We start from the raw sequence: 57,233 nt of genomic DNA on the forward strand, positions 1-57,233 counted from the left end.
TAGGGCTGATGGATGCGATCGGCGGCGGCGAAGCCGAAAAAGCTGCGCTGACCCGCTGCGACCCGCCAGGCCTCCCGCGCCCCGGCCTCGTTGCCCAGCTGCTGTCGGGCACGGCCCAGCCAGTACTGCCAGTGGGCGTCACGCCGATCACTTTCCGCCATGCGCTCGATCCATGCGGCGACCTCGCGCCACTGGCGATGCTCGAGCGCCTTGCGGGTACGCAGCTCCAGCAGGTCCTGATCCCCCAGCTGAGCCGCGGCGGCATCGGCCCACTGCGCATTGGCGCTGACATCGCGTACCAGCGAGTAGAAGACCAGGTCATGCTCAATATCGTGGCGCTGCTCATCGGTCAGCGGCGCGCGGGACTTGATCTCCTGCCAGGCGGACAGTGCCCGGGCGGTATCCTGACGAATCAGGCGCGCCATGGCAGTGCTGTAGAGAGGGGAGACGCCCGGTGTGTCGTTGCCGACTAGGTCGGGCAGCCCGGTGATGCGTCCGGGATCGCCCTGAAGGCGCTCGAAGGCGGCGCGCTGGGGTTGCCAGTTCCCCGGCAGCTCGCCCGGCAGATAGCGCTGCATGCCGTCATCCCCGCTGCGCCAGGCAAGCATCAACCGCGCCCAGATGTCGGCGCCGGTGATGGCGTTATTGGCCCGCAGCCGATCGAACAGCGGGTCACAGGCCGAGGGCTGGGAATGGCCGACCAGCCACAGATTGCGCCCTCCCAGTGCGGCGCGTTCGGGTTCCCGATCCAGCAGGGCGCGATAGTACCAGCACTGACGCGTCGTACGCTGCGGCATGCCATCACTGACGGCCAGAAAGTTGTCAAACTGCTGGCGGGCGCCCCATGCATCCTGGGCAACACCGCGCATCCACTCCGAAAGCACCGAGTTGTCATGGCGCTGTAGATAATCGTTGATGATGGATGGTGACACGTTCGGCAGGCGTGACTTGAGCTCGTGGTATTCGACATAGCCTGCCAGTACGTGCCCCCGAACGGCGTCACGATCGATCTGGTCCCACTGCTGGGCACGGGCGGCCTCGAAAGACCGGTCAAAGCTCTCGTCACCGGCCAGCGCTGGCGCGGCAAGCCCGGCTGCCAGCATGACGGCCAGCCAGCGTCTGGATAATGTCTGCGTCACCCTCACCCGAAAACTCCTGTCAGCATCGATATGAACACGCCCGGGGCAGGCATACTGCTTCCCGGGCGCCTAGACTAATCCAGGTGGCTGAATTTAACGATCCCGGCAGGAAGATCTTCAGCGCCTGCGATGTTAAATGGGCACGGACAATCAACGGCCTTTTTGAAACAATCCTTTATTTGGAGTATCCATCCATGGCAAAAGGTCGACTCAATCCTCTTGGTCTGATTCGCGGCCGTGGTCGTATCTATTGGCGTATTTTCAAGGCGTTTCGCACCTTTTTTCCCATGCTGAACGACTGGCGCAAGGGGCGGTACCGGCCGCTGCCCAAAAAGGCAGTGGGACTGATGGCGCTGGCCATCGTCTACGTGGTCAGTCCCTTCGATCTGGTCCCGGACTTTATTCCCTTCTGGGGACTGGTCGATGACGTCATCATCAGCGGCTGGCTGCTGGCCAAGATTGATGAAGAGCTGGATGACTATCGTCGCTGGCGCGAGAGTACCGACACACCCGCAACGTGATGGCTGATTCCGTCGCCACGAACGGCCCTGCATACAGGAATGCAGGGCCGTTTCTCTTGAAAAATCGGTAACTTCCCCCATAACGGGTACACACAGCACGGCGCGGCCGGGTCGAGAACGGCCGCGCGGCGTGTTTCATCCTGTTGATTATTGTCAGAAGAGAAATGTTGCCATGACGAGTGCGCAAGAGCAGACGCTCGGTTTTCAGACCGAAGTCAAACAGCTTCTTCACCTGATGATCAATTCCCTGTACTCCAACCGGGAAATTTTCCTGCGTGAGCTGATTTCCAACAGTGCCGATGCCTGCGACAAGCTGCGCTATCGGGCGCTGGAAAGCGATGCGCTTTATGAGGGGGATACCGAGCTTCGCGTCGAGATCGAATTCGACAAGGAAGCCAGAACCGTCACTGTTCGTGACAACGGTATCGGCATGAACCGTGAAGACGTGATTGCCAATCTGGGCACGATTGCCAAATCCGGCACGGCCGAGTTCCTCAAGCAGATGTCCGGTGAACAGCAAAAGGACGCCCGCCTGATCGGGCAGTTCGGCGTCGGTTTCTACTCGGGCTTTATCGTCGCAGACGAGGTGGTCGTGCGTACGCGTCAGGCCGGCACGCCCCAGGAGCAGGGCGTGGAGTGGCGCTCGAAGGGCGAGGGTGAGTTCACCATCGTCGATATCGAGCGCGCCGAGCACGGTACCGAGATTGTCCTGCATCTCAAGGAAGATGCCCTCGAGTTTGCCGACGAGCATCGCCTCAAGGCGCTGGTACGCAAGTACTCCGACCACATTGAAGTGCCGGTGCGCATGCCGACCGTTCAGGAAGGCGAGGATGAAACCGATGTTACCGTCACCTGGGAGACGGTCAACGAGGCCCAGGCGCTGTGGGTGCGGCCGCGTACCGAGATCAGCGACGATGAGTACAAGGCGTTCTACAAGCACGTGGCGCATGATTTCAGCGACCCGCTGACCTGGAGCCATAACAAGGTCGAAGGCAAGCTCGAGTACACCAGTCTTTTGTATGTGCCCTCGCGCGCGCCGTTTGATCTCTATCAGCGTGAAGGGGCGCGTGGCCTCAAGCTCTATGTCCAGCGTGTCTTCATCATTGATGACGCCGAGCAGTTTTTGCCGCTGTACCTGCGTTTCGTAAAGGGCGTGGTCGACTCCAACGACCTGTCGCTCAATGTCTCGCGTGAAATCCTGCAGCAGGACCCGCAGGTCGAGAAGATGAAAGGGGCGCTGACCAAGCGCGCGCTCGACATGCTGAGCAAGCTTTCCAAGGACAGCGAGACCTACCAGAACTTCTGGAGCCAGTTCGGCAGCGTGCTCAAGGAAGGTCCGGCCGAAGATCACAGCAACCGTGAAAAGATCGGCGGCCTGCTGCGCTTTGCCAGTACCCATACGGACAGCGCTACCCAGAACCAGTCGCTGGCCGACTACATCTCGCGCATGCATGACAATCAGCAGGCGATCTATTACATCATTGCCGACAGCTTCAATGCCGCGCGGCACAGCCCGCATCTCGAGATCTTCCGCAAGAAAGGCGTTGAAGTGCTGCTGCTCTCCGATCGCATCGATGAGTGGCTGATGTCGCATCTCACCGAATTCGACGGCAAATCGCTGGTTGATATCACCCGCGGTGACCTGGATCTGGGCGAGATCGACAGCGAAGAAGAGAAGCAGGCGCAGCAGGAGAGCGCGAAGGCCAAGGAAGGGCTGGTCGAGCGTTTCCGCGAGGCGCTGGGCGATCAGGTTCAGGAAGTACGCGTAACGCATCGCCTGACCGAATCACCGGCCTGTGTGGTCCTGCCGGAAAACGAGATGGGCTATCAGATGCGCCGTCTGATGGAGGCTGCCGGTCAGCCGGTGCCCGAGGTCAAGCCGATTCTCGAGTTCAACCCCGATCATGCGCTGGTTTCGAGACTCGAGAGCAGCGAAGGTGAGACCTTCACGGATCTGGCTCACGTGCTCTTTGATCAGGCCGTGATCGCCGAGGGCGGCCAGCTGGATGATCCCGCCGCCTATGTACGTCGCCTGAATGCCATGCTGACCCACTAAAGCCCTCCCCGAGCAATGACGGGCTGTCACCGTCATTGCCGGTTGGAAAACCGCAACATGCATCCGGCATTTTGCACGATAATGCACAATGTCGGATGTTCGCCTCATCTCGTCGATGATGGGGACATGACAGGCGAAACATGTTAGCCTGCCACCTTGTTCTGAAACCGAGCCCTGTCACATGACACGAACGCATCGCCCGTTAACGACGTTGACGCTCGTGCTTGCACTCTCCATGTTCAGCGTTTTCACTCCCTCGCACGCTGATACCAGCAAGCCCAGTTTCCAGATGCCGGACCTGCGGGAACACCCGGCCGGCACCGATCGCAAGATCGCCTTTTTCAACCTCATGATCCCGCTGATCGAGAAGGCCAACGACGAGATTCAAAATGATCGTGAATGGCTTTTGCACATGCAGCATCAGACGGACTGGACCGTCGACTCAAGACAGCGCCTGGCTGCCATCTGCAAGGCCTATGACCTGAGCTGCAAAAACGAGACGGACGTTGACTGGTCCACGCTGCTGGGGCGTGTCGATACCGTGCCGATTCAGCTGGTACTGATCCAGGCCGTGGAAGAGTCCGGCTGGGGCACATCGCGTTTTGCCCGGGAGGGCAACAACCTCTTTGGCATGCGCTGCTTCAGTGATAACTGTGGTCTCGAGCAGATCGGTACCGGCAGCGGCTATCAGGGGTTTGCGACCGTTTATGACGGTATCGAAGCCTATATGCGCAATCTCAATACCCACCGCGCCTATGAGGGACTGCGGGAGCGTCGCGCCGCACTGCGCGACAAGGATAAAAACGTCAATGCGCTGGCGCTGATCCCCTCGCTGCAGAACTACTCCATCCGTGGTGATGCCTATCTGGCGGCGTTGCAGTCGCTTTTGAGCACCAATGCGCCGCTGATCGATGAAATCCGTGTGCAGGACAGTGATGATCCGGCATGATCGATTGCCCGGTTGCCCATGAAAAAGTCGCCCGAGAGGCGACTTTTTTGTGGCTGGTGATCGTGAACGGCTCTCACTCCTGCAGCTCGGGCCAGGTGACGGTTACGATCAGCCCGTGCGGCTGGCGGTTGTCGATGGCAAGCCTTGCCTTCTGACGCTGGGTCAGCTGTTTGACGATCGACAGCCCCAGGCCGCTGCCTGTCATGCGCTGGTTGGCACGATGAAAGCGTTCGGTAATCTTTTCCAGCGACTCGGCGGGGACGCCGGGGCCGTCATCGATCACCTGAATCATTGGCTGGCCCCGGGTCATGTCCAGATGCAGCACGACGGTGCCACCATCGGGGGTATAGCGCAGGGCGTTGTCCAGCAGGTTGCGCAGCAGCACGCCCAGCTCTGTCGGGTCGGCGCGTACCCTGAGCGAGGAGAGACCGCTCATCTCCAGCGCCTGCTGCCGGTGGTCGGCCAGCGGCCAAAGTTCGCCGGCCAGCTGGGAGGCAATGGGATAGAGATCCACCACATCCAGCTGGCGCTGTGGTGTTCGCTCCACGCGCGCCAGAGTCAAAAGCTGATCCACCACGCGCTGCAGGCGTTCGATGCCGTGACGCGCCTTGTCCAGCGAGTTCTGCGAGTCCTGCTCGCTGGCGCGCGCATTGTCCAGATGAATCTTCAGCCCCGCCAGCGGGGTGCGCAGCTCGTGGGCGGCATCGGCCGTGAAGCGCCTTTCGCGGTCCAGCGCCATGCGAAGCCGTTCGATAAAGGCGTTGAGGGAGTCGCGCAGCCCCGTCAGCTCGCGGGGCGGCTGCTGTTCGATGGGGGTGAGGTCCTGATGATAGCGCCGCGCCACCTCGGCCGAGAGGTTATCGATGGGGCGTAGCCCGCGGCGGATGACCCACCACAGCGCGATGCCCAGCAGCGGCAGTATCAACAAAAAGGGAATGCTGTTGCCCAGCAGGATCTTGTAGACCAGCTCCTGCTGAAAATCCTCGCGCAGCCCGGTAGAGACCCAGACATTGTGCTGCTCATCGTAGATGCTGAACACGCGCCACTCTTCCCCGTCATAAGTGACCCAGCGATAGCCGGTTTTGCCGGGGGGCGGGAAGGGGCCACTGTCATTCCATTCGGCGCTGAGCATGCGCGGCGAGCGGTCGCTGTTCCAGAAGCCCAGTGACAGCAGACGCTCTTCCTCCCGGAAACGCCGCGGCGTGTTCTCGGAGTGCGTATCCATGATGATGCTCGAGGTGTCGCGCCCCTCCATGCTGTAAAAGCGTGCGGCATGGCCGGGTTGCGTCAGGCGGTCCGCCAGTGCCCGATAGTCCTGCGAATCCATGTTGATATCGATCATGCCCGTCACGATGCGCCCGAACTGGGAGAGCTGAGCATCAAACATCTCCTCGAGCTCGTGTTTCGTGATCAGCCACGCCGCCAGGCCCGAGAGGATCGCGCCCAGCAGTACCAGCCCCATCACGGCCCGTGTCAGGTAGCGGCGGATCGAGGTCATTCGATGGTGTCGTCCAGACGATAGCCAATGCCGCGCAGGGTCACGATCAGGTTGCTGTCGAGCTTTTTGCGCAGATGGTGAATGTGTACTTCCAGCGCATTGGACTCGATCTCGTCACTGCAGCCATAAAGCAGCTTCTCCAGATGGGGGCGGGTAAAGACCTGTCCGGGGTGCTGGGCCAGCTCATGCAACAGGGTGTATTCACGGCGGCTGAGCTTGACCAGCTGCTCCTGCCATTTGACCTCGTGGCGAGCATGATCGATGTGCAGCGGGCCGATCCGGATGCTCTGCTGCGTGCGTCCGCCCAGGCGGCGGCTGATGGCGCGCAGTCTGGCCTGCAGCTCATCCACGTCAAAGGGTTTCAGCACATAGTCGTCGGCGCCGGCATCAAGGCCCTGAATGCGATCTTCCAGGCTGTCGCGGGCGGTCAGGATCAGCACCGGGATATCGTGGGCGGCCCGGATCCGGCGCAGGACTTCCATGCCATCGATGCCGGGCAGCCCCAGATCCAGAATGACGGCCTCGACCAGCCCCTGTTCGATATGTTCAAGGACGCTTTCGCCCTCGGTCAGCCAGGTCACTTCATGGCCTTCACGACGCAGGGCGGTTTCCACGCCATCGCCCAGCAATAAATCGTCTTCGACAAATAATACCTGCATGCTGTTGGGCTCCTGATCAGTGGGTGGCATGGATGATGTGACGCCGGCGCTTGGCAGCGATGCGTGATGGTGCGATGTTCTCATGATCCCTGTCCTGTGTGTGGGCGCAAGTCATTGATTCGACATTATGACCCTGAAAACGGTTATTGGTGCCCTGATGGGCATTTTGCCGGAATCCGACCGGCCGGGCCGTAGGCGGCCGGTGTTGGTATACCTGCCGAAGCAGGTAGTGCGTGCGTTACCCGAGTCGCCTGTAAGCGTTACACTAAAGCCTGCCCATCGTCGATCAACAAGGATACTCCATGGCAGTCGAGCATCAGCCTCAGGTCAGTACAGATGATATTCGTGTGCCTCCGGTGGCCGTGCTGGGAGGCGGCAGCTTTGGGACGGCGCTGGCCAGTATTGCCGCCAGCGGTGGCGCCGGAGTACGCCAGTGGATGCGCGATGCCGCCCTGGTCGACCATGTGAATGCCCAGCACGTCAATCATCGCTATCTGCCCGATTTCCATATGCATCCGGACGTCGTGGCCTCCACGGATCTGGCCTGGGTGCTCGAGCAGGCGCAGCTGGTACTGATCGCCATCCCCTCCGGCGGGTTTCGCCAGGTCGTGCGTCAGGCGGCGCCCCATTTTGCTGATGATGCCATCCTGGTCAGTACCACCAAGGGTATCGAAACCGACAGCTTCCTGCTGATGAGCCAGATTCTCGAGCAGGAGACACGCAGTCCTCATATCGGCGTGCTCTCCGGGCCCAACCTGGCGGCTGAAGTCGCCCAGGGACATCTGAGTGCCAGTGTCATTGCCAGCGATGATGAACTGACCCGGTCGCGGGTGCAGGCGGCACTGTCGTGTGATCATTTTCGTGTCTATGCCAACAATGATCGCTATGGTGTGGAGATGGGCGGTGCGCTCAAGAACATCTATGCCATTGCCGTGGGCATGTCGGCGGCGCTGGGCATGGGGGAGAACACCCGCAGCATGCTGATTACCCGGGCGCTGGCCGAGATGAGCCGCTTTGCAGTAGCCCAGGGCGCCAGTCCCATGACCTTTCTGGGCCTGGCCGGCGTGGGAGATCTGATCGTGACCTGCTCGTCGAACCTGTCGCGCAATTACCGGGTCGGTCATGCCATGGGGGAGGGTCGCACGCTGGAGGAGGCCACCGAGGCGCTGGGGCAGGTGGCCGAAGGGGTCAATACGGTGTCGCTGATTGTTCAGAAGGCCGAGCAGGACAATATCTACATGCCGCTGGCCACCGGGCTTTATCGGGTCATGTTCGAAGGCGTCGCGCCGCGCGAGATGGCCACGACGCTCATGCGCAGTGAACAGAGTAGTGACGTTGAATTCACGCTGCCGCGAGAGGATACGCGGCGTGCTCAGCAGCAAACCGCAGCCAGGGATATCCCATCATGAAAATCTATATCATGCGCCACGGGGAAGCCGCTTCCGGATCGCCCGATGCCCATCGGCCGCTGGACATTACCGGACAGCAGGAGGTCGCCCGTATCGCGGACTGGTTCATTTCGGTTCTGGGAGAGCAGGGGCATCAGCTGAAGATCGTGGCCAGCCCCTATGATCGCGCCCAGCAGAGTGCCCGCATTGTCGGCCGGGCCCTGCACGTGGACGACATCATGACCCTGCCCATCATGACCCCCGACGCGCCGCCGGCCACCCTGATCGACTGGCTGACCCACAATGTCGATCCCCGGGAAGATGACGCCCCCTGGCTGTTTGTCAGCCATATGCCGCTGGTGGCCGAGCTGGTCGGCCAGCTGGTGGATGGCGGCCCCAACGCCAGATTGCCCATGGGCACGGCGGATGTGGTCGAGCTGGAGGCTCAGGTCTGGGCCGCCGGCTGTGCGACGATGGCACGCCACGTCACCCCCGCTACCGCAGCGATCGATTAGCGCTCGGTCACTCCCCTGGCGGGCGTGTCAGCCCGCCATGCCGGTCATCTGCAGAATAAAGACGCCCAGCGTGATGGTGACGCTGCTGGCAAGCGTTGTAATGGCGACCGTATTGGCGGCAAGCCTTGCGTTACCGCCCATGGCGCGAGCCATCACAAAGCTGGCAGCGGCAGACGGGCTGCCCAGAAACAGAAACAGCAGGACCAGCTCCCGCCCCTCGAAGCCTGCCAGCCAGGCCACCAGTATGGCCGCGGCCGGCATCGACACCATCTTGATCAGACTGGCGCCGAGCGCTGCGCCGCTGGCTTCGCGAATGGCGGTCATCGACATGGTGCCGCCGATGCTGATCAGTGCCAGCGGCAGTGCCAGATTGGCAAAGTACTCTCCCGAGGTGTGCAGCCAGTCGGGCAGGGCCAGCCCGCTGGCAGCAAAGGAGAGTCCTGCCACCACGGCAAGAATCAGCGGATTCCTGACAATCTTGAGCACAATGCTGCGCCAGCCGGCTCGGGCCTGCGGCTGATACCAGGCCAGCACGATCACGGCCAGCACGTTATAGAGCGGGATGAGGGTGGCCACCAGCACGCTGCCGGTAGAGAGACCGAATGACCCATACATGTTGGCGGCCAGTGCCAGTCCGATGATGCCGCCGTTGCCGCGAAAGGCCGCCTGCACATAGACGCCGCGATCTTCAAGGGCGACCCGTCTTGTTGCCCACCACCAGATGAGCAGAAAGCTGGCCACGGTCGCCAGCGCCAGATAGGCCATCAGGTCGGGTATGATCGCCTGCGACATGTCCGCATCGATCAGGGACAAAAAAAGCAGGGTGGGCATGGCGCCGCGAAACACCAGCGCCGAGCTGGTATTGACAAAGGCGCTGTCGATCCATTTGAGGCGCTTGAGCGCAACGCCCAGCAGCACCATGGCAAAGACGGGAAAGGTGACATTGAGGGTTTCGGCAAACAGGGCGGACGGATTCATGCGGGGCTACCGTATGGCGACAGGGGCCATGACATTATGGCCTCCCCGAAGACGACCCGATCAGGGCCGCCCCGGAGAAGACCTTCCGGAAAGTGATATCAAAAGGAATCTAGAGCGTGGCAAATCCGGTGATCAGACCGGCCAGCACCACGACAAAAAAGAGGCGGTTACGCAGGCGGCGGGAAGAAGCGGACATGTACGGCTCCGGAGCAGATGAGAGTCAGGGCCGTTCATTATACGCATCGCCGGCGGGCCGGGCGACCCGCCTGCCCGTGACACTCGGTCGCGATGTCCTGCGCCGGGTCGAGCATGATGCCTGTTCAAACAGATGTCGTGCATACAGGGAGTGCATCACATCGTTAGCCGTCGTATTGTTTCAAATTTGATGACGATGGAGCGAGCAGGATGAGCGCAAGACCGCGAGAGTGCCATTTGGCCGATAACCGTCTGGCCGGTCTGGTATGGGAGCGGGAGGGGCTGTCGAAGGAGGCGCCGACCTGGGTGGCCCTGCATGGCTGGCTGGACAACGCCGCCACCTTCACACGGCTGGCGCCATTGCTGGTGGAAAGGCTCGATATTCGTATCGTGGCCATCGACTTTGCCGGCCACGGCAAATCGCAGTGGCTGGGCAAGGGCACTGATTACGCGCTCTGGGACTACCTGCATGACGTGCTGGATACGCTGGATGATCTGGGCCTCGAGCGGGCCACGCTGCTGGCGCATTCGCTGGGCGCCTGCGTGTCGTGCCTGCTGGCGGCCGCGCTGCCCGAGCGTATTGAACGGCTGTGGCTGATCGACGGCATCGGTGCGCTGACGACACCGGCGGATCAGGCGACGCGTCAGCTGCGCAACGGCGTGCTGGGTGTACGCCGGCCGCTGTCGCCGCCGCCATCCTATGCAACGCTTGAAGCGGCGCTCGAGGCGCGTGTGGCCGGCGCCATTACACCGCTGGATCATGACACCGCCGAGCCGTTGATCGCGCGCAGCCTGGTGCAGGATGATGCGCGAATGCGCTATCGCACCGACCCGCGATTGCTGCGCCCCTCGCAGGTCAAGCTGACGCCTGCGCAGTCCCGCGACATGCTGCTGGCCATTCAGGCGCCGGTCGATCTGATCGAGGCGCAAAACGGTATCGTCGGCAACCATCTGGACCGCGAAGGCGTACGTCACGAGATGACCACCCTGACCACCCATCGCGTGCCCGGCGGCCATCATCTCCATCTCGAGCCGCAGAGCGTGACCGGGGTGGCCGGGGCAATTCTCGCGGCCTATGGCGTGGCGTAGTCCTCGCGGGTACGGCGCAGCAGGACGTAGACGGCGCCGGTGCCGCCGTCCCGATCCTGAGCCGAACAAAAGGCCAGCACCTCGGGAAGCTCGCGCAGCCAGGCGTTGACGTGGCTTTTGATGACCGGATAGCGCGCCGCGCCCGACCACGCCTTGCCGTGAACGATCAAGACGCAGCGCGCCCGATTGGAACGGGCTTCCTGCAGAAAGGCTTCGAGCTCGGCCCGGGCCTGCTCGAGATCGTAGCCATGAAGGTCCAGGCCCGCCTGCCAGGCAATCGCGCCGCGCTTGAGCTGGGCAAGGGTGCGATGGGGCAGATCGCTGAGGGAAAACATGAGCGTCTCTGACGGACGTACCGCATCGACGCGCCCATCGGAGGTGCGCGAAGAGGTGGCCGTCACCGTACTGCCGCTGCTGGCCGCGGCCTCGCGGCGATGACGAAGGCTCTCGCGCTGAGGCCGGCGGCCGACGTCGGCGCGGTCATGATGGACAGGACGAATGTCGCTGCCCTGCATGGCCTCGCGAAAGACCGACCAGTCATCATCGTCAGGGGGGCGGTTACCGGCCATGCCTTTGTCTCCACTGGGTAATGTTGTTGCCCGTCATGCTGATGGTGGCGTCGACGTCGTGAGTTCAGCCGCTGATTATAGGGAATCAGGTCCTGATGTGCAGGTCTGTAACGATGCGCCGCTACGGGATAACGGGTACACTTTCGGCCTCTCTTTACTTGATCAATACCCGACAAGGCCGCCGCACTCATGAGCGACGTTTCTGCCCGCATGCCCGTACCCGCCGCTGCGCCACTGTCACTGGATGATGACACCCTGATCGATGAGCTGGTCACCGTGCGCGACTACCTGCGCCTGGCGGTCAGCGTCTTCAACGCCCACGATCTGTATTACGGTCACGGCACCGACAGCGCCTGGGACGAAGCCGTGGCGCTGGTGCTGGGTGCGCTGCGCCTGCCCCATGATGTCGACCCGGCCATTATCGATGCCCGGGTCCTTCGCATCGAGCGTATGCGCATCATTACCCTGTTGCGCGAGCGCACCACCGCGCGTCGCCCGCTGCCCTATCTGCTGGGAGAAGCTTTCTACGCCGGTTTTGCGTTCAACGTGGACGAGCGCGTGCTGATCCCGCGCTCGCCGATCGCCGAGCTGATCGAGTCGGGCTTTGACCTGTGGTTTGACGAGCGTGACCCGGCGCACATGCTGGATCTGTGCGCCGGCTCGGGCTGTATCGGCATTGCCGCCGCGCTGATGATGCCGACCACCCATGTCATGCTCTCGGATGTCAGCAGTGATGCCATCGATGTGGCCCGGGCCAACATCTCCCGTCATGACGTGGGCGATCGCGTCAGGGCGGTAGCCGGGGATCTCTTTGCCCCGGTGGCCGGCCAGCGCTTTGATCTGATCGTCAGCAACCCGCCCTATGTGGATGCCCATGATCTGGGCGGCATGCCGGTCGAGTTCGGCCATGAGCCGACGCTGGCGCTGGGCGCCGGAGATGACGGTCTCGAGATTGTCCGGCGCATACTGCGCGAGGCGCGCGAGTATCTCACCGATGATGGCGTACTGCTTGTGGAAGTCGGAAACTCCGAACGCCACGTCATCGAGACCTGGCCGGACGTGCCCTTTTTGTGGCTCGAGTTCGCCCGCGGCGGTCACGGGGTGTTTGCATTGACCGCGGCTCAGCTCGATGAGTGGGCGACGGTGCTGTCGCGCTGAGTCTTCAGGTCGGCAGGCGCCGGTTTGAATTTTGATCTGTCGTGTCGCCGGATGATCGGCCGGCACGGCGCACTATCAGGAAAGACACCATGTCCGGTAATACCTTCGGCAAACTCTTTACGCTGACCACCTTCGGGGAAAGCCATGGCCAGGCGCTGGGCGCCATCGTGGATGGCTGTCCGCCGGGTCTGCCGCTGTGTGAGGCGGACCTGCAAGGGGATCTGGATCGCCGTCGCCCCGGCAGCTCGCGCCACACCACGCAGCGGCGCGAGGCCGATGAGGTGCGCATTCTCTCGGGCGTGTTCGAGGGGGTGACCACCGGCACGCCGATCGGTCTCATGATCGACAATACCGATCAGCGCTCGAAGGATTACTCGAAGATCAAGGATCAGTTTCGCCCGGCGCACGCGGACTACACCTATCACCACAAGTACGGCGTTCGGGACTATCGCGGTGGCGGGCGCTCGAGTGCGCGTGAAACCGCCATGCGGGTGGCGGCCGGGGCGATTGCCAAAAAGTATCTGGCGGCAAAGGGCATCAGCGTGCGCGGCTACATGAGCCAGCTCGGCCCGATCACCATTGACTTCAAGAGCTGGGACGGGGTCGATGACAATCCCTTTTTCTGCCCTGACCCCGAGCGCGTGCCGGAGCTCGAGGCCTTCATGGATCAGCTCCGGCGCGATCAGGACAGTGTCGGCGCCCGCATTACCGTGGTCGCCGAGGGCGTGCCGGTCGGGCTGGGCGAGCCGGTATTTGATCGCCTGGATGCCGAGCTGGCGCATGGTCTGATGAGCATCAATGCGGTCAAGGGCGTGGAAATCGGTGCCGGCTTTGACAGTATTGCCCAGCGCGGCAGTGAGCACCGCGATGAGATGACGCCCGAGGGTTTTCTCTCCAACCATGCCGGCGGCGTGCTGGGCGGTATTTCGACCGGTCAACCGCTCGTGGCGCATCTGGCCCTCAAGCCGACCTCCAGCATTACCACGCCCGGTCGCTCGATCGACGTGCATGGCGAGGCGGTCGAGGTGATCACGAAGGGGCGTCATGACCCCTGCGTGGGCATTCGTGCCACACCGATCGCGGAGGCCATGATGGCGCTGACCCTGATGGATCATCTGCTGCGCCAGCGCGGCCAGAATGGAGACGTGAGCGTCGATACCCCCCGTCTCAAGCAGCACTAGCGCTGCCGGGCAGCTACGGCTGCTCCGATGATTTCCCTGCCTTGTCGGCAAGCTCGCGGGCCCGCTTCTGGCGGGCCTTTTGCCGATAGCCATAGGTGGCCGCGCGTACCGTCTCGTCGCTTTCAAGGCCGGCGCCCAGCGCACCGGCAACAGTGGCAACCGACGTGGCCAGCCAGGCCAGCGACAGATAATCGACAAGGGCGATGTCGTGTTCCAGCACGGTCTGCAACAGGCTCGAGGGCACAAACAGCGCCACTGCGCCCAGAAACAGGGCCAGCAATGATGCGTAATAAAACACCACGCCCATGCTCAGGGTAATCAGGGTGGTGAAGTTATAGAGGCGGGCCATGGGGAAGGCCTGCGGATGACGCTGTGGCTCCCAGAGGCCGTGGTCAAGAATGATCCAGCCCACCATGGCCATCATGGCGGCTGCCATGAGGGCCGCAAACCGCCACGGCTCGTAGGCATCACTCAGGCGCCACAGGGTCGGAAAGATCAGTCCGTAGGCACCGGTGGCAAAGGCCACGGCGATGATCTTTCGAAAGGTGGGGAAAATGGTCCAGGGGCGGTTGGCCCGGACCATACCGCCCAGCAGCTTGCAGGCCCCCGGCAGTCGCCGGGCGGCCACAAAGCGCACATCGATATCCTGCTCGTCATCGTCCACGTTGACCCGCTTGATGGGCGCTATCCGCTCGGAGAGGCGCAGGCCCATCAGATCGCGGGCATTGTGATGACGCCACCAGTCCCGCAACCCCCGACGCCTGCTGTCGTGGCGCTGCTGCTGGCGGTCACGCTCGGCCTCGGAGCTGCCGTGATGCAGATCGCTGACCAGCTGGACCGTGGATTCGATCAGCCGGCGACGCAGGGGCGAGGCGCCCAGCGCCGGCTGTGAAATGATGGCCACGCCCCGGGCCTCGCAGACTTCCGCCACCACCAGCTGCCGGTCACGAAAAATGGGCAGATCGGTGATGCAGATGATGTAGTCCCAGCGCCGCGACTCGCTCAGTTCCCGGGCCTTGGACAGGATATCGCGGGTGTTGTCCTCGGCGCCGATCAGCGGGTCGGTCACGCTGTCCAGCTGCCATTGGCAGGTGTCATCGACATCGCTTGAAAGAAACGACTCCAGCTCATCGATGATCAGTGACACCAGCTGCGCGGGCAGCTCGGGGGCCGGTACCAGACCGACTGTCAGCGTGATGGAAGCCTCGTGTTCGTGACGCCCTGACGCATCGCGCGAGGTGTGCGGGTCGTGGCTGCTGGTATCGGTTGACATGGGATCCGTCATTGTCTGAAAGGGAAGAGGCCGGTATCAACGTCCGAGCCTGGCGCAGGAAAGCGCTTTCATCATGTTATTGTGTTGAAACGCGCGTCGGTGCAAACGATCAAGGCACAAAAAGTTACACCGGGTTACCATGTTCGCCGTCGACAGCCCCCAGGATGGGAGAGTGGAGGCATGCCCCCAGTGGATACTACATCTTCAATGAGACATGACATGTTGCAAGAGATCGATGGACAGGCCGGGGTATTCGCCCGGCTGCGTCAGGAAGCGCTGACTGCCGCACGGGCTGAACCCCTGCTGGCGGCGATGCTCGAGACCTGTGTGGTGTCCCATTCCTGTCTTGAAGACTGTCTGACGACTGTCATGGCCACCGCACTGGCCGACAGGGCGCTGTCGATCGATGCCCTGATGCCCTGTCTGCGGGAGATCTATCAGGCGCACCCGGCACTGGTCGATACGGCCGCACGCGACATGACGGCAGTCATCGAGCGCGACGCCGCCAGCAGCGACTACCTGCCCGTGCTGCTCTATCTCAAGGGATTTCAGGCGCTGCAGGCCCATCGGCTGGCCCATGCCCTGTGGTGTGACGGCCGGTACATGCTGGCCCGGGCCATTCATGACCGCAGCACGCGCGCTTTCGGCATCGATATTCATCCGGCCTGCCGGGTCGGTCATGGGGTCATGCTGGATCATGGCACGGGCATCGTCATCGGTGAGACCGCCGAGATCGGCGATAACGTCTCGATCATGCAGGGCGTCACGCTCGGCGGCACCGGCAAGGAGAGCGGCGATCGTCATCCCAGGGTGCGCAGCGGCGTGCTGATTGGTGCCGGCGCCACTGTGCTGGGCAATATCGAGATCGGTCATGGCGCTCAGATCGGGGCCGGCAGCGTGGTGCTGGACCGCGTGGCGGATCATACGACGGTAGTCGGGATTCCGGCACGTCAGGCCGGTCGGCCGCGCTGTCCGAGCCCGTCGGTCACCATGGAGCACGGCAGCTTTCAGCACGTTTCCAGTGCTCAGTGGTATCAGCAGGGCAGCTGACAGGGCGTCAAGGACAAAAAAACAGCAGGGGCCGGTCACATGACCGGCCCCTGCTGTTTTTTTGTCCATCGGATCGGCTCAGAACTGCCAGCCGACGCCGAAGTAGTAGCCCCAGCCGGTGCTGCGAACGCGGAAGTCACCGTCGCCGAAGTTCAGCGTGCTGCCGTCGTTCCACTGACCGCCGTTATGGAAATAGCGGGCCACGGCCATGAAGCGCAGGTGCGTAAACGAGTAGACAAAGGCGTTGGTGGCCACCACTGATTCATTGGTGCGGGTCGGATTGTCGTCGCCAAGGTCCGAACCGAAGTCATAGTTGGTAAAGCCGGCATAGAAGAGGCTGGCGCCGTTATCGAAGCTGGCCAGCGGGTAGCTGTATTCGAGCTGCGCGCGATAGCCGTCCCAGCTGTTTTCGTTGTCGGCGCCGTAGTTCTCCCACTGATACTTGCCATAGAAGTTGAACGAGACATCCAGTGCCGTGCCGGTGTCGATGTCGCTGCCCAGACCGGTATAAAGCGTGTTCTGACGGTTGTCGCTGTTGTGGCCCCAGTCATAGATCCAGTTGGCGGCCAGATACCATTCGCTGATGGGCCCCAGGCTCAGGTCGCGCCCGCTCAGGTCGTTGAGCGACAGTCGCGGCTTGATCTCGGCAAAGATCGGCGAGCCGTTGTCGAAAATGCCGCTGTCGGCGGCGTTGCCGATGCCGAAGAACTTGGGCATGTCGATATAGCCGTAGAGATCCAGCGGTCCCTTGCGGCCGAAAAACTCGTACTCGAGATAGATGTCGTCGATTCTTTGCGGACCGAAGCGAATATCCTTGCTGCCGATGACGGTGACGTTCTGGTTGTACCAGTCCGACAGATAGGCGCTGCGTGGGGCATCCTCGGTCGTTTCGTAGCTGGCGGTTTCACCCGAGGCGGCCGGGTCCGTGGCGCGCTGTTCATCGGCGTGGGCCGACAGGGGCAGCAGCAGGGCGGTGAAAAGCAGGGCGCGGGGCGCGCACGGGTTTGCCCGGCATGTGGTGGGCATGCTGGTAGGATTGGACATGATCGTTCCTTGCAAAACGTGGTGTTGTTATTGGTCGGGTTATCGTTGTGTTCGGCAGGCTTGCCTGTCAGCTGCGATGGCACCACGCCGGGCGTCGCGATGCAACTCCCGCCCGGTTTTCCGTTGAACCTCAGATGCTATCGGGGGGCTGTCGGGACGCTTCGAGCAGATCGATCATGGCGCGTGCGGCGTTGGAGAGCGTGCGGTTTTCATGAAAGAGATAGCCCAGCGGCCGCTCGATCGGCGGGTGATCGATCGCAAGGCGATGGACACTGTCATCGAGCAGGGTCTCGGGCAGAACGCTCCAGCCAAGGCCAATGCTGACCATCATCTTGAGCGTTTCCAGAAAGTTGGTGGACATGGCCACGTTCACGTCGAGTCCCTCATGGGCAAAGGTGTCGACCACCATCGCGCGGGTAAAGGTCTGCTCGCCGGGCAGAACGGCCTCGACCTCGCTGAGCCGGGACAGTGTCAGGGCCGACTCACGGGCCAGCGCATGATCCGGGGCGCAGACAAAGCAGAGCCTGTCGACCCACAGCGGCGTGGCCACCAGCGGCGCTGCCGTCTGCGGGGCAAGCGTGGCCAGCGCCAGCTCCAGCGACCCGTCCAGCACCCCCTGATAGGCCTGCTCGGAATCCATGAAGCGCATGTCCAGCCGCACATCCGGCCAGCGCCGAGTGTAGCGTCGCAGCACAGGGGGAAGTCGATGCAGCCCGATATGGTGGCTGGTCGCCAGGCTCAGCTGACCGCGCACCGTGCCGCTCAGATTGGTCAGGGCCCGCTGGGTGTCCTCGAAAAGCCCCAGGATCCGGCGGGCGCGGGGCAGCAGCGTACGGCCCGCTTCGGTCAGACCGATGCGTCGACCGATGCGATCAAAGAGCCGCGCATCGATCTGCGCCTCCAGGGTGGCAATACGCTTGCTGACCGCGGACTGGGTGAGGTGAATCTCGTCGGCGGCCAGCGAAAACGATTCACACTCGGCTACCGCCACAAAGGCGCGCAGGCTCTCGGTGTCCATTGATTCCTCCCCGGAATGGGAGCCATGAATAGGATGAATTGCTTTCATGGTATATCGCGGCGTAGTGTAGGCGCCAGACAGGTGTGGAGGGGCCCATGGCACAACAAGCGCGCCCGAGCACTCTGGACCGTAAACGCGCCCCGAGCGCAAGGAGAGACGACATGGCAGGACAGACGCTTTACGACAAGCTCTGGGCATCGCATCTGGTATCCAGCCGCGATGACGGCACCTCACTGATCTACATCGATCGCCATCTGCTGCATGAGGTGACCTCGCCGCAGGCCTTTGAAGGGCTGCGTCTGGCCAACCGTCGCCCCTGGCGCATCGATGCCAACATCGCCACCGCCGATCACAACGTGCCGACCTCCCTGAAGGAGCGCAGCGCCGGTATCGAGGGCATCGAGGACAACGTCTCGCGCATTCAGGTCCAGACGCTGGATGACAACACCACCAGCTTTGGCATCGAGACCTTCGGCATCAATGACGTGCGCCAGGGCATCGTGCACATCATCGGCCCCGAGCAGGGCGCGACGCTGCCGGGCATGACCGTGGTCTGCGGCGATTCGCATACGGCGACCCATGGCGCCTTCGGCGCGCTGGCCCACGGCATCGGCACGTCCGAGGTCGAGCACGTGCTGGCGACCCAGTGCCTGATCCAGCGCAAGATGAAGAACATGCAGGTGCGCGTCGAGGGGCAGCTGGGCCCTCACGTCACCGCCAAGGACATCGTGCTGGCCATCATCGGTGAGATCGGCACCGCCGGCGGCACCGGTTATGCCATCGAATTCGCCGGCAGCGCCATTCGCGATCTCTCCATGGAAGGTCGCATGACAATCTGCAACATGGCGATCGAGGCGGGCGCCCGCGTGGGCCTGGTGGCGGTCGACCAGACCACCATCGACTACGTGAAGGGCCGTCCGTTTGCGCCGACCGCCGAGCAGTGGGACGCCGCGGTGGAAAGCTGGCGCTCGCTGGTCTCCGATGACGATGCGGCCTTCGACAAGATCGTCACGCTCGACGCCGCCGCCATCGAGCCGCAGGTCAGCTGGGGCACCAGCCCCGAAATGGTCGTGGGCATCCACGGCAGCGTACCCGACCCGGCGCAGGCCGCGGATGACACCACGCGTCGCGGCATTACCCGGGCGCTGGAGTACATGGGACTGCAGGCCGGCCAGAAGATGACCGACATCCGGCTGGATCGCGTCTTTATCGGCTCGTGCACCAACGCGCGCATCGAGGATCTGCGCGCCGCGGCAGCCGTGGTCAGGGGCCGTCAGGTCGCCGGCAGCCTCAAGCAGGCGATGGTCGTACCGGGCTCCGGGCTGGTGAAGCGCCAGGCCGAGCAGGAAGGGCTGGATCAGGTGTTTGTTGAGGCCGGATTTGAATGGCGCGAAGCGGGCTGTTCAATGTGTCTGGCCATGAATGCCGACAAGCTGGGCGCCGGCGAACACTGCGCCTCGACCTCGAATCGCAACTTCGAAGGCCGTCAGGGCTATGGTGGGCGCACGCATCTGGTCAGCCCGGCAATGGCTGCTGCCGCCGCGATTGCCGGCCACTTCGTCGATGTTCGCGAGTTCGTGGATACGCCCGTGCCGAGCCGGCGCGCCGCCGGGCTCTAAGCGCCCATTCATGCCATTGTCAGGGAAATCACCATGAAAGCCTTTGTCCGTCAAAAGGGTCTGGTCGCGCCGCTGGATCGTGCCAACGTCGACACCGACCTGATCATCCCCAAGCAGTTTCTCAAGTCGATCAAGCGTACCGGCTTCGGCCCCAACCTGTTCGATGAGCTGCGCTATCTCGACGAGGGCTATCCGGGGCAGGACTGCTCGAAGCGGCCCATCAATCCGGAGTTTGTGCTTAACCAGCCGCGCTATGAAGGAGCCAGCGTTTTACTGGCGCGCAAGAACTTCGGCTGTGGCAGCTCGCGCGAACATGCGCCCTGGGCGCTGGAAGACTTCGGCTTTCGCGTCATCATCGCGCCGAGCTTTGCCGATATCTTCTTCAATAACGCCTTCAAGAACGGGCTGCTGCTGATTCAGCTCGATGAGGCCACGGTGGATCGCCTGTTCGAGGCCGTTGAACAGACGCCGGGCTATCGTCTGGACGTTGATCTGGTTGGTCAGACCATCACCACGCCGGACGGTGAAGCGATCGACTTCGAAGTGGACCTGTTTCGCAAGTACTGCCTCGAAAACGGGCTGGACGATATCGGCCTGACGCTGACCGATAACTCTGAGGCCATTCGCGAGTTCGAAGCGCGTCATCGCGCGGCGCAGCCGTGGCTGTTTCGCGGTGAAGCGGCCAATCAGGCCTGAAATGATGGCCTGACAAGTACCCGGGTGTCGGCGGCGCGTCGACACCCCTGATGTTTCCTACGTTACAAAAGCGGCATGCCCGGTCGGGGATGACGTCAACGAGATCATGGTTCATGACACAACGTATTCTTGTACTGCCGGGTGACGGCATCGGCCCCGAAATTACCCGCCAGGCGCGCCGCGTACTGGACGCCTGCCGTGAGGCAGGCCTTGATATCGATATCGAGGAGGCGCCGGTCGGCGGCGCCGAAATCGACCGCTCCGGCGTACCGCTGGCGCCCGAGACGCTGGAGAAGGCGAAGTCAGCCGATGCCATTCTGCTCGGTGCCGTGGGCGGTCCGAAGTGGGACACCATGCCTGATATCAGCAAGCGCCCTGAAAAGGGGCTGCTGGCCCTGCGCAAGGAGCTGAACCTCTTTGGCAACCTGCGGCCGGCGCTTTTATATCCGCAGCTGGTGGAGGCCTCGAGCCTCAAGCCGGCGGTGGTGTCAGGTCTGGATATCATGATCGTGCGCGAGCTGACCGGCGGTATCTACTTCGGCCAGCCCCGTGGGCGCGACACCCGCGAGGACGGCACGCGCTACGGCTACAACACCTACATCTATGACGAGCACGAGATTCGCCGCATCGGGCGAGTGGCGTTCGAGATGGCGCAAAAGCGGGGCAAGAAACTCTGCAGCGTCGACAAGGCCAACGTGCTGGAAGTGACCATCCTGTGGCGCGACATCATGAACGAGCTGGCGCCGGAGTATCCGGATGTCGAGCTGTCGCACATGTACGTCGACAACGCCGCCATGCAGCTGGTGCGCGCGCCGAAGCAGTTCGACGTCATCGTCACCGGCAACATGTTCGGCGACATCCTCTCTGACGCCGCGGCCATGCTGACCGGCTCGATCGGCATGCTGCCGTCGGCCTCGCTCAACGAGCGCGGGCAGGGCATGTTCGAACCCTGCCACGGCAGCGCCCCGGACATCGCCGGTCAGGGACTGGCCAATCCGCTGGCGACCATCCTGTCGGTGGCCATGATGCTGCGCTACTCCCTGGGCGCGCCCGACATGGCCGATCGCATCGAGCGCGCCGTGGGTACGGTGCTGGATCAGAATCTGCGCACGGCAGACATCGCCTATGAGGGCACCCGTCAGGTCACCACCGAGGAGATGGGCGACGCCGTGCTCGCGGCCCTGATAACGAGCTGAAACCCCGGCCGGGCTGTGCCATGGCGCCGTGTGTCATGGCGCTCTCATACGGTAGTGCGCCCGGCGGCGCGCGCTCGTTTTCATTGCGTCGACACGGGATGGCGCTCGGGTGGCGCCCTCGATGAGCGCCCGGGTAGACTGAAGGGTATCGCCCCCGACACCCAGGAGTGCCCATGCCGTCATCACAGGGTCGCTGGCATATTCGCCGCGCCGCGGTCAGCGACGCCGAAGCGGTCGCCGACATCTTCAATCGTGACGAGGTCTATCCCTGCACCATGCAGCTGCCCTGGACCGGCATCGAACGCTGGCGCACCTTCCTGGAACAGGGGGAAACAGGGCGTCATGTGTTTTTGTGCGCCTGCGATCCGCAGCAGCCGGAAAGAGCGCTGGGGCTGATCGGCCTCCATCCGATCAGCGATTCGCCCCGGGTGGCGCATGTGCGCACGCTGGGGCTGTCCGTACATCCCGACTACGCCGGTCAGGGGATCGGTAGTCAGCTCCTGAAGGCAGCCATCGAGCTGGCGGATGACTGGCTCAACGTGACGCGACTGAGCCTTGGCGTGTACAGCCACAATCAAAGGGCCATCGAACTTTACGAGCGCCACGGTTTCGTGCGCGAGGGGCTCAGCCGCGGGATGGCCTTTGGCCACGGCCGCTATCTGGACAGTCTTGAAATGGCGCGTCTGCATCCGCGGCTTGTGCGGGAACTCGAGGCACAGGGCAAGTGTGATGCGACGCCCTCCAATCATTTATCACAATAGGGGAATACGAGATGTTGAGAACCGGATTTGTCGGCTGGCGCGGAATGGTGGGCTCCGTGCTGCTGCAGCGCATGCTGGAAGAGGACGGTTTCAAGCAGATCGAGCCGGTCTTTTTCACCACCTCTCAGGCGGGCAAGCCCGGGCCTGACGTGGGTGTCGATGTGCCGCCGCTCAAGGATGCCTTCGACATTCAGGCGCTGGCCGAGCTGGACGTGATCATCACCTGTCAGGGGGGCGATTACACCAGCGAGGTGTATTCGAAGCTGCGCGATACCGGCTGGCAGGGGTACTGGATCGATGCGGCCAGCACCCTGCGCATGGCGGATGACACGGTCATCGTGCTGGACCCGGTCAATCGCCACGTCATCGATCAGCGGCTGGAGGAAGGCTATAAGACTTTCGCCGGCGGCAACTGCACGGTCAGCCTGATGCTGATGGGGCTGGGCGGCCTGTATGAGGCCGGTCTTGTCGAGTGGATGACCTCCATGAGTTATCAGGCGGCCTCCGGTGCCGGTGCGCAGAACATGCGCGAGCTGCTCAACCAGATGGCGATGGTGGGCAATGCGGCCCGCGCCGAGCTCGATGACCCGACCTCGGCAATTCTGGATATCGATCGCCGGGTCATCGAGACCATGCGCGGCAGTGATTTCCCCGTCGATCAGTTCGGGGCGCCGCTGGGCGGCAGCCTGCTGCCCTGGATCGACAGGAAGATGGACAACGGCCAGAGCAAGGAAGAGTGGAAGGGCGGCGCCGAGAGCAACAAGATTCTCGGCCTGGCCGCCAACGAGATTCCGGTCGATGGTCTCTGCGTTCGCATCGGCTCGATGCGCTCCCATGCGCAGGCCTTCACGATCAAGTTGACACGTGATGTGCCGATAGACGAGATCGAGGATCGAATTGCACGTCATAACGACTGGGTCAGCGTGGTGCCCAACGACAAGGAGGCCACCCTGGCGCGCCTGACGCCGGCGGCCGTGACCGGCACGCTGGATGTGCCGGTAGGCCGTCTGCGCAAGATGGCCATGGGCGGAGAGTATCTGTCCGCCTTCACGGTCGGGGATCAGCTGCTGTGGGGCGCGGCGGAACCGCTGCGGCGCATGCTGGCCCTGCTGGTGGAGCGCCACTGACGCACTCGCCATCGTTATGCATGACAGGGGCGCCTCATCGAGGCGCCTTTTTTATATCTCTGCTGTGGAGCATGCCGATGGCCGACCGGCCCTGTCGCCTGCGTTTAAAAAGCGCGCTGTTGACCGCGTTACTCCTGTCATCGCCGATGATGGCCCATGCCCTGGGGCTTGCCACGCCGCAGGTCATGTCCGGTTTCAATGAACCCCTGAAGGCGCGCGTGGCGCTGCTGGATACCGGAGATCTGCGCGCCGACGACATCCGGGTCAGCCTCGCGGACAACGCGCGCTGGCAGGCCATGGAGATCGACCGGAGTGCCGATACCGATACCCTGCGACTGGCCGTCGATGGCCGCCCCGGTGATCTCTATCTGGACGTTCGCGGCAGTCGACCGCTCGCGACACCCTGGCTGGATGTGGTGCTCACGCTTCGCTGGCCACAGGGGGAGCTGACGCCGCAGCTGACCCTGCTGCCCTCGAGCGGGGCCACAGCCGGGGAGGAGATGGCCACGGCGGCGCCATCGTCTGCGCCGGGGGCGCGCCACCGCGCGGAGGCGACAGGGAACGCGCGTGAACCGGCCGCCGAGCGCCAGCGAGGCGAGGCGCCGGCAGCCACAGTGGACGCGGCGCGCATCGCTGCGCTGGAAGGCCGGCTTGACCGTCTGGAGCAGCAGCTGCGCGCCAGTCATCAGGCACAGGCGTCGCTGATGGCGGATCTCGAAACCGTCCGGGCGCAGTCTTCCGTGGATCGCAGTCCGATGGATACCGGGGCGGTCGAGGCGCTGGCGTCGCGCCAGCAGGCGCTGGAAACCCGGCTGGATCGCCTGGATCAGGATGCGCTCACGGCCGGTGTCTCCGCGCCCGGGTCGGCTGCCCCGGAGGAGACGCCGCAACAGGCTGTCTCGCCCCGAGAGACGGCCGTGACCCCGCTGCCCGAGCCCGCGGCGACCGGTCGCGACGCCGGCTTCGTCTGGACCTGGGCGCTGGCGGCGCTGTTACTGCTGGCGGCAGGGGGCTGGGCAGGAGTGCGCCGCTGGCGGCAGGGGCGCTATCGACTGGTCAGCGCCGCGGAGCTTTCGCAGGCCGGGGAGGGCGCGGCTGCTTCGCCGGCGGCGTCTGGCCGCGAGAGCGAGGGCGACGGCCGGGAGACAGGGAGGGCCGATGCCGGGCAGGATGAGGCGTGGGCAGCACATCGCGCCCAGATCGAGGCGATCTGCAGCGAAGCCGAGGTGTTTCACCAATATGGCCGGCGTGACCATGCCATTACCATGCTGCGGGAGGGGCTTGAGCAGTATCCCGATGACGTTCAGCTGATGCGGGCGCTGGCCGCGCTGGAAGCTGCCCATGACAGCGCCGAGCGCCATGATGATTCGTCGCAGGGTGGGGCTTCGCCGCCTGCTGCCGGGACGCCGTCCCTGGCCCCGGCGTGGTCGCTGCAGGCCTCCGCGGAGCAGGATGAGGTCATCGAGGCCGTCCCGGGCGCCGGCACCGCCAGCGTGAGCGGGACGGGCGCGGCGGCGCACGCCGGGGCGACAGCCGGATACCCCGGGGAGTGGGCGCTGGAAGAGGTGGCGTTCGAGGGCGCCAATGCGGATAATGAGCGCCCCGATGGCGAGCGCCCCACCTACCACACCCGAGAGAGGCAGGGCGGGCGATCCTGAAACTCCTTACATGAGGGCGGCCGGCCGGAGGATACATGCTTTTTCCGGCCGGCTGTCCCTGCATTACCGAGTCACATGTCCCTGTTTACACGACTGGATGAAACCGAACGCGTCAGCGGCCGTATTGCGCTGGGGCTCGAGTACCGTGGTACGGCCTATCAGGGCTGGCAGCGCCTGAGTCATGGCCCCTCCCTTCAGGCCGCTCTCGAAAAGGCGCTGTCGCGCATTGCGCAATCCCCCATCGAGGTCATGTGCAGCGGCCGTACCGACAGCGGCGTTCACGCCACCCGTCAGGTCGTGCATTTTGATACGACCAGCGCCCGAACGCTCAAGGCCTGGGTCATGGGCACCAACGTTCATCTGCCGCGCGACATGTCGGTGCGCTGGGCGCGCGTCATGCCGCATGACTTTCACGCCCGCTTTTCAAGCCTGGCGCGCCGCTATCGCTACGTGATTCTCAATCAGCCCGTACCGCCGGCGCTGGATGCCGAGCACATGACCTGGCACCGCGCGCCGCTGGATGACAGGCGCATGCACGACGCGGCGCAGGCGCTGGTCGGTGAGCATGACTTTTCCGGCTATCGTGCCGCCGGCTGTCAGTCCAGCACCCCCTGGCGCCATGTCCACTTTGTTGAAGTCACCCGGGCGGGACCGCTGGTGGTCGTCGATATTCAGGCCAATGCCTTTTTGCATCACATGGTGCGCAATATCGTCGGCGTGCTGCTCACCGTTGGTGACGGACGCCGCGATATCTCCCTCGCTCATGACATTCTGAACGGCCGGGATCGCACGGTTGCCGAGGCGACGGCGCCGGCGCAGGGGCTGCATTTCGTGGATGTGTACTATGATCCACGCTTTGAGCTGCCGGCCGAACCGCTGGGGCCGGCAGAGCTTTACTTCAGCGGCGAGTGGACCGGCGCGCGTACGCTGCCTGTCTCGAGCTATCAGCGCCCGGTCTATCGCGGTGAACCGCCAGGACACTTGTAATGCGAACCCGAATCAAGATCTGTGGATTGACCCGTGAAGCGGATGTCGATGCCGCCGTGGCCGCCGGTGCCGATGCGCTGGGATTTGTCATGTGGCCCGGCAGCAAGCGGGCCCTGACGATGGCCCGGCTCGAGCGGCTGGCCGCTCGGGTGCCGCCCTTCGTGACCCGGGTGGGGCTGTTTGTGGATCAGGCCCCCGATCTCGTGGCCAACTGCGCCCCCTGGCTCGACATGCTGCAGTTTCACGGCAACGAACCGCCCGAGGCCTGTGAGCTTTACGGCATGAGCTGGATCAAGGCGCTGCGCATGCGCGATGATATCGACCTGTATCAACAGGCCGAACGCTATCATCGCTCGCGCGGTCTGCTTCTTGATGCCTATCGGCCGGGCGTGCCGGGCGGTACCGGGGAGACCTTTGACTGGTCGCGCGTGCCCCGGGACCCGGCGCTGCCGATCGTTCTGGCTGGTGGCCTGACGCCGGATAACATTGCCGATGCGATCCATCAGGCGGCGCCGTTCGGCGTCGACGTCTCCGGCGGTGTGGAAGCCGACGCCGGCTGCAAGGACCCTGACCTGATCAGACGCTTCATTGGTCGAATACAGGGCGCCGGTGGCGCCGCCCCGACCTCCTGAGACCGCCAGGCAGTGGCAGGGCCGGCGTGAAGAGACACGCCGGGCTGGCCCTCGCTACCGCCGATGATTGATAATGGGGGCATGCGCCCTGTGCTTTTGACGGCGCGCCCATTCAAAAGACTGACCATCAACGATATGGAAGCCCTTTTTCGATGAGCTGGCTCGACAAGATTGTTCCTTCAATGGGGCGTACTGCCCGTACCGATCGTCGCAACAACATCCCCGACGGCCTGTGGCGTAAATGTCCCAATTGTGAGGCGGTTCTTTATCGGCCCGAGCTTGAGCGGCATCACAATGTCTGCCCCAAATGTGATCACCACCTGCGCCTGAATGCGCGGCGCCGTCTCTCCTGGTTTCTGGACAGTGACGGCCGCGAAGAGGTCGCGGCTCAGCTCGAGCCGGTGGATCGACTCAGGTTTCGCGATTCCAAGAAGTACAAGGATCGCCTCGCCGGCGCGCAGAAGGCCACCGAAGAGAAGGATGCCCTGGTCGTCATGAAGGGCACGCTCGACGGGCTGCCGGTGGTGGCCGTGGCGTTCGAATTCGAGTTCATGGGCGGTTCCATGGGCAGCGTGGTCGGCGAGAAGTTCGTACGCGCCGCGACCATTGCCCGGGAAGAGAAGCGCCCGCTGGTCTGCTTTGCCGCCTCCGGTGGCGCGCGCATGCAGGAAGCGCTGTTTTCGCTGATGCAGATGGCCAAGACCTCGGCGGCGCTGGAGCGCCTCAGCGGTGCCGGCATCCCCTATATTTCGGTGCTTACCGATCCGGTCTTTGGCGGCGTCTCGGCGTCACTGGCGATGCTGGGGGATCTCAACGTGGCCGAACCCAATGCCCTGATCGGCTTTGCCGGGCCGCGCGTTATCGAGCAGACCGTGCGCGAAAAGCTCCCCGAGGGCTTTCAGCGCAGCGAGTTCCTGCTGGAGCACGGCACGGTCGACATGATCATCCATCGCAGCGAGATGCGCACCCGCCTGGGGCGTATCCTGCGCACGCTGACCGATCGCCCCTCGGAGCCGGCCGTCACCATGCTGGAGGATGTGGAAGGCAATGATGGCGCGCCCTACAGCGCCGGGACCGCCCGCTGATCACCATGTCCCGCACATTGACACAGTGGCTGGCCCATCTGGAAAGGCTGCACCCGGTCGCCATCGACCTGGGCCTTGAGCGCATTAACACCGTGGCCGAGCGTCTGGGGCTGCTGTCCGGTCCCATCGCCCGGCAGGTGGTGACCGTGGCCGGCACCAACGGCAAGGGCTCGACCGTGGCAATGATCGAGGCCGTGGCGCAGGCGCATGGTCTGAGCACGGCCACCTATACCTCGCCGCATCTGCTGCGCTACAACGAGCGGCTGCATCTGGACGGGGCAGAGGTCAGCGACGAGGCGCTGATCGATGCCTTCGAGCGTATCGAGGCCGTGCGTCAGGACACCGGGTTGACTTACTTCGAAATGGGCACGCTGGCCGCACTGGTCATCATTCGTGATCGCGCCCCGGACATGGCCATTCTGGAAGTCGGGCTGGGCGGGAAGCTGGATGCCACCAATATCATCGATGCCGATGTCGGCATCGTGACCAGCGTGGCGCTCGATCATGCCGATTTTCTGGGCACCGATATCGAGAAGATCGGTGCCGAAAAGGCCGGCATCCTGCGCGCCGGGCGTCCCGCCGTACTGGGCAGTCGCGACATGGTCGCCAGCGTGGCAGAACATGCCAACTCCCTGCCGGTATCCCGCTGTTTCACGCTGGGCCGGGCGTTTGACTGGCAGCGCGATGACAGCGGCCACTGGCAGTGGCAGCGCCCGACCGGCGAGGCCGTCTCGCTGCCCGACCCGGGGCTGCCGCTGGACAACGCCGCCAGCGCGCTGACGGCACTCGAGGCCCTCGGCGTGCCGCTCGAGCCGGCACGGCTGGCACAGGCGTTTGCCGGTATCCGCCTGGTCGGTCGCATGCAGCGCATCGGCCGTTACTGCCTGGATGTGGCCCATAACCCGCATGCCGCGACCTACGTGGCCGCGCAGCTGGCGCAGGGGACGGCAACGCGACGGGTGGCGCTTCTGGGCATGCTCGGTGACAAGGACGCCGAGGGCGTGATCGAGGCCCTCTGGCCGGTCGTGGATGACTGGCTGCCGGTGACGCTGTCGGGCGCGCGAGCGCGTCAGGCACGGACGCTGGCAGAGATCATCCGGGCCCGTGGCGGACAGGTCATCGACGTGGCCGATAGCCCGGCCGCGGGCATCGACTGGCTTGAACAACATTCACAACATGATGACGTACTGGTCTGCGGCTCCTTTTTTACCGTGGCAGAAGCACTGGCCCGGCTCGAAAGGGGCGAGGAAACCGCGTAACAAGGAGAGAGTCGCATGAAATACGGCATGCGTGAGCGCATCAGCGGTATCGTCATTATCGTGGCACTGGCCCTTATCCTGCTGCCCATTCTGTTTGGCGGCTCAAGCGATGACGAGGACAACGCCGACGAGTCCTCCGTGATCATCGAGCAGCCCATCGACATGTCACAGCGTGATGTGGCCGAGCCGCAGTCGCCGCTGCCCGATGATGAAGGCAGCGCCGTTGACGCCGGCAACTCGTCCGGTCAGGCCAGCCAGAGCAATCAGCTGTTCCCGGATCGTGAGCGTGAATCGACTGCGACGCAGCCCCCCACGCGCAGCGAGCCGTCGGCACCACAAACCGGTGCGCCCGACGCCGGAACAGCACGTCCCGACAGCGGCGCTGCGTCTTCGGGCGGCAACGGCGCTGTGTCCTCGGGCGGTAATGGTGTTGCCTCCTCGAGCGGCAGCGGTGCGGCGTCTTCTTCCGGCAGCACCGCCTCCTCGAGCAGCAGCAGGGCGTCAGCCCCTTCCCGGGAGAGCAGCAGCGCCGGCACACAGCAGCAGGCACCGGCGCGCAGCGATGACTCCTCGGGGGATCCGATCATGGCCGCGGCCAATCGCAACAGCGCCAGCGCCTCACAGCCTTCCGGCAGCAGTGGCTGGGCCGTACAGGCGGGCAGCTTCGGCCAGCCGGAAAATGCCGATCGCCTGATCAAGCAGCTCAGGTCGCAGGGCTTTGACGCCTACAAGCAGCCGCGCGGTGAGCTCAACACGGTCTATGTCGGTCCCTACGGCTCCACCGAGGAGAGCGAGCGAGCCCGCGCCGAACTGCAGGAGAAGGCCAATATCAAGGGGCTGATCGTGCGGCGTGAAGGTGGTCAGTGAGCTGGACCTGGGTCGACTGGGCCTTTGTGATCATCCTGGGCCTTTCCGTCATGTCGGGGTTTGCCCGCGGCTTCATCCGCGAAGGGCTGGGGCTGGCAGCGTGGATTGCCGCGCTGCTGGCCGCCCGGGCGCTGGCGCAGCCGGCGGCCGGTCTTCTGGCCGACTATATCGACAGCCAACAGATTCGATTGGTGATCGGCTTTGTACTGGTGGTATTTGTCGTGCTGTTGCTGGCCAACATGGTGATCAGGCTGTTGCATGCCATGATCGAATGGGCCGGAATGGGCTTTTTCAATCGCCTCATGGGGGCCGCCTTCGGTCTGTTGCGGGGCGGTTTCGTGCTCATTCTGATCGTGGCCGTGGTCGGGTTGACCCCGTTGAGCCAGTCAAGGGACTGGCGGCAATCCACCTTTCTCCCCTGGGTCGAGCAGGGGCGTGATATGGCCATTCGCCAGTATCAGCAGCTCGACAGGGATCAGTTTCTCATGGACGAAGCATCGCAGCGCGCTCGTGAACTGCAACAGCACCTGCCCGGGCAGGTGTCGCAATGATCAAGCGATCAGTACGGCCGGCAGCCGGCCGGCAACCACCGACAGCGAGGATGTAACGCATGTGCGGTATCGTGGGCCTGATGGCCAACTCGATGGTAAACCAGGCAGTCTATGATGCGCTGACGGTGCAGCAGCACCGGGGGCAGGATGCTGCCGGCATGATGACCTGGGATGACGGACGCTTTTTGCTGCGCAAGAGCAACGGTCTGGTGCGCGACGTCTTTCATACGCGTCACATGCAGCGACTCAAGGGCAATATCGGCATCGGCCATGTGCGCTATCCAACGGCCGGTTCCGCCAGCGAGTCGGAGTCCCAGCCCTTCTACGTCAACTCTCCCTACGGCATTGCGCTGGTACACAACGGCAACCTCACCAACTCCGAACAGCTTGTCGCGGAGCTGTTCAACACCGACCTGCGCCACATCAATACCAGCTCGGACTCCGAGGTGCTGCTCAACGTCTTTGCCCATGAGCTGGGCAAGCAGGGGCACCATCTGGAAGCCGAGGATATCTTCGATGCCGTTCGACGGGTGCATCGCCGCTGCAAGGGCGGCTACGCGGCGGTGTCGATCATCAATGGCAAGGGGCTGGTGGCCTTTCGCGACCCTCACGGCATCCGCCCGGTAGTGTTTGGTCAGCGCGATACACCGGAAGGCCCGGAGTACATGATTGCCTCCGAATCGGTTGCGCTGGATGTGGCAGGCTTTGAACTGATCCGCGACCTGGCCCCGGGCGAGGCGCTCTACATCGACATGGCGCGCACCATGCACACGCAGCAGTGCGCTGAAAGGACCCGGCTGGCGCCCTGCATCTTCGAGTACGTCTATCTGTCGCGTCCGGATTCGATCATTGATGGCGCCAATGTGTACGCCACGCGCATGCGCATGGGGCAAAAGCTGGCCGAGAAGATCAAGCGCGACTGGGCCGATCACGATATCGATGTCGTGATCCCCATTCCGGATACCAGCCGTACGGCGGCGCTGGAGCTGGCGCTGCATCTCAACGTGGCGTATCGCGAAGGCTTCATGAAAAACCGCTATATCGGGCGGACCTTTATCATGCCGGGGCAGACCCAGCGCCAGAAGTCGGTGCGGCAAAAGCTCAATGCCATCGATATCGAGTTTGCCGGCAAGAACGTACTGCTGGTGGATGACTCCATCGTTCGCGGCACCACCTGCAACGAGATCATTCAGATGGCGCGCGAGGCGGGGGCAAAAAATGTCTATTTTGCCTCGGCAGCACCGGCGGTACGCTATCCCAACGTTTACGGTATCGACATGCCGGTGGCCATGGAGCTGATCGCCTTCGAGCGCACGACAGAAGACGTGGCCGAACTGATCGGGGCCGACCGGCTGGTCTATCAGGATCTCGACGATCTCAAGACGGCGGTCAGGGAGGTCAACCCTGACCTCGAGGAGTTTGACTGCTCGGTCTTTGACGGGCGCTACGTGACCGGCGATATCGATCCGGACTATCTGGCCCGGCTCGAGATCGCCCGCAGCGATGCCGCCAAGCAGCAGTCCAGTGGCGGCCACGCGCAGGTGGACCTGCACAACGATATCGAGGAAGTTGACTGACGTCCCGGCGCGCGGCAGGGTAAAACCTCGCCGAAGGGGATTCATCAAGTGACCGGGCCATACGCCCGGTCATTTTGTTCATGACGACCGGGGCCGACACTGATCCGTACCCTGCGGCGGAGACAGCGGCCCTCGACCATCCAAGGAAGCCACCATGTTCGAGAAAGACACCCGGGGCGACAGCGACAGTCTGCATCCGGATACGCTGGCCATTCGTGCCGGCCATCAGCGTACCCACGAGCAGGAGCACAGCGAGCCGATCTTTCCCACCTCGAGCTTTGTCTACGAGAGTGCGGCCGAGGCAGCCGCCAAGTTTTCCGGCGAAGAGGCGGGCAATGTCTATTCGCGCTTTACCAACCCCAGCGTGCAGACCTTTGAAGCGCGTCTGGCCGCGATGGAAGGGGCGGATGCCTGTGTGGCGACGTCTTCCGGCATGGCGGCGATCATGTCGACCGTGCTCGGGCTTCTGGAAGCCGGTGACGAGATTGTCGCCTCCAGGGCGCTGTTCGGCTCCACGGTCAGTCTGCTGACAAAATACTTTGGCAAGCTCGGCGTGGTCACCCATTTCGTCGAGCTTTCCGATCTGGACAGCTGGAAGGCGGCCATGACGTCGCGCACGAAGCTGCTCTTTGCCGAGACGCCGTCCAACCCCCTGTCAGAGATTGCCGATATTCGCGCGCTGGCCGATATCGCCCATGAGCATGGCGCCTGGCTTGCCATCGACAACTGCTTCTGCACGCCGGCACTGCTGCGGCCGATCGAGCATGGTGCGGATCTGGTCATTCACTCGGCTACCAAGTATCTGGACGGGCAGGGGCGTGCCATCGGCGGCGCCGTGGCCGGCCGTAGCGATCTGGTCAGGGAAGTGCACGGCGTGGTGCGTACCTGCGGCCCCAGCATGAGCCCCTTCAATGCCTGGATTTTCACCAAGGGGCTGGAGACGCTGGGCCTTCGCATGCGCGCGCACTGCGACAACACCCTGGCACTGGCGCAGTGGTTCGAGGCGCATCCCGGCGTGGAAAGGGTGTTCTACAGCGGCCTGGCGTCTCATCCGCAGCATGATCTGGCCGCGCGTCAGCAAAGCGGTTTCGGCGCCGTGCTGGGCGTGGAGGTGAAAGGGGGCCGTGACGGCGCCTGGTCGGTGATCGATGCCACACAGCTTGTGTCGATTACCGGCAACCTGGGCGATCTCAAGACCACCATTACCCATCCGGCCACCACCACGCACGGTCGCCTCAGCGATGAGCAGCGTGCCACGGCGGGGATCACGCAAGGGCTGATTCGTATTGCGGTGGGCCTTGAGCATCTCGAAGACCTCAAGCGGGATCTGGCCCGCGGGCTGGATGCGCTGTAAACCGGCACGCCGTCATCAGGGCTTCAGAATATCGCTGACGCCCTGATGCGCCTGCTCAGGCCATCGGGTCAGGGGGCTGCAGCATGCCGATGTTCGGCATGCTGCGCTCCCAGACCGGCGGCTCTCCCACCACTTCCTGCAGGCACTCGATAAAGCGCTGGGTCTTGAGCGTCATGAACTCCCGGTGCGGATAGACCATGTAGATATCGGGACTCGGCGCCAGACGCAGCTCGGGCAAGATCGGAAACAGCCTGCCGTCCCGGAAGGCGTCTTCCAGCATGAAGGCCGGCATGACGCCATAGCAGAGCCCCACCAGCATGGCCCTGACCATGACCTCGGGGTCATTGGTGCGAAAGCGGGGGTTCAGGGCGCCGCGGACAATATGGTTGTTTTCGTTGTAGTAGCGGAGATAGTCCAGCGACAGGTCATCACGTGAATAGGCCGTCGCCGGCAGTAACAGCAGCTCCTCGACGCTTTCGGGCAGGCCGTGTGTCTGGATGAATTCGGGACTGGCGCAGATGACCTGATGGTTGCGGGCCAGCGGTCGAGCGATCAGGGAGGAGTCCTGCGGCTCGCTGATACGAATCACCAGATCATAGCCGCCGGCGATGACATCGACGTAGGCGTTGTCGAGCTGCAGCTCAACGTGAATCTCCTGAAAGCGCCTCATGAACAGCCCGGCAGCCGGTGCCACGTAACGTCTGCCGAAATCCGTCGGCGCATTGATGCGCAATACGCCCCGCGGCGCCTTCTGATAGGCCTCTGCCACGTGGCGGGCATCCTCGAGGGCGCTGCGCAGGCGCAGGGCGCGCTGATAGATCTCCCGGCCGGCATCCGTGAGATGCACCACCCGGGTCGAGCGGTTGAAAAGCCGCACTTCGAGCGCTTTTTCCAGCTGCCGGATCTGTCGCGAGATGACCGAGCGGTCGACATGGCGAAGATCGGCCGCGCGCGTGAAGCTGCCGGCGTCAACGACCTCGGCAAGGAGTAAAAGGCGACTGGACAGGTCCATGGCGGCGGCGGGCTCCTGACGTGACTGTTGCGCCTGGCACAACACAAAGTTGTTATAGGATGCATCGATCAGGATGCTTTTCAGGTGGAAAATATACCTATCGATACGGGCGCTGCCGGCGGCAGCTCCGAGATATACCACACTGAAAAGGGACATGACATGACACGCACACTTTTGATCGCCGCACTGTCGCTGACCACGCTGATGGCGCAACAGGGCATGGCCTCCACCGTTGAAGGCGAGTTCATGAAGGCCAACAACGGCGCTGCCCTGAACAGCGATACCAGCACGCTGTCGCATGCGAGCGTTAACGCTGTCGATGGGCTGACCGGAACCTACTATGCCGCTCAGGGGGCACCGCATCGCTTTCAGTTCAATGTGGAAGACGGCGGCCGGATTCAGCTTGCCAGTCGCCAGCCGGCGGATGCGCATAACGCCGCCTATCGCCTCAATGCCATGGTGCTCGATCAGCAGGGTCATGTTGTGGCCAGCAGCGCCAGCGATGCGCAGGGCAATTTCAACATCGACAGCACCCTGGCCGCAGGGCAGTACACCCTGGTGGTGGATGGCAAAACGACCCAGAGCCGCTCGAGCTCGGACAGCAGCTACGAGATTCTCACGTCGCTGTAACCCCGGGGCGTGAAGATGAAGCTTTGCTGGCAAATGATGATTCAAAAGCAGGCTTTGCCTGCTTTTTTTTGTGCATAAGGTTAGACTGCGCGCCGCATTGACTTTCACCCCATCCACTCTGGAGGTGCTGTGGCATCGCCCCAAACCCGAGAAATGGGTAAAACCCTCTGGCGTCAGACGCTGCCCATGGCCATGGGCGTCATGGCGCTTCTGGGCTTCAATCTGATCGATAGTATTTTCATTGCCCGGCTGGGCACGCAACCGCTGGCGGCGCAATCATTCACCTTTCCGGTGGCCACGGTCATCATCGGCGTGCAGGTCGGTTTCGGCATTGCCATCGCGGCTTTGATATCGCGTGCGCTCGGCGCCGATGAACAGGCCCGTGCCCGGCGGCTGGGCAGTCTGGTGCTGCTGGGCGGTAGCGCCGCGATGCTGCTGTTGTTACTGGTGCTCTGGCTTCTGGAGTCGATCATCTTTCGTCTGCTGGGCGCCAGCGAGGAAACACTGGTACTGATCCATCAGTACTGGGGGCCGTGGCTGCTGGCCAGCTGGATTGGCGCGCTGCTGTATCTGGGCTACAGCCTGTTTCGCGCCCACGGGGAGACGCGTCTGCCCGGGCGCATGATGGTGCTGACCAGCCTTCTCAATCTCGCTTTGGACCCTGTTCTGATCTTTGGCGTGGGCCCTTTCGAGGGCTGGGGGCTGGCGGGCGCCGCCTGGGCGACGCTTATCGCCTTTGTTATCGGACTCGTGATTCTGGCGCGAAGCCTTGCCCGACGGGACTGGCTGTCCGGGACAGGACTGCAGCAGGAGGCCGGCGCGTCCCTAGGCCGCTTTATGGGCATCGCTCTGCCGGCGATGGCCTCCCAGTTGCTGCCGGCGGTATCGGCGCTGGCGGCAACCGGCATCGTGGCGCGACTCGGCGAGGCCGCCGTGGCGGCCTGGGGGCTGGCCGCGCGTCTGGAAACCTTCGTCATTCTGGTGGTGCTGGGGCTGACCATGTCCCTGCCGCCCTGGCTGGGGCGCAGCTTCGGGGCCGGGCGCTGGCAGGAAATCCGGGCGCTGATGAATCTGGCCGCGCGCGTGGTGCTGATCTGGCAGCTGCTGCTGGGGCTGTTGCTGAGTGCCCTGGCCATGCCGCTGGCGGGGCTGCTGGCCGGCAACGATGAAGTGCGCGGCATGCTGGCAACACTGCTGATGTTCATGCTGCCCAGCTACGCCTTCATGGGCATCTGCATGCTGGTGGTGTCGGCATGCAACGCGCTGGGCTGGCCGCGTCGTGCCGTGACGGTTTCCTTCATGCGTCTTTTTGTCTGCTATCTGCCCTGCCTGAGTCTGGGCACCTGGCTGGGCGGCTTCATGGGTCTGGGAATGGGCGCTGCCGTGGGCAATGTGCTGGCCGGCGTGCTCGCCTGGTGGAGCTATCGACGCGTGCTGGGAGACAAGGGGCGCGAGCCGGAGGGCGCAGTGTCCGGCACATGACATGAGTGTCCAGCGTGAAGAGTGCCAATGTTGCGTTTATAGTATTAGCAATCCGGGATGGCCGATGGTAAGGAGACAGGGATGCATGGAGTGGCCGCGGGACCCCGCAACGCTCTGACGGGCGTTGTTATTGTGCTCATGATGACAGGCTGTGCCTCGCACTCGGCCGGGGAGGGTGATAGCGCCCGAGCCGGTGCTTCATCCCTGGCCGGCGCTGGTCTGTCCGATGCCGATAGCGTCTTTGACCGGGCCAATGCCGATCCGGGCAACGGTCTCGAAGCGCTGGAAATCGAGCGCATGGGCCTTGGCCCCTACTGGAACATGCTGGATCAGGACGGCGACGGCCGGATTTCGCGTCAGGAGTTTCGCCAGCGCTTTGATGATACCGCCATTCAGCGTCAGCTACAGCGCACGGCGCAGGCATCCGGTGCCTCCGCTCCGGCGACGGTCTCTCCCGCCTGGCGTCTGCCGCCGGAAGCACCGGCCCGGCAGTGGCGTCCGGAAGCAACCACACCGCCGGCCACATTGACGACCCCGTCAGCGGCGGCTTGGGGCGTCACGCCGCCGGCTGACCCGGACGCGCCGTCATCGAGCGACAGTTCTGATGAGAAGACGGTGTCGCCCTGAGTGACGTCGCCGTGATACGAGCATGAAAAAAGCGAGCCTTCGGGCTTAATGCCAGTCAGTTAAGGTTTTCCCCCACCGGCTGACGATGCGATAGTCCGGTATCAGTAACTTGCTGATACCGGACTTTTTTATGCATTTCAGTCAGGCCATCGATGCCATCAACCGGGTAAGGCCCGGCAGCTTTTCAAGTTTGGCGGACGTCCTTTCCCCCGAGCTCATCGACACCTGTCTGGAGCAGGCCGGCGTGGCGACCCTTCGCAAGCGGCGACTGCCGCTGGATCTGGTCGTCTGGTCGATTGTCGGCATGGCCCTGTTTCGCCATATCCCCATGGCGCAGGTGGTTAACCAGCTTGATATCGTCCTGCCGGGCAAGCGTCCATTCGTGGCCCCCAGCGCCGTGGTACAGGCGCGTCAGCGCCTGGGTAGTGACGCAGTCAGACATGTTTTCGAGCAGACTCAGGCCCTGTGGCATGCTCAAACGCCTCAGCCTCACTGGTGCGGACTCAGCCTGCTTGCCGTGGACGGCGTGGTCTGGCGAACGCCGGACTCTCCCGACAACCAGACCGCCTTCGCGCGCACGCGTAATGCGCAGCGTGAGGCCGGCTACCCGCAGGTACGCATGGTGTGCCAGATGGAGGTGACCAGCCACCTGATCACGGGGGCCGCGTTCGACAGTGTCGCGACCGGCGAAGTGGCCCTGACGGAAGACCTGATCGCCGGCACACCGGATCACTCGCTCACGCTGTTTGACCGCGGCTTTTATTCACTGGGCCTTTTGCATGCCTGGCAGCAGGCCGGCGAGCAGCGCCACTGGCTGATTCCGTTACGCAAGGGAACTCACTACGAGGAGATTCGCTCGCTGGGGCGCCAGGACCGTCTCGTTCGGCTGACCACTTCGCCACAGGCGCGTGCCAAATGGCCGGATTTACCGGTCTCGTTCGAGGCGCGCCTGCTGCGCCGCAAGGTTCGGGGCAAGGAGGTGGCGGTATTGACCTCGATGACGGAAACGATGCGTTTTCCGGCCGCCGACATCGTGGATCTTTACAGCTACCGCTGGGAAATCGAGCTGGGATATCGGGAAATGAAGCAGTCGCTGCTGGACAATCGGCTTACGTTGCGCAGCCGTACACCGGAGATGGTGCGTCAGGAGCTGTGGGGCACGCTGCTCGCCTACAACCTGATCCGTTTTCAGATGGCGCGAATGGCTTACAGTCTGGACAACATTCACCCCAACCAGCTGAGCTTTCACCAGGCGGCCAGCTTTATTATCAAGGAGTTATCGATGCTGCCGGCGGTATCGTCGGGTCGGGTGCCGGCGGTGGTCCAGTCGATCACGGAGATGGCGCCGGCCTTTGTACTGCCCGATCGACGAGAAAGATCGTACCCGCGAGCGGTGCGGGCACGACCGCAGAAATATCCGGTCAGGAAAAAGCCAGTCAGCACTAACTGACTGGCATTAGCCTTCGGGCTCGCTTTTTTTGAAGACAGGGTCGGGCGTTATGTCACGACCGTGGCGATGGCGCGGGCCACATATTCCAGCGAGCCTTCGGAAAGGCCGGCAATGTTGGCGCGCCCCGAGCCGACCATGTAAATGCTGAACTCGTCGCGCAGTCGCTTGACCTGTTCCTGCGTCAGGCCGGTGTAGGAGAACATGCCACGCTGCTCGGCGATGAAGGCAAAGCGCTCTTCGAGACCGTGCGGATGAAAGGCGGCCACGAAATCCTGGCGCAGGCCGTTGATACGCCCGCGCATCTCGGCCAGTTCCTGCTGCCACTGTCGGGTCAGCTCCGGGGAGCCCAGGATTTCGGCCACGACCGCGGCGCCGTGAGAGGGCGGCGTGGAGTAGTTCTCGCGGGCGGCAATGGCGATCTGGGTGCGCACGTTCTGCATCTGCTCATGATCGGCGGCCAGTACCATCAGTGACCCGGTACGCTCCCGATAGAGGCCGAAGTTTTTCGAGCACGAGGTCGTGATCAGCATTTCATCAAGCGCTTCGACAAAAAGCCGTACGCCAAAGGCGTCCTGATCCAGGCCGTCACCAAAGCCCTGATAGGCGAAGTCGATCAGCGGCAGCAGGTTGCGCGATTTGACCACGTTCAGAATCCTGCGCCACTGATCCTCGGAAAGATCAAAGCCGGTCGGGTTGTGGCAGCAGGCGTGCAGCAACACGATATCGCCTTCCGGCACTTCCCCGAGCGCGGTCAGCATCGCCTCAAAGTCCAGGCGGTTGTCGGCATTGACGTAGGGGTAGCGCTTGACCTCGAGACCGGCGGCTTCAAAGATGGCCGGGTGGTTGGGCCAGGTCGGATCGCTCAGCCAGATGGCACGGCCGGACAGGTGCGACGTCAGAAAATCAGCCGCCAGGCGCAGGGCGCCGGTGCCGCCGGGGGTCTGGGTGGTGCTGATTCGCTGCGCCTTCAGTGCCGCAGAGTCGTCACCCACGACCATTCTGGTCACCGCTTCGGTATAGCGCGTATCGCCGTGAGAGCCGATATAGCTTTTGGTGGCTTCCTGCTGATAAAGCTGTTCTTCTGCCTTCTTGACCGTGGCAAGCACGGGGGTGCGACCCCGGTCATCACGATAGACCCCCACGCCCAGGTCGACCTTATTGGGGTTGGTGTCCTGTTGATAGGCTTCGATCAGGCCGAGGATGGCGTCCCCGGGAACTCGCTCGATACGCTCGAACATCTTGAATGACTACCTCGTCGGGTTGGCGGCCATGAATGCATGGGCCTTGGGGTGACATACAGGAAATAATGCCACTGCAGGGCCGCCGCTGCTACCGCAGATGACACGTCATGCCCCGAGCCCCGGGTCGCGATCAGCGAGGCGCGTCGTAACGGCCGGCCCGACGTTTGGAAAAGACGACCTGCCAGAGCTGTAGATCCCGCGCCCGAAAGGCACCGGCGCAGCTGGCCAGATAGTAACGGAACATGCGCTGGGTGCGTTCGTCGTAGGGCAATGAGGGCCAGGCGGCTTCGATGTTGTTCAGCCAGGCCATCAGGGTGCGGTCGTAGTCCGCCCCGAAGTTCTGCCAGTCCTCCATGACCATTTTGTTCTCGGTAGGCGTCACGATCTGGGCCACTGACGGCAGCACGCCGTTGGGAAAGATGTACTTGTTGATGAAGGGGTCGGCGCCGATTTTCGAATTGTTGGAGCCGATGGTGTGAAGCACGAAAAGGCCGTCCGGCGCCAGCAGTCGCTCCACGGTGTCGAAATAGGTCGGGTAGTTCTTCTGGCCGACGTGTTCGAACATGCCGATGGAGACGATGCGATCGAAGCTGCCCTGCAGGTCGCGATAGTCCTCGAGCAGGATCTCGACATCCAGACCTTCACAGCGCTTTCGGGCCAGCTCGGCCTGCTCCCGGGAGATGGTGATGCCCGTGACGTGAACGCCGTAATGGCGGGCCGCATGCTCGGCGAAACTGCCCCAGCCGCAGCCGATATCGAGCACTCGCATGCCGGGCTGTAGCTGCAGCTTGCGCGCGGCCAGATCCAGCTTGGCCACCTGGGCCTGGTGCAGGGTATCGGCCTCTTTCCAGTAGCCGCATGAGTAGCACATGGTATCGTCCAGCATGGCCTCGAAAAGGTCGTTGCCGAAATCATAGTGCTGCTCGCCCACCATGAAGGCGCGCGTTTTGCTCTGCAGGTTGGTCAGGCTGGTCTGAAGCTGATAGAGCAGCTTTTCGCGACGGGTATGGGCGCGCTCGCCCAGATTGGCCAGCAGCACGCGTTCGATGAACTGGTCGATACGCTCACACGACCACCAGCCATCCATGTAGGATTCGCCCAGTCCCAGCGATCCCTGACGCACGACCCGGCTGTAAAAATCGCGATGATGGATCTGTAGATCCCAGGGCCGACTGCCGTTGAGCGTCACGCCTGTCGCATCGAGCCATCCCTCGATCAGACGACGTGACCGCGTATCAGCAGTGCTTGTTGAATTGTCAACGGTATTGCTGGTCATGCCATTATTCTCCCCTGGTAATGGTTGATTACCCCCACAATGCCTCTCTGACCGTGGGTGGGTGACATCTCTATCCCTGTCAAGGGAACCTTCTGATGCGCCTTTCTTTTATCAGTCTTAAAATCTAATCAACAATTCTCCATTTTGCAGCCCTCGATTCTATAAAGGGTGTTTACGTTTCATCCATTTCATGAAGGAGGTGCTATATGAACGTCATGGTCGATCTGTGTGTCGTGCCGCTGGGCGTGGGGGTATCGGTGGGAAGTTACGTGGCGGCCTGTCAGGAGGTGATCGAGCAGGCAGGTCTGGCGCATCAGATGCACGCTTACGGCACCAACATTGAAGGGGAGTGGGAGGCGGTATTCGAGGTGGTCAGGCGCTGTCATGAAGTGGTTCATGACATGGGCGCGCCGCGTATCACGACCTCCATGCGCATCGGAACGCGTACGGATCGCGATCAGAGCATGTCGGACAAGGTCGAGAGCGTGCGGGCGTTTCGCCAGGGCGGCGGGACGGATCTCAGCGGCAGCGCAGGGTCAGCGTAGCGCGCCAGGCATCACCTTCCGGTGTGGCGGCTTCCAGGGCGTCCGTGGTGGCCGTGGCATCGGCGTCATCCTCCAGGGTGGCCATGGCAGGCGGGGTCACCTGCATGTCGACCACGCTGACATGTCGATAACCCCGGGCCAGACACTGCTGCCGGCCATCCTCCGTGGCCTCCGCCCGGGCGGTGGCGTCGTCGATGGCAACGGCACTGACGGTCAGGGTATCTTCTGCCCCGGTCTCTCCATTTTCAGGCGTGGTGCTGCAGGCCGACAGGAAAGCGACAACAACACAGGCGAGCACTGGCTTCAGGGCAGAAGGATGACGCATGGTCAGGGCACTCCCACAGGGTTTTCGAAACCGTCAAGGTCGGTCAGCCAGCGTCGGGCATGCTGGGTCAGATGCTGCGTCAACGCTTCCAGAATATTGCCCCCCTGGCGCCAGTAGTGCCAGTAGAGTGGCACAATGACATCGGAACTGCTTTCAAGGTCGACCAGCTCGCCGCGCTCGATGGCGGCCTGCGCCTGGATTTCGGGCACCAGTCCATAGCCGATGCCGGAACGAATCATCTGATAGAAGCCTTCGGAAGACGGGCATAGATGATGCGGAAAAGGCACGGTCACGCCGTGATTGGCAATATAGCGTTGCTGAAGCCGGTCATCGGGACCGAAGACCACCGCCGGGGCTTCGGCCAGTGAAATGCGATCCATGCCGTTGGGAAAATAGCGCTGCATGAAATCGGGCGTGGCCAGCGGACGGTAGCGCATGCCGCCAAGCGGACGGGCGCGTGCCCCCTGAATCGAGCGCGGCGTCATGCACAGGCAGGCCGCGACCTCACCATCGCGCATGCGCTTGAGGGCGGCTTCCTGATCCTCGACGACCAGATCGAACAGTACGGTATGTTCGCGAAAGAAATCCTCGACCGCCTCGGCCCACCATGTCGCCAGACTGTCGGCGTTGAGTGCAATGCGCAGACGCTGTTCACGATCGCCCAGCGAGGGCACGTGATCGAGCAGATCATGCTCGAGCAGGCGAACCTGCTGAATATGATTGAGAAGTCGCTTCCCCAGGTCCGTGGGGGCAATGCGCGGGGCGCGAATCAGGACCGGCTGCCCCAGGCGCGCTTCCAGTAGCTTGATTCTCTGTGACACAGCGGACTGGGTCAGCCCCAGCACCTGAGCACCGCGCTCGAAGCCGGCCTGGTCCACCACGGCGCCCAGCGCCTCAAGAAGTTTATAATCGAGCATAACGCCTGCCAAGCCGCTTTATATGATGATTCCATTCAATGGCCCTAAAGAATAGAGCATGTCACGGGCCGGTGCTTGTACACCCCTGTCGCCGGCCGTGACGCCGCCGGAAGGAACCGCGCCACACGCCGGGCGCTCATGAGCATGCCATGGGGTGGCCCGATGCTCGGCCCGGCGGTCACGGGAAATGGGCGCTGTCGGGATCACTGACTGTCGGCCGATGCGCTGTCCAGCGACCAGTTGACCAGTACGCCGGCATCGACGCTGATGGTACCCGGTGTGTAAGTGGCGCTGTCGGTCTGCTTGCTGCGGGCCGTGGCCATCATCACCGGGCGAAAGACCGGCGACCGGGTTTCCTGAATGCGCTCGACGCTGCCCAGTGACACGGACAGGGCCTGCGTCATCAGTTCAGCCTTCTGGTGGGCGCGCGCCAGTGCCTTTTGAAGCGCGCGATCCTCGACGCGCTCCCGGTCGCTGACGTCATAGCGAATGCCGGTCAGTCGGTCGATGCCGTTGGCAAAGAGCGCGTCGATGATGTCGGGCAACGATGTCAGGTCGTTGATGTCGATATCAAGGTTGCGCTCGATGACCACGCGCTCGCGCGGGGGAGCCTGCTGGTCGCGCTCCTGCGACTGCTGTTCATTGCGCACGCTGAGATGGCCGGCATGAAGACGATCGTCATCGATGCCCAGATCGCGCAGCGCACTGATCAGACGGGTGCTGCGCTTTTCCAGCCTGTCCCGCGCCCGGGCCGTGGCCTCGTCATCACGCGCTTCCCCCGTCTCGGCAAACGGGGTGGCTTCGACAAGGACCGCGTTGAGCGTGGCGCGATCGGGCAGGACCTCGATACTGGCTTCGGCCTGCACCTCGATCTGTCGCGATGGGGCCGGTTCTGCCGCCAGGGCGGGCAGCACCGGCAGGCTCGCGGCGACCAGTGCCAGAAACGTTGGAAGGCGCAGTGAAACGGGCATCAGGAAGCTCCACACAGGGCGCGATCGGCGCATAAATGAACGGTGACGGTATCAGGACGGGTCTGGCATGACCGCAGGGAAAATACCGTATGAAATAGTAAAGAGGCCGTGGCATGAAGTACAACGCTCTTTGTGTCAGCACTCGATCAACTGCAGAAAAGGTCGCCAGTGGCCTGAGGCGATGTTTGCCTCATCGGGCCTGCAGGATCATGATGAGTGCCAAGGATGCTGCCCGACCCCCCGTTTTTTGATCAGTCAGGACACTACATCAGGATGCATGTGAACAAACAATGGCTTGCCGGCCTGGCACTGGGCCTGTTTTCACTGTCGGCACAGGCGGACATTACAGTGCACGATATCGAAGGCCGGGACGTTACCCTCGATCAACCGGCGGAGCACATCGTGCTGGCGGAAGGGCGTCAGCTCATCGCCCTGTCGCTGCTGGACAAGGACCCGGCGCACTGGCTGCTGGGCTGGGGTAGCGACATGAAGCGCTCTCCCGAACTTTATGACATCTATCACCAGCGCGCCCCCGAGCTTGACGACCTGCCTATCGTGGGCGATGGGCCGGGTCCGGGCAGCATTTCGGTCGAAAGAATCATTGCGCTCAACCCCGATGCGGTGGTGTTGAGCCGCTCCCAGGTGCCGGTCTCCCAGGGCGAGGAGCTCATGCATCAGCTGGAGGCCGCCGGTATTCCCGTCGTGTTTATCGATTTTGCCACCGATCCGCTGGATGACACCGTGCCCAGCCTGCGGGCACTGGGCACGCTTCTGGGCCGGGAGGATCAGGCCGAACGGTTCATCAGTTTCTACGAGCAAAAGCGCCAGGCGGTTCTGGATCGTATCGAGGCGGATTCGAACACCGACAGGCCCTCGGTCATGATCGAAGCCCATGCCGGCATGAACGAGTGCTGCAATTCTCCCGGGCAGGGCAGCTTTGATCACTTCGCCCAGCGCCTGAACGTGGACAACATCGGCGCCGAGGTACTCAAGGGCAAGAGCGGGCGGATCGATCCCCAGTACGTACTGACTCGTGACCCCGATGTTTATATCGCTACCGGTGGCGGCTATCTGCGTCGGGTCAACGGGCTGGTACTGGGGCCGGATGTCGATGAAGCGGAGGCCCGGCAGTCACTGAAACACATTCTGCAGCGCCCCCTGATCGGCCACTTGAGCGCTGTTGAGAACGAGCGGGTCCATGGCCTGTACCACCATCTGATCAATACGCCGCTCAATATTCTGGTGCTGGAGCAGATGGCCCAATGGAGCTATCCCGACCGGTTTCAGGACATCGACGCCAGCCGGACGCTTGAAGCAATCAACGAGCACTACATCAGCGATTCGTTTAACGGAACGCTCTGGGTTGACCTGAAAGGGTAGGACCGCTGCCCGCTGGCGGGCAGCATCTCATGCGGGGAAGGGCGTCAGTAATCGATACCGCGTCGTGCCTTCAGGCCGTTGTTGAAGGCATGACGGGTCTCCTGCATCTCGGTAATGGTGTCGGCCATCGCCATCAGATCGCGATGGGCGTTGCGCCCGGTCACGATCACGGTCTGCTCGACCGGGCGTGCCTCGAGCGCCTGTCTGACCGTATCGATATCGAGATAGCCGAACTTGAGCATGTAGGTGATCTCGTCGAGCACCACCAGATAGATCGACGGGTCGCTCAGCATCCGGCTGGCGTCCTGCCATACCGCGTCACAGGCCTGCCGGTCGGTCTCCCGGTTCTGGGTCTCCCACGTAAAGCCGGTTCCCATGGTGGCCACCTGCAGGTTGGGGTCCTCCTGCAGGCGCGCGCGCTCGCCGCACTCCCATTCGCCCTTGATGAACTGAACCACGCCCACCCCGTAGCCATAGCCCAGCGCGCGGGTGACCGTACCCCACGCCGAGGTGGTCTTGCCCTTGCCGTTGCCGGTCAGGATCAGCAGCTGGCCGCGTTCTTCGCTGGCATCGGCCACCCGCTCATCCACGTGACTCTTTAGTTTCTCCATGGCGCGCTGATGGCGCGTCTGGCGTTGGTCGTCGTTGCTCATGTCATGGCCTCCCGTGAGTTGAATCCCTGTTGGCATCGCGCCTGTCGCTTACAGTGACAGAAACAGACCGGCAAGCGAGGCGCTCATCAGATTGGACAGGGTGCCGGCCAGGATCGCCTTCGGCCCCAGTCGCGCCACATCGCCGCGCCGGGAGGGGGCCATGACCGCCAGTCCGCCCATCAGAATGGCGATGGAGGAGATATTGGCAAAGCCGCACAGGGCGAAGGTAATAATGGCGCGCGTGTGTTCGCTGAGCTCGCCCTCGAAACCGGTAAAGGAGGCAAAGGCCACGAATTCGTTGAGAATCGTTTTCTGACCGATGAAATTGCCGGCTGCCACGGCTTCCGACCACGGCACCCCGATCAGCCAGGCCACGGGAGAGAAGATATAGCCCAGAATCAGCTGCAGGGTGAGATCCTCGAATCCGAACAGCCCGCCGATACCGGTGAGAATGGCATTGACCAGCGCGATCAGACTGACAAACGCCAGCAGCATGCCACCCACATTGAGCGCCAGCTGTACCCCGGTGCTGGCGCCGGTGGCGGCAGCATCGATCACGTTGGCCAGCTTTTCCTCGTCATCGGCGATCGAGATGTTGGTGTCGTGTTTCGGGGTGTCGGTCTCCGGCAGCATCATCTTGGCCATCAAAAGGCCGCCGGGCGCCGACATGAAGGAGGCGGCAATCAGATACTGCAGGTTGACGCCCATGGCGGCATAGCCGGCCAGTACGCCGCCGGCGACGCTGGCCAGTCCGCCGACCATGATGGCGAAAAGCTCCGAGCGGGTCATGTTGGCAATGAAGGGGCGCACCACCAGCGGTGCTTCTGTCTGCCCCACAAAGATGTTGGCCGCCGCAGACAGGGATTCCGGTCGGCTGGTGCCCATCAGCTTCTGAATGGCACCGCCGAGAATGTTGATGACCCAGCGCATGATGCCCAGGTAGTACAGCACTGACACCAGTGATGAGAAAAAGACGATGACCGAGAGCACCTGGATGGCGAAGATAAAGCCATTGTCACCGCCGGCCAGCGACCCGAAAAGAAATTCGATGCCGGCGCCGGCGCTGTCGATCACCGTCTGTACGCCGCTGGACATGCCCAGCAGGATGTTCTGGCCCACCGGAACATAGAGAACAAACAGGGCAAAGCCGGCCTGCAGAACAAAGGCCCAGAAGACGGTACGCAGTCGAATGGCGCGGCGATTTTCGGAAAAGATAAAGGCAACGGCCAGCACAAACACAATGCCGACCAGGCCCATTAGAATTTGCATGATCCGCAACTCCCGGTATGTATTATTGATTGTTCCAGGGAACAACAAGTCTCTCGTATCGCCCGGGCGCTTTCGTATTGCCCGGTCGCTTTTGCGCCCACCTTACCAGATTGAATCCTGAGCGCACGGACCGCGCGCGGCAAGGAAAAGCGCCTCCGGCACGGGCCCTGAATTATGGCCGGATCCGAAATTTGAATATACCCGGCGGTTATGGATTGCTAGGGTGGTCCGCTTTGCTACCGATGGTGACCCCCCTTCATGTCCTCTTCCGACTCCGCCCGAGTGCTCGGTCAGCGTATCGTATTTGCACTCAGTGGCGGCCTGCTGGTGCTGTTTGTGGTCGCAGCACTGCTCGATATCGATACGGTCAGTGGCTGGATCGATACCGCCTTTGGCTGGTCAACCTACTGGTTTGGTGCCTACTGGCAGCTGTGGATGCTGCTCAATCTCGTGATCGCCCTGGCACTGGCGTTGAGCCGCTACGGCGATGTGCGTCTGGGCGGCAATGACAGCGAGGTCACCATGTCGACCTTCAACTGGCACGCCGTGATTCTCTGTGCCCTGCTGGGCGGGGGCGGCGTGTTCTGGTCAACGGCCGAACCCATCTATCACTTCATGACCACGCCGCCGGCCTTTGACGGTGTGGAAAGCGCCACCCCCGGGGCCATCGGCCCGGCGCTGGCTCAGGGCTTTTTCCACTGGGGCTTCAGCGCCTGGGCCTGTCTGGGCACACTGTCGGCGCTGGTCATGATCCATGCCCACTACCATGGCGGTATTCGTCTGCGCCCACGGGCCCTGCTGTATCCCTTTCTGGGGCAGAAGGTGGAAACCCACTGGCTGGGCATCGTGGCCGATGTCATCTGCATTCTGGGTGTGGCCGCCGGCACCATTGGCCCCATCGGCTTTCTGGCCACTCAGCTGGCCTATTCGTTCAATACGCTGTTTGGCTGGGCCGACAGCTATAGCCTGCAGCTGGCCATTCTGGGCGGGCTGGTCATCATCTATACGCTATCGGCGGCCACCGGTCTGTCCCGCGGCATTCAGTGGCTCTCCAACTGCAACGTCTGGATCGTGATGGCGCTGTTCGTGCTGATTCTGGTGGCAGGACCGGGCACGTTTATCGTGCACTCCATGATGGAGGGCTTTGCCAGCTATCTGGATCATTTCATCGACATGTCGTTGCTGCGGGGCAGTAACAATGAAGCCTGGCTGGGGCAGTGGACGCTGTTCTTCTGGGGCTGGTTCATCAGCTTCGTGCCCTCCATGGCAATGTTTGTGGCGCGTATCTCGAAGGGCCGCACCCTGCGCGAGCTGGTGATTGCGCTGGCCATTACCGCGCCGGTGGCCACCAATATCTGGTTTGCCACGCTGGGCGGTTCGGGCATTTTCTACGAGCTTCAAAATCCCGGCAGCGTCTCGGACTCCCTGACTGCCGGCGGTCTGCCCGCCGCGCTACTGGCGGTGACCAGCCAGCTGCCGCTGGCGTTTATCATCGTGCCGGCCTTTTTGCTGCTGACCACCATTTTTGTGGCTACGACCGGGGATTCGATGGCCTATGCCATCGCCATGTCGGTGACCGGCGATGCTCGACCCTCGGCGCTGGTGCGCATTTTCTGGGCCATCTCCTTTGGCGTGGTCGCGGCACTGCTTCTGATGATGGGAGAAGGCGGCATCAGTGCCCTGCAGTCCGTTATCGTCATTGCGGCTGTGCCGGTGTCGCTGCTACTGCTGCCGCTGCTCTGGACCGGCCCCAGAGCCGCCTACGCCATGGCGCGCGAGCAGGGCATTGCCACCGAGAAGCGTCCCGCCAACCGGTAAGGCGCGCGTGTGCCTTGATGACATGAATGAAAAAGCCTCGCAGTAGCGAGGCTTTTTTCATGGCCGGTCGGAAAACTCGGCAATCAGGAGGGCAGACGTCCGGGGTCGCTGCTGTCGCTGCGGCCCGGCGCCACGCGCTGATCCTCGCGGGCCCGCTCCTCGCGCTCGTCCGGCTGCATTTCGGGCGAATCCGGATAGATCAGGCTGATCACACGCTCGCCCGGTCGCGGCGCCAACAGGGCGTCGGTATGGACCACGCGCAGCCGGCCGTTGGCGGCTACGCAGAACAGCGGCATCAAACGGCCATCGTGAATGCGGCGATACTCTTCAAGGCCGAAGCTCTCGGTCATTCTGGCGACCCGAATGTCGGCCCCGCTGGCGATCAGACTGGCCAGCTTGGCAAAGGTGGCCTCGTCATTGAAAAGGCGTGGCAGATGGCCCAGCGCGCGGTCCTGCTGACGCTTGGCGTGCTTGCTTGACTCCTCGGCCAGCCGGAAGACATTGCCGTACCCCAGCATGTGTTCAAAGTGCAGTGCCGCCAGATTGTTGAGTTCGCGGTAGGGCGACAGCGGCAGCAAACGCCCGATGCCCGTCAGCTCCAGATGCTGGGTGGCATGTTCGGACAGCGGATTACCGTAGTAGACCGGCAGCCCGGCCATGCGCGCTTCCTGAACGGCGTCCCAGCTGGTATCGGTCAGTCGAACGGTCCACCCCATCGTCATCAGCTCGCTGGCGATGGCGCGAGCGACCGGGTTGGCGCCGATGATGAGAAACCCGGTGGGTTCGGGTTCGTTGACCTTGAGCGCCTTGACGATGGGCTTTGAAAAAATGCTCTGAATGACCACGGTGCCGATGATGACCAGAAAGGTCACCGGCACCAGCATCTCGGCACCTTCAACGCCGGCCTGTTCGAGTTTGATGGCAAAGAGCGATGCCACCGCGGCGGCCACGATACCGCGTGGCGACAGCCAGGCCAGCAGCGCCTTCTCGCGCCAGTGAAGCTCGGTGCCAATGGTGCAGACCCAGACGGTAATGGGCCGGGCCACGAACATGAGCACGCCCAGAAACACCCATGCGGGCCAGTTCAGGGTCATGAGCTGCTCGGTGGAGATGCGGGCGGCCAGCAGAATGAAAAGACCCGACACCAGTAGTACCGTCAGCGTCTCCTTGAACTCGATGATCGGACGCACCGGAATGCCGCGCATGTTGGCCATCCAGATGCCCATGACGGTCACGGTCAAAAGCCCCGACTCTTCAAACAGCGCGTTGGAGCCGGCAAAGAGCGTCAGCATGATCATCAGGGTGCCGAAGTTGTGCAGCCGCTGCGGCAGCCAGTAGTGGCGCAGGATAAGCCCCCAGAGCCAGCCGCCCAGCGCGCCGAGGCCGAAGCCGAGGCCAAGGGTCTGGGCAAACAGCAGCAGGGTGTGCGAGGCGGCGCCGTTTTCCTGGCCCAGCGCCACGAACTCATAGATCAAAACAGCCAGCAGGGCGCCGACCGGGTCCACCAGGATGCCTTCCCAACGCAGGATCTGGGAGAGATTGGCCTTGGCCCGCAGTGTCTGCAGCAGCGGGATCACCACGGTCGGGCCGGTCACGACCAGCAGCCCGCCCAGCACGGCGGCGATCTCGAGCGGCATGTCCAGAAGCCACCAGGCCGCCATCGTGCCGATCAGCCCCGTGATCACCACACCCCAGGTAATCAGGCGAATGACGGTCCGGCCGTGGCCGCGCAGGTCCTGATAGTTGAGCGTCAGACTGCCCTCGAAAAGGATCACCGCCACTGACAGTGATACCAGCGGAAACAGCAGATCCCCCAGGATGGCATCCGGGTCCAGCCAGCCGGTGACGGGGCCGGCAATCAGGCCGACAATCAACAGGGGCAGAATGGCAGGCAGATGCACCTGCCAGGCCGCCCACTGACACATCAGGGACAGCAGGCCGATCAGGGCCAGATAGAGCGCAGCGTGTTCCATGCAGGAGGATTCCGATGCCAGGGACTGATAATGGATGCGCAGCCTAGCCGCCGGCGATAGCCGTTGCAACGGGCAGCAAAAGCGGCCGCCTTAAGATGGCGGCCATTGATCATTACTGTGACGCTTTTTGAGAACGAAGGTGGGTCAATAGCGCCTGGAGAGGGTGTTCCAGCGTGACGTTCGAAAATCGTTTGACCTGGCTGCGACAGGAGTAGCCGGTGGCCAGCAGCCGGGTCTGGTCGTCCCCGGATTCAACGAGCGGCTGCCAGGACTGGCTGTAAATGATGCGCGATGTCTCGAGGTTGCGCGCTTCGTGGCCGTAGGTACCGGACATGCCGCAGCAGCCGGTGGGTACCAGCTCGAGCTCGAGACCGAAGGCGTCAAATATCTGCTGCCAGGCCTTTGCACTGCCGGGCGCGTTGGTCCTTTCGGTACAGTGGCTCAACAGCCGATAGCGAATGCCCGATCCGGTCGGGGTGCCGGTCGATGCCGGTGCCAGGGTGGCGGCCATGGCGAGCAGCCACTCCTGGGGCAGCAGCACCTCGGGGACGGCGTCCCGACCCAGAGTATCGACATACTCCTGGCGGTAGGTCAGGGTCATGGCCGGATCCAGGCCGATCAGGGATACCTTATGGCGGGCCAGGGCCTGGAGATGTTCGGCCTGGGTGCGGGCAGCTTTGTTAAAACCGCCCATGAATCCCTGGACGTGCATGGGCTTGCCGTTGGGCCGGTAGGGCGCCACGAACACGCGGATGCCCAGAAGGCTCAGACATTCGACAAACTGACGGGCGACACCGGCATCGAACCAGGAAGTAAAGGCATCCTGCACCAGCACGACGCTGCGCGCTCTTTGCTGCTCGCTTAAAAGTCCAAGCGAGACCGGTGTGGCCTCGGCAATGCCCCAGGCATCGAGCTGCTTGTGAAAGTCGCTGTGTGAAAAGGCGGGCGCATCCACCATGCCGACCCAGCGTGCCATGACGTACTGCACGGGCCTGCGGCGCAGCAGCGCGTTGTACAGCGGCGCCACCGGCTTGAGCCGCGGCATCAGGGTTTCCATGCGAGCGATCAGGTGATCGCGCAGCGGCCGCAGGCGCCGGCCGTGGTAGAGCTCCAGAAAGCGGCTGCGAAAGTCCGGCACGTTGACCCGGACCGGGCACTGCCCGGCGCAGGACTTGCAGGCCAGACAGCCGGCCATCGCCTCGTGAACCTCATCGGAGAAACGATCTCCACCGCTTAGGGTGCGGCGCAGCCGTGCCGGCAGTGTCCTGAGTCGCTGAAGTGGTCCGGCCCGACGCAGCTCGCGCGCCTCGGCCAGCACATCATTGCCGGCTGCCTGCTCACGTCTCAGCCACTCCCGCATCAGGCTGGCGCGCCCCTTGGGCGAATGGATACGCTCACGGGTCGCCTTCCATGAGGGGCACATGGCGTCGTTGGGGTCGTAGTTGTAGCAGGCGCCGTTGCCGTTGCAGTAGACCGCGCTCTGGTAACTCTGCCAGACCCGCTCGTCGATGGTGCGATCCAGCTCGCCGCGGGTGGTGACGCCATCCACTTTCAGCAGCGTATCCCGGCTCTCCGGCGGTGTGGCGATCTTGCCGGGGTTGAGCTGATTGCGCGGGTCAAAGGCGCCCTTGAGCTGCTGCAGTGCCGGGTAGAGATCGCCAAAAAAGGCCGGCGTGTATTCCGAGCGAATGCCCTTGCCGTGTTCGCCCCACAATAGCCCGCCGTAGCGCCGGGTAAGGGCGACGACCTCATCGGAGAGCGGACGGATCAGGGCTGCCTGCTGCGGGTCCTTCATGTCGATGGCCGGGCGCACGTGCAGTACGCCGGCGTCCACGTGGCCGAACATGCCATATTCGAGGCCATGGCGATCGAGCAGGTCGCGAAACTCGCTGATGTAATCGGCAAGCTGCTCGGGCGGTACCGCCGTATCCTCGATAAAGGGGATCGGGCGCTTTTCGCCCTGCACGTTCCCCAGCAGTCCGACGGCGCGCTTGCGCATGCCGTAGACCGTGGTGATGCGCTCGCGGCCCCAGGCGATGGTATGGCCCAGGCGTTCGACATCCCGGTTGTTTTCGAGCGCCTGTGTAAATGCCTCGACGCGACGCTTGAGCGATGCTTCGTCGTTGTCGTTGAACTCCACCAGATTGATGCCACGCACCGGTGCGCTGCCTTTTTCGCCGGCGGGGAAGTATTCCGCCACGCCATCCCAGACGATGTCCTCCATGGCGAGCATCAGTACGCGGTCATCAATGGTCTCGATGGATGTGGGCGCGTCCGGGCCGTCATCGCTGCCCATCAGGGCGCGGGCGTCGCGCAGGGCATCCATGAAGCCGGCATAGCGCACGTTGATCAGCGCCGAGTATTCGGGCAGCGGCAGCACGTTGAGGGTGGCCTCGATCGTCAGGCTCAGGGAGCCCTCGCTGCCACACAGCACGCTGTTGAGATCGAAAAGGCCGTCGTCAGTGCGCAGGTGGGCCAGGTCATAGCCGGTGAGACTGCGGTTGAGCGGTGGAAAGACGCGCTCGATCTGCTCGCCACGGGTATCAATGATGTCCCGGGCGCAGCGATGCACCTCACCGACACGATCCGTGCGCGCGCACTGCGCCTCGAGGGCCTCATCATCCAGCGGCCGACTGACAAAACGCTCGCCGCCCAGCAGGGCAACATCCAGCTCGAGGACGTGATGACGGGTCTTGCCATGGGCGCGCGAGCCTTGGCCGCAGGCGTCAGTGCTGATCATGCCGCCGATGGTGGCGCGGTTGGAGGTCGACAGTTCCGGGGCAAAGAAAAGCCCATGGGGCTTGAGGGCGGCATTGAGCTGGTCCTTGACCACGCCGGCCTGCACGCGCACGCGGCGGTTGTCCACGTCGATGTCGAGGATGTGATGCATGTAGCGGGTGACATCCACCACCAGCCCGTCGGTCAGGGACTGGCCGTTGGTGCCGGTGCCGCCGCCGCGCGGGGCCAGCACGACATCGGTAAAGGCCGCTTCACCGGCGAGACCGGCCAGCAGAGTGATGTCATCGCCGTCGCGCGGGTAGATGACGGCGCGGGGCAGGCGCTGATAGAGCGAGTTATCGGTGGCCAGTACGATGCGGTTGGCGTCGTCGGCTGCAATATCCCCCTTGAAACCGCGGGCACCAAGGGTGTCGAGAAACTGCTGATAGCACTGCTCGAGCGCTGGGGTCTGAAGCTGTTCGGTCATGATCAAGTCTTGCAACCGGTGTCTGTCAGGAGCGGGCGATGGGCCTGCGTCATGACATCAGGCGTCAGGCAGGGGGGCGCTGTCTCATGGCAGGCGGCGGTCGCCATTGTGGTTCGGGATGCGCATAATGCACTGGCCGTCATGCTGCTGCGGCAGATAAAGTAGCGCGCTCGGCTGTCGGCCAATAGTGTCGGGCAGCGTTATTTTTTACAATGTGTTCCTTACGCCTGATGCCGCATCGTGCTTTCACGATTGGCGGATATTATTGTCACGAACCGACAGGATAGTCATGCTCGATCCCAAACTGCTGCGCAGCGATCCTGACAGCGTTGCCGCACGCCTTGCCCGCCGCGGCTATGCCCTCGATGTTGACCGGGTCCGGGCGCTGGAGACGCGTCGCCGTGAACTCCAGACCCGTACCGAAGAGCTCCAGAACGAGCGCAACACCCGCTCGAAGGAGATCGGACAGGCCAAGTCACGCGGCGAGGACATCGAGCCGCTGCTGGCGCAGGTAGGCAACCTGGGAGATGAGCTCGATAGTGCCAGTCGTGAACTCGCCGAGGTGCAGGCCGAATTCGAGGAGATCGCCACCGCGATTCCCAATCTGCCGCATGACAGCGTCCCCGAGGGGCAGGACGAGGACGACAACGTCGAGCTGCACCGCTGGGGCACGCCGCGCGAGTTTGATTTTACCGTGCGCGATCATACCGATCTGGGCGGCATGTACGGCTATCTCGACTTTGAACTGGCCACCAGGATTACGGGCTCCCGGTTTGCCGTCATGCGCGGGCCCATCGCGCGGCTGCATCGCGCATTGGCACAGTTCATGCTTGATAAACAGACGCTCGAGCACGGTTATGAAGAGATGGCCGTGCCCTATATCGTCAATCGCGACTCGCTGTTCGGAACCGGGCAGCTGCCCAAGTTCGGCGATGACCTCTTCAAGCTGGAAGGCGATCAGGAGTACTACCTGATTCCGACCGCCGAGGTGCCGCTGACCAACATCGTGCGTGACGAGATCATCGACGGGGCACGGCTGCCGCTTCGCATGACCGCCCATACCCCCTGCTACCGCAGCGAGGCCGGGGCCTATGGCCGCGACACCCGCGGCATGATTCGCCAGCACCAGTTCGACAAGGTCGAAATGGTGCAGGTGGTTGATCCCGCGCACTCCTATGACGCACTCGAGGAGATGCGCGGCCATGCCGAGGCGATCCTGCAGGCGCTGGAACTGCCGTATCGGGTGGTCACGCTGTGTACCGGTGACATGGGCTTTGGCGCGGCCAAGACCTACGACATCGAAGTATGGCTGCCCAGCCAGAACACCTATCGTGAAATCTCCTCGGTCTCCAACGCCGAAGATTTCCAGGCACGGCGCATGCATGCCCGCTTTCGCGGTCAGGGTCAGAAAAAGCCGTCACTGGTGCATACCCTCAACGGCTCCGGACTGGCCGTCGGGCGCTGTCTGCTGGCACTGATGGAAAACCATCAGCAGGCCGACGGCTCGATCACGGTGCCCGAGGCGCTTCGCGCCTGGATGGGGGGCGTCGAGCGCATTAACCAGCCGTAATGCCGGGCGCGTCGGGACATCGGTGCCGACGCGCGGCATGATCGGGCGATAACGATAATTCTCAGGGCGCGCTTATGGAACTGCTTTCTCTTCAGGTGGACCCCCGCCATCTCGATGCTCACTTGATCGGCGCCGGTCAGGCGGCGCTGACGCTGGCACGTCAGTTTCGGGGGCTGGAACTGGCCCTGACCCTGCACGGCGAGAGGATGCCGGCACTGACCGCGCTGGCACGTGAAGAGGGCTGGCACTGCGTGGAAGAAATGCCGCAGACAGGCCGGCTCTGGATCGTGGCCACCGGCAGTGCCGATGAGGATGCGCGCTGGGCGGCCACGGCACACGAGCTGCAAATCGGTGTGTATGTACCGTCCTGTCCCGAGCTTTCGACCGTGCGGCTGCCGGCACGCACTCAGGCGCTGGCGCCCGAGCAGGCCAACGATCTGCGGCGCGGGCATGTCTCGCTGGTAGGCGCCGGCCCCGGCGATCCCGGGCTTTTGACCCTGCGCGCGCTGGAGCGGCTGCAGGAGGCGGATGTCGTTATTCATGACCGGCTGGTCAGCCCGGAGATTCTGGCACTGGCCAATCCGCAGGCACGACGGCTGTATGTCGGCAAGGCCCGCTCGGCCCATAGTGTGCCCCAGGAGGGCATCAACCAGGCGCTGGTGGACTGGGCGCGCGGTGGGTATCGCGTTGTGCGGCTGAAAGGCGGCGATCCCTTTATCTTTGGCCGTGGCGGCGAGGAGCTGCAGGCGCTGGCAGATGCGCAGCTCTCCTTTGAGGTCGTGCCGGGCATTACGGCGGCCACGGGCATTTCGGCGTATACCGGTATTCCGCTGACCCATCGCGATCACGCCCAGTCCGTGCGTTTCGTGACCGGTCATCTGCGCAACGGCACCTGTGACCTGGACTGGCAGACGCTGGCGGCCTCGGGGCAGACGCTGGTCTTTTACATGGGGCTGGGAACCCTGGATACCCTGTGTGAGCGGCTGATCCAGCATGGTCTGTCAGCGTCAACGCCGATCGCATTGATCGAGCAGGGCACAACGGCCCGACAGCGCCTGCATGTCGGCACGCTTGACGACCTGCCGGGGCGGCTTGCGGACCTGAAGGCGGCGCCGCCGACCCTGATCATCGTCGGGGAGGTCGTGACTCTGCACGACACGCTGGGCTGGTTTGCCACACAAACGGCCAGAAGCCTGGGCTGGGAGAGTGGCAAGCATCCCTCGCCGCTGCCACTGGCGGA

50 protein-coding genes (2 of these 50 cut by a window edge) are annotated in these 57,233 nt (G+C 63.1%); 32 read left to right on the forward strand and 18 right to left on the reverse strand.

Going from position 1 to position 57,233, the window contains the following annotated elements; translation table 11 throughout:
• Positions 1 to 1,139 carry the 5' portion of a transglycosylase SLT domain-containing protein gene (locus tag M1D97_RS06920; protein ID WP_456269999.1) on the reverse strand. 790 nt of this gene lie to the left of the window's left edge, so the window shows 1,139 of its 1,929 coding nt (coding positions 1–1,139); the start codon lies at positions 1,137 to 1,139; the stop codon falls past the left edge of the window.
• Positions 1,140 to 1,333: 194 nt separating this feature from the next.
• Here M1D97_RS06920 and M1D97_RS06925 point away from each other — a divergent pair, with 194 nt between their 5' ends.
• The 3 genes from M1D97_RS06925 to M1D97_RS06935 all read left to right on the forward strand — a co-directional run bounded on the left by M1D97_RS06925 (position 1,334) and on the right by M1D97_RS06935 (position 4,665).
• A complete protein-coding gene (locus tag M1D97_RS06925) occupies positions 1,334 to 1,660 on the forward strand; it encodes a YkvA family protein (RefSeq protein ID WP_456270000.1) in 327 nt (108 codons plus the stop codon).
• 172 nt (positions 1,661 to 1,832) lie between these two features.
• Positions 1,833 to 3,716, forward strand: coding sequence for a molecular chaperone HtpG (gene htpG / locus M1D97_RS06930; protein WP_456270001.1), 1,884 nt, complete (start codon positions 1,833 to 1,835; stop codon positions 3,714 to 3,716).
• Positions 3,717 to 3,897: 181 nt separating this feature from the next.
• Positions 3,898 to 4,665 (forward strand): protein bax, encoded by a 768-nt coding sequence (locus tag M1D97_RS06935; protein WP_456270002.1) that lies wholly within the window; start codon positions 3,898 to 3,900, stop codon positions 4,663 to 4,665.
• Between the two features lie 73 nt (positions 4,666 to 4,738).
• Here M1D97_RS06935 and M1D97_RS06940 read toward each other — a convergent pair whose 3' ends face one another.
• Positions 4,739 to 6,163, reverse strand: coding sequence for an ATP-binding protein (locus M1D97_RS06940; protein WP_456270003.1), 1,425 nt, complete (start codon positions 6,161 to 6,163; stop codon positions 4,739 to 4,741).
• Positions 6,160 to 6,822 (reverse strand): response regulator transcription factor, encoded by a 663-nt coding sequence (locus M1D97_RS06945; RefSeq protein WP_456270004.1) that lies wholly within the window; start codon positions 6,820 to 6,822, stop codon positions 6,160 to 6,162. The genes M1D97_RS06940 and M1D97_RS06945 overlap by 4 nt, the downstream gene beginning before the upstream one ends.
• A gap of 302 nt (positions 6,823 to 7,124) precedes the next feature.
• Here M1D97_RS06945 and M1D97_RS06950 point away from each other — a divergent pair, with 302 nt between their 5' ends.
• Entirely contained in the window at positions 7,125 to 8,231 is a 1,107-nt protein-coding gene (locus M1D97_RS06950; protein WP_456270005.1) for an NAD(P)H-dependent glycerol-3-phosphate dehydrogenase, read from the forward strand.
• On the forward strand, positions 8,228 to 8,725 hold the full coding sequence (gene sixA, locus M1D97_RS06955) for a phosphohistidine phosphatase SixA (RefSeq protein ID WP_456270006.1): 498 nt from the start codon (positions 8,228 to 8,230) through the stop codon (positions 8,723 to 8,725). Before M1D97_RS06950 ends, sixA begins: the two co-directional genes overlap by 4 nt.
• A gap of 27 nt (positions 8,726 to 8,752) precedes the next feature.
• Here sixA and M1D97_RS06960 read toward each other — a convergent pair whose 3' ends face one another.
• Positions 8,753 to 9,703, reverse strand: coding sequence for an AEC family transporter (locus M1D97_RS06960; RefSeq protein WP_456270007.1), 951 nt, complete (start codon positions 9,701 to 9,703; stop codon positions 8,753 to 8,755).
• A 405-nt stretch (positions 9,704 to 10,108) separates the two neighbouring features.
• On the opposite strand from M1D97_RS06960, the gene M1D97_RS06965 reads away from it, so the two are divergent.
• Positions 10,109 to 10,987 carry an alpha/beta fold hydrolase gene (locus M1D97_RS06965; protein ID WP_456270008.1) on the forward strand — a complete coding sequence of 293 codons (879 nt, stop codon included), beginning with the start codon at positions 10,109 to 10,111 and terminating at the stop codon, positions 10,985 to 10,987.
• Here the strand turns inward: M1D97_RS06965 and M1D97_RS06970 are convergent.
• Positions 10,972 to 11,556 carry a Smr/MutS family protein gene (locus M1D97_RS06970; RefSeq protein ID WP_456270009.1) on the reverse strand — a complete coding sequence of 195 codons (585 nt, stop codon included), beginning with the start codon at positions 11,554 to 11,556 and terminating at the stop codon, positions 10,972 to 10,974. The two genes, M1D97_RS06965 and M1D97_RS06970, sit on opposite strands and share 16 nt — an antisense overlap.
• Positions 11,557 to 11,745: 189 nt before the next feature.
• Between M1D97_RS06970 and prmB the strand changes: the two genes are divergently transcribed.
• Both prmB and aroC read left to right on the forward strand, forming a co-directional pair.
• On the forward strand, positions 11,746 to 12,714 hold the full coding sequence (gene prmB / locus M1D97_RS06975; RefSeq protein ID WP_456270010.1) for a 50S ribosomal protein L3 N(5)-glutamine methyltransferase: 969 nt from the start codon (positions 11,746 to 11,748) through the stop codon (positions 12,712 to 12,714).
• 89 nt (positions 12,715 to 12,803) lie between these two features.
• On the forward strand, positions 12,804 to 13,895 hold the full coding sequence (aroC, locus tag M1D97_RS06980; protein WP_456270011.1) for a chorismate synthase: 1,092 nt from the start codon (positions 12,804 to 12,806) through the stop codon (positions 13,893 to 13,895).
• A gap of 13 nt (positions 13,896 to 13,908) precedes the next feature.
• On the opposite strand, the gene M1D97_RS06985 is transcribed toward aroC, so the two are convergent.
• Positions 13,909 to 15,168 carry a hypothetical protein gene (locus M1D97_RS06985; protein WP_456270012.1) on the reverse strand — a complete coding sequence of 420 codons (1,260 nt, stop codon included), beginning with the start codon at positions 15,166 to 15,168 and terminating at the stop codon, positions 13,909 to 13,911.
• 219 nt (positions 15,169 to 15,387) lie between these two features.
• Here M1D97_RS06985 and cysE point away from each other — a divergent pair, with 219 nt between their 5' ends.
• On the forward strand, positions 15,388 to 16,218 hold the full coding sequence (gene cysE, locus M1D97_RS06990; protein ID WP_456270013.1) for a serine O-acetyltransferase: 831 nt from the start codon (positions 15,388 to 15,390) through the stop codon (positions 16,216 to 16,218).
• 78 nt (positions 16,219 to 16,296) lie between these two features.
• On the opposite strand, the gene M1D97_RS06995 is transcribed toward cysE, so the two are convergent.
• Positions 16,297 to 17,262 (reverse strand): nucleoside-specific channel-forming protein Tsx, encoded by a 966-nt coding sequence (locus M1D97_RS06995; protein WP_456270014.1) that lies wholly within the window; start codon positions 17,260 to 17,262, stop codon positions 16,297 to 16,299.
• A 130-nt stretch (positions 17,263 to 17,392) separates the two neighbouring features.
• Positions 17,393 to 18,280 (reverse strand): LysR family transcriptional regulator, encoded by an 888-nt coding sequence (locus M1D97_RS07000; RefSeq protein WP_456270015.1) that lies wholly within the window; start codon positions 18,278 to 18,280, stop codon positions 17,393 to 17,395.
• Positions 18,281 to 18,441: 161 nt separating this feature from the next.
• Between M1D97_RS07000 and leuC the strand changes: the two genes are divergently transcribed.
• The 14 genes from leuC to M1D97_RS07070 all read left to right on the forward strand — a co-directional run bounded on the left by leuC (position 18,442) and on the right by M1D97_RS07070 (position 33,649).
• Positions 18,442 to 19,899 (forward strand): 3-isopropylmalate dehydratase large subunit, encoded by a 1,458-nt coding sequence (gene leuC / locus M1D97_RS07005; RefSeq protein ID WP_456270016.1) that lies wholly within the window; start codon positions 18,442 to 18,444, stop codon positions 19,897 to 19,899.
• A gap of 33 nt (positions 19,900 to 19,932) precedes the next feature.
• Positions 19,933 to 20,595: a 3-isopropylmalate dehydratase small subunit gene (gene leuD / locus M1D97_RS07010; RefSeq protein WP_456270017.1), complete on the forward strand. Its 663-nt coding sequence runs from the start codon at positions 19,933 to 19,935 to the stop codon at positions 20,593 to 20,595.
• Positions 20,596 to 20,708: 113 nt separating this feature from the next.
• Positions 20,709 to 21,791, forward strand: a complete 1,083-nt coding sequence (gene leuB, locus M1D97_RS07015; protein ID WP_456270018.1) for a 3-isopropylmalate dehydrogenase — start codon at positions 20,709 to 20,711, stop codon at positions 21,789 to 21,791.
• A gap of 173 nt (positions 21,792 to 21,964) precedes the next feature.
• On the forward strand, positions 21,965 to 22,552 hold the full coding sequence (locus M1D97_RS07020; RefSeq protein WP_456270019.1) for a GNAT family N-acetyltransferase: 588 nt from the start codon (positions 21,965 to 21,967) through the stop codon (positions 22,550 to 22,552).
• Between the two features lie 11 nt (positions 22,553 to 22,563).
• Positions 22,564 to 23,679: an aspartate-semialdehyde dehydrogenase gene (asd, locus tag M1D97_RS07025; protein WP_456270020.1), complete on the forward strand. Its 1,116-nt coding sequence runs from the start codon at positions 22,564 to 22,566 to the stop codon at positions 23,677 to 23,679.
• Between the two features lie 77 nt (positions 23,680 to 23,756).
• On the forward strand, positions 23,757 to 25,337 hold the full coding sequence (locus M1D97_RS07030) for a type IV pilus assembly protein FimV (RefSeq protein ID WP_456270021.1): 1,581 nt from the start codon (positions 23,757 to 23,759) through the stop codon (positions 25,335 to 25,337).
• A 75-nt stretch (positions 25,338 to 25,412) separates the two neighbouring features.
• Positions 25,413 to 26,324 carry a tRNA pseudouridine(38-40) synthase TruA gene (gene truA, locus M1D97_RS07035; RefSeq protein ID WP_456270022.1) on the forward strand — a complete coding sequence of 304 codons (912 nt, stop codon included), beginning with the start codon at positions 25,413 to 25,415 and terminating at the stop codon, positions 26,322 to 26,324.
• On the forward strand, positions 26,324 to 26,956 hold the full coding sequence (locus tag M1D97_RS07040; protein ID WP_456270023.1) for a phosphoribosylanthranilate isomerase: 633 nt from the start codon (positions 26,324 to 26,326) through the stop codon (positions 26,954 to 26,956). Before truA ends, M1D97_RS07040 begins: the two co-directional genes overlap by 1 nt.
• 152 nt (positions 26,957 to 27,108) lie before the next feature.
• Positions 27,109 to 28,041, forward strand: coding sequence for an acetyl-CoA carboxylase, carboxyltransferase subunit beta (gene accD, locus M1D97_RS07045; protein ID WP_456270024.1), 933 nt, complete (start codon positions 27,109 to 27,111; stop codon positions 28,039 to 28,041).
• A 5-nt stretch (positions 28,042 to 28,046) separates the two neighbouring features.
• Positions 28,047 to 29,300: a bifunctional tetrahydrofolate synthase/dihydrofolate synthase gene (folC, locus tag M1D97_RS07050; RefSeq protein ID WP_456270025.1), complete on the forward strand. Its 1,254-nt coding sequence runs from the start codon at positions 28,047 to 28,049 to the stop codon at positions 29,298 to 29,300.
• 15 nt (positions 29,301 to 29,315) lie between these two features.
• Positions 29,316 to 30,167: an SPOR domain-containing protein gene (locus tag M1D97_RS07055; RefSeq protein WP_456270026.1), complete on the forward strand. Its 852-nt coding sequence runs from the start codon at positions 29,316 to 29,318 to the stop codon at positions 30,165 to 30,167.
• Entirely contained in the window at positions 30,164 to 30,718 is a 555-nt protein-coding gene (locus M1D97_RS07060) for a CvpA family protein (protein ID WP_456270027.1), read from the forward strand. The genes M1D97_RS07055 and M1D97_RS07060 overlap by 4 nt, the downstream gene beginning before the upstream one ends.
• 59 nt (positions 30,719 to 30,777) lie before the next feature.
• A complete protein-coding gene (purF, locus tag M1D97_RS07065; RefSeq protein ID WP_456270028.1) occupies positions 30,778 to 32,295 on the forward strand; it encodes an amidophosphoribosyltransferase in 1,518 nt (505 codons plus the stop codon).
• A 154-nt stretch (positions 32,296 to 32,449) separates the two neighbouring features.
• On the forward strand, positions 32,450 to 33,649 hold the full coding sequence (locus M1D97_RS07070; RefSeq protein WP_456270029.1) for an O-succinylhomoserine sulfhydrylase: 1,200 nt from the start codon (positions 32,450 to 32,452) through the stop codon (positions 33,647 to 33,649).
• 55 nt (positions 33,650 to 33,704) lie between these two features.
• Here M1D97_RS07070 and M1D97_RS07075 read toward each other — a convergent pair whose 3' ends face one another.
• Positions 33,705 to 34,661, reverse strand: a complete 957-nt coding sequence (locus M1D97_RS07075; RefSeq protein WP_456270030.1) for a LysR substrate-binding domain-containing protein — start codon at positions 34,659 to 34,661, stop codon at positions 33,705 to 33,707.
• A 159-nt stretch (positions 34,662 to 34,820) separates the two neighbouring features.
• On the opposite strand from M1D97_RS07075, the gene M1D97_RS07080 reads away from it, so the two are divergent.
• The 4 genes from M1D97_RS07080 to M1D97_RS07095 all read left to right on the forward strand — a co-directional run bounded on the left by M1D97_RS07080 (position 34,821) and on the right by M1D97_RS07095 (position 38,850).
• A complete protein-coding gene (locus M1D97_RS07080) occupies positions 34,821 to 35,291 on the forward strand; it encodes a hypothetical protein (protein ID WP_456270031.1) in 471 nt (156 codons plus the stop codon).
• Positions 35,292 to 35,444: 153 nt separating this feature from the next.
• On the forward strand, positions 35,445 to 36,773 hold the full coding sequence (locus M1D97_RS07085) for an MATE family efflux transporter (protein WP_456270185.1): 1,329 nt from the start codon (positions 35,445 to 35,447) through the stop codon (positions 36,771 to 36,773).
• Between the two features lie 132 nt (positions 36,774 to 36,905).
• Entirely contained in the window at positions 36,906 to 37,400 is a 495-nt protein-coding gene (locus M1D97_RS07090; RefSeq protein WP_456270032.1) for an EF-hand domain-containing protein, read from the forward strand.
• A 130-nt stretch (positions 37,401 to 37,530) separates the two neighbouring features.
• Entirely contained in the window at positions 37,531 to 38,850 is a 1,320-nt protein-coding gene (locus M1D97_RS07095; RefSeq protein WP_456267629.1) for an IS4 family transposase, read from the forward strand.
• Positions 38,851 to 38,897: 47 nt separating this feature from the next.
• Here M1D97_RS07095 and M1D97_RS07100 read toward each other — a convergent pair whose 3' ends face one another.
• Positions 38,898 to 40,088, reverse strand: coding sequence for an amino acid aminotransferase (locus M1D97_RS07100; RefSeq protein ID WP_456270033.1), 1,191 nt, complete (start codon positions 40,086 to 40,088; stop codon positions 38,898 to 38,900).
• Between the two features lie 133 nt (positions 40,089 to 40,221).
• Positions 40,222 to 41,367 (reverse strand): cyclopropane fatty acyl phospholipid synthase, encoded by a 1,146-nt coding sequence (gene cfa / locus M1D97_RS07105; protein WP_456270034.1) that lies wholly within the window; start codon positions 41,365 to 41,367, stop codon positions 40,222 to 40,224.
• A 206-nt stretch (positions 41,368 to 41,573) separates the two neighbouring features.
• Here cfa and M1D97_RS07110 point away from each other — a divergent pair, with 206 nt between their 5' ends.
• The gene (locus M1D97_RS07110) at positions 41,574 to 41,912 is read left to right on the forward strand and encodes an MTH1187 family thiamine-binding protein (protein ID WP_456270035.1); all 339 of its coding nucleotides are present in this window, start codon (positions 41,574 to 41,576) and stop codon (positions 41,910 to 41,912) included.
• Here M1D97_RS07110 and M1D97_RS07115 read toward each other — a convergent pair.
• The 3 genes from M1D97_RS07115 to M1D97_RS07125 form a co-directional block, all read right to left on the reverse strand.
• A complete protein-coding gene (locus M1D97_RS07115) occupies positions 41,887 to 42,237 on the reverse strand; it encodes a hypothetical protein (RefSeq protein WP_456270036.1) in 351 nt (116 codons plus the stop codon). The genes M1D97_RS07110 and M1D97_RS07115 overlap by 26 nt on opposite strands.
• Before the next feature lie 2 nt (positions 42,238 to 42,239).
• Positions 42,240 to 43,154, reverse strand: coding sequence for a LysR family transcriptional regulator ArgP (locus M1D97_RS07120; RefSeq protein WP_456270037.1), 915 nt, complete (start codon positions 43,152 to 43,154; stop codon positions 42,240 to 42,242).
• A 203-nt stretch (positions 43,155 to 43,357) separates the two neighbouring features.
• Positions 43,358 to 44,125, reverse strand: coding sequence for an SIMPL domain-containing protein (locus M1D97_RS07125; RefSeq protein WP_456270038.1), 768 nt, complete (start codon positions 44,123 to 44,125; stop codon positions 43,358 to 43,360).
• Between the two features lie 279 nt (positions 44,126 to 44,404).
• Between M1D97_RS07125 and M1D97_RS07130 the strand changes: the two genes are divergently transcribed.
• Positions 44,405 to 45,505 carry an ABC transporter substrate-binding protein gene (locus M1D97_RS07130; RefSeq protein WP_456270039.1) on the forward strand — a complete coding sequence of 367 codons (1,101 nt, stop codon included), beginning with the start codon at positions 44,405 to 44,407 and terminating at the stop codon, positions 45,503 to 45,505.
• Between the two features lie 44 nt (positions 45,506 to 45,549).
• On the opposite strand, the gene cobO is transcribed toward M1D97_RS07130, so the two are convergent.
• Together cobO and M1D97_RS07140 are read right to left on the reverse strand one after the other, a co-directional pair.
• Entirely contained in the window at positions 45,550 to 46,158 is a 609-nt protein-coding gene (gene cobO / locus M1D97_RS07135) for a cob(I)yrinic acid a,c-diamide adenosyltransferase (protein WP_456270040.1), read from the reverse strand.
• 48 nt (positions 46,159 to 46,206) lie between these two features.
• Positions 46,207 to 47,427, reverse strand: coding sequence for a NupC/NupG family nucleoside CNT transporter (locus M1D97_RS07140; RefSeq protein ID WP_456270041.1), 1,221 nt, complete (start codon positions 47,425 to 47,427; stop codon positions 46,207 to 46,209).
• A gap of 258 nt (positions 47,428 to 47,685) precedes the next feature.
• Here M1D97_RS07140 and M1D97_RS07145 point away from each other — a divergent pair, with 258 nt between their 5' ends.
• Positions 47,686 to 49,245, forward strand: a complete 1,560-nt coding sequence (locus tag M1D97_RS07145) for a BCCT family transporter (RefSeq protein ID WP_456270042.1) — start codon at positions 47,686 to 47,688, stop codon at positions 49,243 to 49,245.
• Between the two features lie 83 nt (positions 49,246 to 49,328).
• On the opposite strand, the gene M1D97_RS07150 is transcribed toward M1D97_RS07145, so the two are convergent.
• Positions 49,329 to 51,218 (reverse strand): cation:proton antiporter, encoded by a 1,890-nt coding sequence (locus tag M1D97_RS07150; protein WP_456270043.1) that lies wholly within the window; start codon positions 51,216 to 51,218, stop codon positions 49,329 to 49,331.
• Between the two features lie 112 nt (positions 51,219 to 51,330).
• Positions 51,331 to 54,423, reverse strand: coding sequence for a D-2-hydroxyglutarate dehydrogenase YdiJ (gene ydiJ, locus M1D97_RS07155; RefSeq protein ID WP_456270044.1), 3,093 nt, complete (start codon positions 54,421 to 54,423; stop codon positions 51,331 to 51,333).
• Between the two features lie 289 nt (positions 54,424 to 54,712).
• On the opposite strand from ydiJ, the gene serS reads away from it, so the two are divergent.
• Entirely contained in the window at positions 54,713 to 55,993 is a 1,281-nt protein-coding gene (gene serS / locus M1D97_RS07160) for a serine--tRNA ligase (protein ID WP_456270045.1), read from the forward strand.
• A 437-nt stretch (positions 55,994 to 56,430) separates the two neighbouring features.
• Positions 56,431 to 57,233, forward strand: the 5' portion of a protein-coding gene (gene cobA / locus M1D97_RS07165; protein ID WP_456270186.1) for a uroporphyrinogen-III C-methyltransferase. 10 nt of this gene lie beyond the right edge of the window; 803 of the gene's 813 nt are visible here — the first part of the coding sequence; the start codon lies at positions 56,431 to 56,433; its stop codon lies beyond the right edge, outside the window.

The organism is Kushneria sp. AK178 (assembly GCF_053903105.1).

Coding starts and splice junctions, on each gene's coding strand:
- M1D97_RS06925 (WP_456270000.1), top strand. CDS start 1,334: ATGGCAAAAGGTCGACTCAATCCTCTTGGTCTGATTCGCGGCCGTGGT.
- htpG (WP_456270001.1), top strand. CDS start 1,833: ATGACGAGTGCGCAAGAGCAGACGCTCGGTTTTCAGACCGAAGTCAAA.
- M1D97_RS06935 (WP_456270002.1), top strand. CDS start 3,898: ATGACACGAACGCATCGCCCGTTAACGACGTTGACGCTCGTGCTTGCA.
- M1D97_RS06940 (WP_456270003.1), bottom strand. CDS start 6,163: ATGACCTCGATCCGCCGCTACCTGACACGGGCCGTGATGGGGCTGGTA.
- M1D97_RS06945 (WP_456270004.1), bottom strand. CDS start 6,822: ATGCAGGTATTATTTGTCGAAGACGATTTATTGCTGGGCGATGGCGTG.
- M1D97_RS06950 (WP_456270005.1), top strand. CDS start 7,125: ATGGCAGTCGAGCATCAGCCTCAGGTCAGTACAGATGATATTCGTGTG.
- sixA (WP_456270006.1), top strand. CDS start 8,228: ATGAAAATCTATATCATGCGCCACGGGGAAGCCGCTTCCGGATCGCCC.
- M1D97_RS06960 (WP_456270007.1), bottom strand. CDS start 9,703: ATGAATCCGTCCGCCCTGTTTGCCGAAACCCTCAATGTCACCTTTCCC.
- M1D97_RS06965 (WP_456270008.1), top strand. CDS start 10,109: ATGAGCGCAAGACCGCGAGAGTGCCATTTGGCCGATAACCGTCTGGCC.
- M1D97_RS06970 (WP_456270009.1), bottom strand. CDS start 11,556: ATGGCCGGTAACCGCCCCCCTGACGATGATGACTGGTCGGTCTTTCGC.
- prmB (WP_456270010.1), top strand. CDS start 11,746: ATGAGCGACGTTTCTGCCCGCATGCCCGTACCCGCCGCTGCGCCACTG.
- aroC (WP_456270011.1), top strand. CDS start 12,804: ATGTCCGGTAATACCTTCGGCAAACTCTTTACGCTGACCACCTTCGGG.
- M1D97_RS06985 (WP_456270012.1), bottom strand. CDS start 15,168: ATGTCAACCGATACCAGCAGCCACGACCCGCACACCTCGCGCGATGCG.
- cysE (WP_456270013.1), top strand. CDS start 15,388: ATGTTGCAAGAGATCGATGGACAGGCCGGGGTATTCGCCCGGCTGCGT.
- M1D97_RS06995 (WP_456270014.1), bottom strand. CDS start 17,262: ATGTCCAATCCTACCAGCATGCCCACCACATGCCGGGCAAACCCGTGC.
- M1D97_RS07000 (WP_456270015.1), bottom strand. CDS start 18,280: ATGGACACCGAGAGCCTGCGCGCCTTTGTGGCGGTAGCCGAGTGTGAA.
- leuC (WP_456270016.1), top strand. CDS start 18,442: ATGGCAGGACAGACGCTTTACGACAAGCTCTGGGCATCGCATCTGGTA.
- leuD (WP_456270017.1), top strand. CDS start 19,933: ATGAAAGCCTTTGTCCGTCAAAAGGGTCTGGTCGCGCCGCTGGATCGT.
- leuB (WP_456270018.1), top strand. CDS start 20,709: ATGACACAACGTATTCTTGTACTGCCGGGTGACGGCATCGGCCCCGAA.
- M1D97_RS07020 (WP_456270019.1), top strand. CDS start 21,965: ATGCCGTCATCACAGGGTCGCTGGCATATTCGCCGCGCCGCGGTCAGC.
- asd (WP_456270020.1), top strand. CDS start 22,564: ATGTTGAGAACCGGATTTGTCGGCTGGCGCGGAATGGTGGGCTCCGTG.
- M1D97_RS07030 (WP_456270021.1), top strand. CDS start 23,757: ATGGCCGACCGGCCCTGTCGCCTGCGTTTAAAAAGCGCGCTGTTGACC.
- truA (WP_456270022.1), top strand. CDS start 25,413: ATGTCCCTGTTTACACGACTGGATGAAACCGAACGCGTCAGCGGCCGT.
- M1D97_RS07040 (WP_456270023.1), top strand. CDS start 26,324: ATGCGAACCCGAATCAAGATCTGTGGATTGACCCGTGAAGCGGATGTC.
- accD (WP_456270024.1), top strand. CDS start 27,109: ATGAGCTGGCTCGACAAGATTGTTCCTTCAATGGGGCGTACTGCCCGT.
- folC (WP_456270025.1), top strand. CDS start 28,047: ATGTCCCGCACATTGACACAGTGGCTGGCCCATCTGGAAAGGCTGCAC.
- M1D97_RS07055 (WP_456270026.1), top strand. CDS start 29,316: ATGAAATACGGCATGCGTGAGCGCATCAGCGGTATCGTCATTATCGTG.
- purF (WP_456270028.1), top strand. CDS start 30,778: ATGTGCGGTATCGTGGGCCTGATGGCCAACTCGATGGTAAACCAGGCA.
- M1D97_RS07070 (WP_456270029.1), top strand. CDS start 32,450: ATGTTCGAGAAAGACACCCGGGGCGACAGCGACAGTCTGCATCCGGAT.
- M1D97_RS07075 (WP_456270030.1), bottom strand. CDS start 34,661: ATGGACCTGTCCAGTCGCCTTTTACTCCTTGCCGAGGTCGTTGACGCC.
- M1D97_RS07080 (WP_456270031.1), top strand. CDS start 34,821: ATGACACGCACACTTTTGATCGCCGCACTGTCGCTGACCACGCTGATG.
- M1D97_RS07085 (WP_456270185.1), top strand. CDS start 35,445: ATGGGTAAAACCCTCTGGCGTCAGACGCTGCCCATGGCCATGGGCGTC.
- M1D97_RS07095 (WP_456267629.1), top strand. CDS start 37,531: ATGCATTTCAGTCAGGCCATCGATGCCATCAACCGGGTAAGGCCCGGC.
- M1D97_RS07100 (WP_456270033.1), bottom strand. CDS start 40,088: ATGTTCGAGCGTATCGAGCGAGTTCCCGGGGACGCCATCCTCGGCCTG.
- cfa (WP_456270034.1), bottom strand. CDS start 41,367: ATGACCAGCAATACCGTTGACAATTCAACAAGCACTGCTGATACGCGG.
- M1D97_RS07110 (WP_456270035.1), top strand. CDS start 41,574: ATGAACGTCATGGTCGATCTGTGTGTCGTGCCGCTGGGCGTGGGGGTA.
- M1D97_RS07115 (WP_456270036.1), bottom strand. CDS start 42,237: ATGCGTCATCCTTCTGCCCTGAAGCCAGTGCTCGCCTGTGTTGTTGTC.
- M1D97_RS07120 (WP_456270037.1), bottom strand. CDS start 43,154: ATGCTCGATTATAAACTTCTTGAGGCGCTGGGCGCCGTGGTGGACCAG.
- M1D97_RS07125 (WP_456270038.1), bottom strand. CDS start 44,125: ATGCCCGTTTCACTGCGCCTTCCAACGTTTCTGGCACTGGTCGCCGCG.
- cobO (WP_456270040.1), bottom strand. CDS start 46,158: ATGAGCAACGACGACCAACGCCAGACGCGCCATCAGCGCGCCATGGAG.
- M1D97_RS07140 (WP_456270041.1), bottom strand. CDS start 47,427: ATGCAAATTCTAATGGGCCTGGTCGGCATTGTGTTTGTGCTGGCCGTT.
- M1D97_RS07145 (WP_456270042.1), top strand. CDS start 47,686: ATGTCCTCTTCCGACTCCGCCCGAGTGCTCGGTCAGCGTATCGTATTT.
- M1D97_RS07150 (WP_456270043.1), bottom strand. CDS start 51,218: ATGGAACACGCTGCGCTCTATCTGGCCCTGATCGGCCTGCTGTCCCTG.
- ydiJ (WP_456270044.1), bottom strand. CDS start 54,423: ATGACCGAACAGCTTCAGACCCCAGCGCTCGAGCAGTGCTATCAGCAG.
- serS (WP_456270045.1), top strand. CDS start 54,713: ATGCTCGATCCCAAACTGCTGCGCAGCGATCCTGACAGCGTTGCCGCA.